The 54,703-nt window shown below is 59.6% G+C and carries 58 protein-coding genes (2 of these 58 only partly in view); 22 read left to right on the top strand and 36 right to left on the bottom strand.

Annotated elements, in window-relative coordinates; all coding sequences use genetic code 11:
- On the top strand, positions 1–859 hold the 3' portion of the coding sequence (locus tag GIR22_RS01310; protein WP_154741529.1) for a homoserine kinase. It extends 92 nt beyond the left edge of the window; the window shows 859 of its 951 coding nt (coding positions 93–951); its start codon lies beyond the left edge, outside the window; the stop codon is at positions 857–859.
- A gap of 43 nt (positions 860–902) precedes the next feature.
- Here the strand turns inward: GIR22_RS01310 and GIR22_RS01305 are convergent, their stop codons facing one another.
- Positions 903–1,832, bottom strand: a complete 930-nt coding sequence (locus GIR22_RS01305; RefSeq protein ID WP_178122025.1) for a metal ABC transporter solute-binding protein, Zn/Mn family — start codon at positions 1,830–1,832, stop codon at positions 903–905.
- Between the two features lie 58 nt (positions 1,833–1,890).
- On the opposite strand from GIR22_RS01305, the gene zur reads away from it, so the two are divergent.
- From zur to GIR22_RS01285, 4 genes are read left to right on the top strand one after another with little or no spacing between them, the layout of a single operon-like run.
- On the top strand, positions 1,891–2,373 hold the full coding sequence (gene zur, locus GIR22_RS01300; RefSeq protein ID WP_154741528.1) for a zinc uptake transcriptional repressor Zur: 483 nt from the start codon (positions 1,891–1,893) through the stop codon (positions 2,371–2,373).
- Positions 2,373–3,158: a zinc ABC transporter ATP-binding protein ZnuC gene (gene znuC, locus GIR22_RS01295; protein WP_154741527.1), complete on the top strand. Its 786-nt coding sequence runs from the start codon at positions 2,373–2,375 to the stop codon at positions 3,156–3,158. The genes zur and znuC overlap by 1 nt, the downstream gene beginning before the upstream one ends.
- On the top strand, positions 3,151–3,939 hold the full coding sequence (gene znuB, locus GIR22_RS01290) for a zinc ABC transporter permease subunit ZnuB (protein WP_154741526.1): 789 nt from the start codon (positions 3,151–3,153) through the stop codon (positions 3,937–3,939). Before znuC ends, znuB begins: the two co-directional genes overlap by 8 nt.
- 37 nt (positions 3,940–3,976) lie before the next feature.
- The gene (locus GIR22_RS01285) at positions 3,977–4,696 is read left to right on the top strand and encodes a PA5502 family lipoprotein (protein ID WP_154741525.1); all 720 of its coding nucleotides are present in this window, start codon (positions 3,977–3,979) and stop codon (positions 4,694–4,696) included.
- A gap of 52 nt (positions 4,697–4,748) precedes the next feature.
- Here GIR22_RS01285 and katE read toward each other — a convergent pair whose 3' ends face one another.
- Positions 4,749–6,890, bottom strand: coding sequence for a catalase HPII (gene katE, locus GIR22_RS01280; RefSeq protein ID WP_154741524.1), 2,142 nt, complete (start codon positions 6,888–6,890; stop codon positions 4,749–4,751).
- Between the two features lie 268 nt (positions 6,891–7,158).
- On the opposite strand from katE, the gene GIR22_RS01275 reads away from it, so the two are divergent.
- Genes GIR22_RS01275 through GIR22_RS01265 form a run of 3 tightly spaced genes read left to right on the top strand, consistent with a single transcriptional unit; the run spans position 7,159 to position 9,665 of the window.
- The gene (locus GIR22_RS01275; RefSeq protein WP_178122024.1) at positions 7,159–8,166 is read left to right on the top strand and encodes an ATP-binding cassette domain-containing protein; all 1,008 of its coding nucleotides are present in this window, start codon (positions 7,159–7,161) and stop codon (positions 8,164–8,166) included.
- Positions 8,166–8,840: a methionine ABC transporter permease gene (locus tag GIR22_RS01270; protein ID WP_154741523.1), complete on the top strand. Its 675-nt coding sequence runs from the start codon at positions 8,166–8,168 to the stop codon at positions 8,838–8,840. Before GIR22_RS01275 ends, GIR22_RS01270 begins: the two co-directional genes overlap by 1 nt.
- Positions 8,841–8,891: 51 nt before the next feature.
- Positions 8,892–9,665 (top strand): MetQ/NlpA family ABC transporter substrate-binding protein, encoded by a 774-nt coding sequence (locus GIR22_RS01265; RefSeq protein WP_154741522.1) that lies wholly within the window; start codon positions 8,892–8,894, stop codon positions 9,663–9,665.
- A gap of 52 nt (positions 9,666–9,717) precedes the next feature.
- Here the strand turns inward: GIR22_RS01265 and GIR22_RS01260 are convergent, their stop codons facing one another.
- The 5 genes from GIR22_RS01260 to GIR22_RS01240 are packed head-to-tail and all read right to left on the bottom strand — an operon-like array spanning position 9,718 to position 13,620.
- Positions 9,718–10,353 (bottom strand): SCO family protein, encoded by a 636-nt coding sequence (locus GIR22_RS01260; protein ID WP_154741521.1) that lies wholly within the window; start codon positions 10,351–10,353, stop codon positions 9,718–9,720.
- A complete protein-coding gene (gene cyoE / locus GIR22_RS01255; protein WP_154741520.1) occupies positions 10,350–11,249 on the bottom strand; it encodes a heme o synthase in 900 nt (299 codons plus the stop codon). Before cyoE ends, GIR22_RS01260 begins: the two co-directional genes overlap by 4 nt.
- Positions 11,237–12,316 (bottom strand): COX15/CtaA family protein, encoded by a 1,080-nt coding sequence (locus GIR22_RS01250; RefSeq protein WP_154741519.1) that lies wholly within the window; start codon positions 12,314–12,316, stop codon positions 11,237–11,239. The genes cyoE and GIR22_RS01250 overlap by 13 nt, the downstream gene beginning before the upstream one ends.
- Before the next feature lie 10 nt (positions 12,317–12,326).
- Complete coding sequence (locus GIR22_RS01245) at positions 12,327–12,914, bottom strand: hypothetical protein (protein ID WP_154741518.1); 588 nt, start codon at positions 12,912–12,914, stop codon at positions 12,327–12,329.
- Positions 12,886–13,620 (bottom strand): SURF1 family protein, encoded by a 735-nt coding sequence (locus GIR22_RS01240; RefSeq protein WP_154741517.1) that lies wholly within the window; start codon positions 13,618–13,620, stop codon positions 12,886–12,888. Before GIR22_RS01240 ends, GIR22_RS01245 begins: the two co-directional genes overlap by 29 nt.
- An 86-nt stretch (positions 13,621–13,706) precedes the next feature.
- On the opposite strand from GIR22_RS01240, the gene GIR22_RS01235 reads away from it, so the two are divergent.
- Positions 13,707–13,910, top strand: coding sequence for a twin transmembrane helix small protein (locus GIR22_RS01235; protein WP_154741516.1), 204 nt, complete (start codon positions 13,707–13,709; stop codon positions 13,908–13,910).
- A gap of 20 nt (positions 13,911–13,930) precedes the next feature.
- Here GIR22_RS01235 and GIR22_RS01230 read toward each other — a convergent pair whose 3' ends face one another.
- The 4 genes from GIR22_RS01230 to coxB all read right to left on the bottom strand — a co-directional run bounded on the left by GIR22_RS01230 (position 13,931) and on the right by coxB (position 18,318).
- Positions 13,931–14,818, bottom strand: a complete 888-nt coding sequence (locus GIR22_RS01230) for a cytochrome c oxidase subunit 3 (protein ID WP_154741515.1) — start codon at positions 14,816–14,818, stop codon at positions 13,931–13,933.
- Positions 14,819–14,852: 34 nt separating this feature from the next.
- Entirely contained in the window at positions 14,853–15,404 is a 552-nt protein-coding gene (locus tag GIR22_RS01225) for a cytochrome c oxidase assembly protein (RefSeq protein ID WP_154741514.1), read from the bottom strand.
- A 126-nt stretch (positions 15,405–15,530) separates the two neighbouring features.
- The gene (gene ctaD, locus GIR22_RS01220; RefSeq protein ID WP_154741513.1) at positions 15,531–17,120 is read right to left on the bottom strand and encodes a cytochrome c oxidase subunit I; all 1,590 of its coding nucleotides are present in this window, start codon (positions 17,118–17,120) and stop codon (positions 15,531–15,533) included.
- Between the two features lie 70 nt (positions 17,121–17,190).
- Positions 17,191–18,318 (bottom strand): cytochrome c oxidase subunit II, encoded by a 1,128-nt coding sequence (gene coxB / locus GIR22_RS01215; protein ID WP_154741512.1) that lies wholly within the window; start codon positions 18,316–18,318, stop codon positions 17,191–17,193.
- A 369-nt stretch (positions 18,319–18,687) separates the two neighbouring features.
- Here coxB and GIR22_RS01210 point away from each other — a divergent pair, with 369 nt between their 5' ends.
- Complete coding sequence (locus tag GIR22_RS01210) at positions 18,688–19,341, top strand: hypothetical protein (RefSeq protein ID WP_154741511.1); 654 nt, start codon at positions 18,688–18,690, stop codon at positions 19,339–19,341.
- A 120-nt stretch (positions 19,342–19,461) separates the two neighbouring features.
- Here the strand turns inward: GIR22_RS01210 and GIR22_RS01205 are convergent, their stop codons facing one another.
- The 8 genes from GIR22_RS01205 to prlC form a co-directional block, all read right to left on the bottom strand.
- On the bottom strand, positions 19,462–21,003 hold the full coding sequence (locus tag GIR22_RS01205; protein WP_154741510.1) for a SulP family inorganic anion transporter: 1,542 nt from the start codon (positions 21,001–21,003) through the stop codon (positions 19,462–19,464).
- 87 nt (positions 21,004–21,090) lie between these two features.
- Positions 21,091–21,822: a carbonic anhydrase gene (locus GIR22_RS01200; RefSeq protein ID WP_154741509.1), complete on the bottom strand. Its 732-nt coding sequence runs from the start codon at positions 21,820–21,822 to the stop codon at positions 21,091–21,093.
- Between the two features lie 227 nt (positions 21,823–22,049).
- Entirely contained in the window at positions 22,050–23,108 is a 1,059-nt protein-coding gene (locus tag GIR22_RS01195) for a PA0069 family radical SAM protein (protein ID WP_154741508.1), read from the bottom strand.
- Positions 23,109–23,189: 81 nt separating this feature from the next.
- Positions 23,190–24,488 (bottom strand): cytochrome c, encoded by a 1,299-nt coding sequence (locus GIR22_RS01190; protein ID WP_154741507.1) that lies wholly within the window; start codon positions 24,486–24,488, stop codon positions 23,190–23,192.
- Positions 24,489–24,500: 12 nt separating this feature from the next.
- Positions 24,501–26,285 (bottom strand): GMC family oxidoreductase, encoded by a 1,785-nt coding sequence (locus GIR22_RS01185; RefSeq protein WP_154741506.1) that lies wholly within the window; start codon positions 26,283–26,285, stop codon positions 24,501–24,503.
- A 3-nt stretch (positions 26,286–26,288) separates the two neighbouring features.
- A complete protein-coding gene (locus GIR22_RS01180) occupies positions 26,289–27,041 on the bottom strand; it encodes a gluconate 2-dehydrogenase subunit 3 family protein (protein ID WP_154741505.1) in 753 nt (250 codons plus the stop codon).
- Between the two features lie 237 nt (positions 27,042–27,278).
- Entirely contained in the window at positions 27,279–27,551 is a 273-nt protein-coding gene (locus GIR22_RS01175; protein ID WP_154741504.1) for a YheV family putative zinc ribbon protein, read from the bottom strand.
- The gene (gene prlC, locus GIR22_RS01170) at positions 27,548–29,599 is read right to left on the bottom strand and encodes an oligopeptidase A (protein ID WP_178122023.1); all 2,052 of its coding nucleotides are present in this window, start codon (positions 29,597–29,599) and stop codon (positions 27,548–27,550) included. The genes GIR22_RS01175 and prlC overlap by 4 nt, the downstream gene beginning before the upstream one ends.
- Positions 29,600–29,701: 102 nt before the next feature.
- Between prlC and GIR22_RS01165 the strand changes: the two genes are divergently transcribed.
- Together GIR22_RS01165 and GIR22_RS01160 are read left to right on the top strand one after the other, a co-directional pair.
- A complete protein-coding gene (locus GIR22_RS01165; RefSeq protein WP_178122022.1) occupies positions 29,702–30,247 on the top strand; it encodes a gamma carbonic anhydrase family protein in 546 nt (181 codons plus the stop codon).
- Between the two features lie 8 nt (positions 30,248–30,255).
- Positions 30,256–30,909, top strand: coding sequence for an HAD family hydrolase (locus GIR22_RS01160; protein WP_154741503.1), 654 nt, complete (start codon positions 30,256–30,258; stop codon positions 30,907–30,909).
- 199 nt (positions 30,910–31,108) lie between these two features.
- Here GIR22_RS01160 and GIR22_RS01155 read toward each other — a convergent pair whose 3' ends face one another.
- Positions 31,109–32,137, bottom strand: coding sequence for an aminopeptidase (locus GIR22_RS01155; protein WP_154741502.1), 1,029 nt, complete (start codon positions 32,135–32,137; stop codon positions 31,109–31,111).
- Positions 32,138–32,265: 128 nt separating this feature from the next.
- On the opposite strand from GIR22_RS01155, the gene GIR22_RS01150 reads away from it, so the two are divergent.
- Together GIR22_RS01150 and GIR22_RS01145 are read left to right on the top strand one after the other, a co-directional pair.
- Positions 32,266–32,679 carry a PA0061/PA0062 family lipoprotein gene (locus GIR22_RS01150; protein ID WP_154741501.1) on the top strand — a complete coding sequence of 138 codons (414 nt, stop codon included), beginning with the start codon at positions 32,266–32,268 and terminating at the stop codon, positions 32,677–32,679.
- A gap of 44 nt (positions 32,680–32,723) precedes the next feature.
- Positions 32,724–33,146 (top strand): PA0061/PA0062 family lipoprotein, encoded by a 423-nt coding sequence (locus tag GIR22_RS01145; RefSeq protein ID WP_154741500.1) that lies wholly within the window; start codon positions 32,724–32,726, stop codon positions 33,144–33,146.
- Here GIR22_RS01145 and GIR22_RS01140 read toward each other — a convergent pair whose 3' ends face one another.
- Both GIR22_RS01140 and GIR22_RS01135 read right to left on the bottom strand, forming a co-directional pair.
- Positions 33,147–33,386: a DUF1161 domain-containing protein gene (locus GIR22_RS01140; RefSeq protein WP_154741499.1), complete on the bottom strand. Its 240-nt coding sequence runs from the start codon at positions 33,384–33,386 to the stop codon at positions 33,147–33,149.
- Between the two features lie 176 nt (positions 33,387–33,562).
- Positions 33,563–33,994, bottom strand: a complete 432-nt coding sequence (locus tag GIR22_RS01135; protein WP_154741498.1) for an OsmC family protein — start codon at positions 33,992–33,994, stop codon at positions 33,563–33,565.
- 220 nt (positions 33,995–34,214) lie between these two features.
- Between GIR22_RS01135 and GIR22_RS01130 the strand changes: the two genes are divergently transcribed.
- Positions 34,215–35,216, top strand: a complete 1,002-nt coding sequence (locus tag GIR22_RS01130; RefSeq protein WP_154741497.1) for an LLM class flavin-dependent oxidoreductase — start codon at positions 34,215–34,217, stop codon at positions 35,214–35,216.
- 57 nt (positions 35,217–35,273) lie between these two features.
- On the opposite strand, the gene GIR22_RS01125 is transcribed toward GIR22_RS01130, so the two are convergent.
- Both GIR22_RS01125 and GIR22_RS01120 read right to left on the bottom strand, forming a co-directional pair.
- On the bottom strand, positions 35,274–35,498 hold the full coding sequence (locus GIR22_RS01125) for a DUF1161 domain-containing protein (protein WP_154741496.1): 225 nt from the start codon (positions 35,496–35,498) through the stop codon (positions 35,274–35,276).
- Positions 35,499–35,611: 113 nt separating this feature from the next.
- A complete protein-coding gene (locus GIR22_RS01120; protein WP_154741495.1) occupies positions 35,612–35,827 on the bottom strand; it encodes a dodecin in 216 nt (71 codons plus the stop codon).
- Positions 35,828–35,981: 154 nt separating this feature from the next.
- Between GIR22_RS01120 and GIR22_RS01115 the strand changes: the two genes are divergently transcribed.
- Positions 35,982–36,308 carry an ElaB/YgaM/YqjD family protein gene (locus tag GIR22_RS01115; RefSeq protein ID WP_154741494.1) on the top strand — a complete coding sequence of 109 codons (327 nt, stop codon included), beginning with the start codon at positions 35,982–35,984 and terminating at the stop codon, positions 36,306–36,308.
- Here GIR22_RS01115 and GIR22_RS01110 read toward each other — a convergent pair.
- Complete coding sequence (locus GIR22_RS01110) at positions 36,305–37,201, bottom strand: LysR family transcriptional regulator (RefSeq protein WP_154741493.1); 897 nt, start codon at positions 37,199–37,201, stop codon at positions 36,305–36,307. The two genes, GIR22_RS01115 and GIR22_RS01110, sit on opposite strands and share 4 nt — an antisense overlap.
- Positions 37,202–37,315: 114 nt before the next feature.
- Here GIR22_RS01110 and trpB point away from each other — a divergent pair, with 114 nt between their 5' ends.
- The gene (gene trpB, locus GIR22_RS01105) at positions 37,316–38,539 is read left to right on the top strand and encodes a tryptophan synthase subunit beta (protein ID WP_154741492.1); all 1,224 of its coding nucleotides are present in this window, start codon (positions 37,316–37,318) and stop codon (positions 38,537–38,539) included.
- Entirely contained in the window at positions 38,539–39,348 is an 810-nt protein-coding gene (gene trpA, locus GIR22_RS01100) for a tryptophan synthase subunit alpha (RefSeq protein ID WP_154741491.1), read from the top strand. Before trpB ends, trpA begins: the two co-directional genes overlap by 1 nt.
- Positions 39,349–39,409: 61 nt before the next feature.
- Here trpA and GIR22_RS01095 read toward each other — a convergent pair whose 3' ends face one another.
- The 6 genes from GIR22_RS01095 to GIR22_RS01070 all read right to left on the bottom strand — a co-directional run bounded on the left by GIR22_RS01095 (position 39,410) and on the right by GIR22_RS01070 (position 45,088).
- A complete protein-coding gene (locus GIR22_RS01095; protein WP_154741490.1) occupies positions 39,410–40,720 on the bottom strand; it encodes an MFS transporter in 1,311 nt (436 codons plus the stop codon).
- 84 nt (positions 40,721–40,804) lie between these two features.
- Complete coding sequence (gene dgoD, locus GIR22_RS01090) at positions 40,805–41,953, bottom strand: galactonate dehydratase (protein WP_154741489.1); 1,149 nt, start codon at positions 41,951–41,953, stop codon at positions 40,805–40,807.
- 46 nt (positions 41,954–41,999) lie between these two features.
- Positions 42,000–42,620: a 2-dehydro-3-deoxy-6-phosphogalactonate aldolase gene (locus GIR22_RS01085; RefSeq protein WP_154741488.1), complete on the bottom strand. Its 621-nt coding sequence runs from the start codon at positions 42,618–42,620 to the stop codon at positions 42,000–42,002.
- Between the two features lie 9 nt (positions 42,621–42,629).
- Positions 42,630–43,601 (bottom strand): 2-dehydro-3-deoxygalactonokinase, encoded by a 972-nt coding sequence (locus tag GIR22_RS01080; protein WP_154741487.1) that lies wholly within the window; start codon positions 43,599–43,601, stop codon positions 42,630–42,632.
- A 178-nt stretch (positions 43,602–43,779) separates the two neighbouring features.
- On the bottom strand, positions 43,780–44,106 hold the full coding sequence (locus tag GIR22_RS01075; RefSeq protein ID WP_154741486.1) for a DOPA 4,5-dioxygenase family protein: 327 nt from the start codon (positions 44,104–44,106) through the stop codon (positions 43,780–43,782).
- 31 nt (positions 44,107–44,137) lie between these two features.
- Positions 44,138–45,088, bottom strand: coding sequence for a choline sulfate utilization transcriptional regulator (locus GIR22_RS01070; protein ID WP_154741485.1), 951 nt, complete (start codon positions 45,086–45,088; stop codon positions 44,138–44,140).
- A gap of 103 nt (positions 45,089–45,191) precedes the next feature.
- Between GIR22_RS01070 and betC the strand changes: the two genes are divergently transcribed.
- From betC to GIR22_RS01055, 3 genes are all read left to right on the top strand, one after another.
- Positions 45,192–46,706, top strand: coding sequence for a choline-sulfatase (betC, locus tag GIR22_RS01065; protein ID WP_154741484.1), 1,515 nt, complete (start codon positions 45,192–45,194; stop codon positions 46,704–46,706).
- A 16-nt stretch (positions 46,707–46,722) separates the two neighbouring features.
- Positions 46,723–47,643, top strand: a complete 921-nt coding sequence (choX, locus tag GIR22_RS01060; RefSeq protein WP_154741483.1) for a choline ABC transporter substrate-binding protein — start codon at positions 46,723–46,725, stop codon at positions 47,641–47,643.
- Positions 47,644–47,742: 99 nt separating this feature from the next.
- Complete coding sequence (locus GIR22_RS01055; RefSeq protein ID WP_154741482.1) at positions 47,743–49,311, top strand: SulP family inorganic anion transporter; 1,569 nt, start codon at positions 47,743–47,745, stop codon at positions 49,309–49,311.
- A 101-nt stretch (positions 49,312–49,412) separates the two neighbouring features.
- Here the strand turns inward: GIR22_RS01055 and aroE are convergent, their stop codons facing one another.
- Together aroE and hemF are read right to left on the bottom strand one after the other, a co-directional pair.
- Positions 49,413–50,243 (bottom strand): shikimate dehydrogenase, encoded by an 831-nt coding sequence (gene aroE, locus GIR22_RS01050; RefSeq protein ID WP_154741481.1) that lies wholly within the window; start codon positions 50,241–50,243, stop codon positions 49,413–49,415.
- Complete coding sequence (gene hemF, locus GIR22_RS01045; RefSeq protein ID WP_154741480.1) at positions 50,243–51,175, bottom strand: oxygen-dependent coproporphyrinogen oxidase; 933 nt, start codon at positions 51,173–51,175, stop codon at positions 50,243–50,245. The genes aroE and hemF overlap by 1 nt, the downstream gene beginning before the upstream one ends.
- Positions 51,176–51,335: 160 nt before the next feature.
- On the opposite strand from hemF, the gene GIR22_RS01040 reads away from it, so the two are divergent.
- Positions 51,336–52,313 carry an NADPH:quinone reductase gene (locus tag GIR22_RS01040; protein WP_154741479.1) on the top strand — a complete coding sequence of 326 codons (978 nt, stop codon included), beginning with the start codon at positions 51,336–51,338 and terminating at the stop codon, positions 52,311–52,313.
- A gap of 78 nt (positions 52,314–52,391) precedes the next feature.
- Here GIR22_RS01040 and tsaC read toward each other — a convergent pair whose 3' ends face one another.
- The 3 genes from tsaC to GIR22_RS01025 all read right to left on the bottom strand — a co-directional run.
- The gene (tsaC, locus tag GIR22_RS01035; RefSeq protein ID WP_154741478.1) at positions 52,392–52,949 is read right to left on the bottom strand and encodes an L-threonylcarbamoyladenylate synthase type 1 TsaC; all 558 of its coding nucleotides are present in this window, start codon (positions 52,947–52,949) and stop codon (positions 52,392–52,394) included.
- Between the two features lie 54 nt (positions 52,950–53,003).
- Entirely contained in the window at positions 53,004–54,098 is a 1,095-nt protein-coding gene (gene dprA, locus GIR22_RS01030) for a DNA-processing protein DprA (protein WP_154741477.1), read from the bottom strand.
- 62 nt (positions 54,099–54,160) lie between these two features.
- A protein-coding gene (locus tag GIR22_RS01025) for a peptidoglycan-binding protein (protein ID WP_154741476.1) crosses the window boundary here: on the bottom strand, positions 54,161–54,703 show its 3' portion. It continues 258 nt past the right edge of the window; 543 of the gene's 801 nt are visible here — the last part of the coding sequence; the start codon falls outside the window, past its right edge; the stop codon is at positions 54,161–54,163.

The following is a 54,703-nucleotide window of genomic DNA, read 5'->3' as shown; positions in this document are numbered from 1 at the left end:
TGCCGGTAGTGAAAACACCAATTTCTTCATCAGCCTGGAACAGGGCGAGTTTGTCCTGACCCTGATTGAACGCGGCCCCGTGCAGGAAATGCCGTTCTTCATCGAACTGCTGGATGTACTCCACGAGGCCGACCTGCCAGTGCCTTACGCCCTGCGCACCACCGACGGCGTAGCCCTGCGCATGCTTGCCGGCAAGCCGGCGCTGCTGCAACCGCGCCTGGCAGGCAAGCACGTCAAGGACGCCAATGCCCAACATTGCGTACAAGTGGGCGAGTTGCTTGGCCATCTGCACCTGGCAACCCAAACCAAAGTGCTGGAGCGCAAGACCGATCGCGGGCTGGACTGGATGCTCAGCGAAGGCACACAACTGATCTCGCACCTTGATCAGGAACAACAGCGTCTACTGCAAGACGCCCTGGATGAAATCGAAACGCACAAGGCGCAGATCCTCGCGCTGCCCCAGGCCAATATCCACGCCGACCTGTTTCGCGACAACGCGATGTTCGAAGGCACCCACCTGACCGGGCTGATCGATTTCTACAACGCCTGCTCCGGGCCGATGCTGTACGACGTGGCCATTGCCTTGAATGACTGGTGCTCGGATGCCGACGGCGTCATTGACGGGCAACGGGCGCGGGCATTGTTGGGGGCTTATGCGGGTTTGCGACCGTTTACCGCGAAGGAAGCGCAGCTGTGGCCGACGATGCTGCGGGTGGCATGTGTACGGTTCTGGCTGTCACGGCTGATCGCGGCCGAATCCTTTGCCGGCCAGGATGTACTGATTCACGACCCGGCCGAGTTTCAGCAGCGCTTGGCCCAGCGTCAGCAGGTCAGCACACCGCTGCCGTTTGCCCTGTAATTCCCTGTAGGCGCGAGCAAGCTCGCGCCTACAGAAAAGGGCGTTACAACGACTCCAGGCACCCTGCCAGGTCATTGCCCAGCTTTTCCAGCACCTGCTCATAACCCTGGGCCGTAGCCGGGGTGTAGCCACCGAGTGCGTCCAGTTCTGCCAGTTTTACTGGCAAACCAGCAACCAGCGTCTCTGCCAGGCGCGGGCGCAACGGCGGCTCACTGAACACGCAAGTCTTGCCCACTTCCTGCAAACGGGTGCGCATCGCCGCCACATGCTGGGCGCCGGGCTGCACTTCGGCAGCAACGCTGAACACCCCAGCGTGCTTGAGACCGTAGGCCTCTTCGAAATAATCAAACGCTTCGTGGAATACGAAGTAAGGTTTGCCGGCGGTACCCGCCAGACGCGTCTTCAAGCGTATATCCAGCGCATCCAGACGGCCTTCAAAGGCCTTTACGTTGCTCTGATAACGCTCGGCATTGGTGGGATCGGCCGCACTGAGGTCCGCCGCCATGCGGGCGGCGATTACCCGGGCATTGACCGTCGACAGCCACAAATGGGCATCCAGGCTGCCAGGGCGATGATCGTGATCATGCTCGTCGGCTTCATCGCCATGTGAGTGGCTATCTTCGCCAAAACGCCGGAGTTTCATCCCAGGCAGGTCCTGAACCGCCACCGTCGGCAAATGGCGACCCTTCAAGACACGCGGCAGAAAGCTTTCCATGTCAGGACCGATCCAATACAACAGTTCCACCGACTGCACACGCCGTACGTCGGAAGGACGCAACGCGTAGTTATGCGGCGACGCCCCCGGCGCCAGCAACACCTCTGGAACGGCCACTCCGTCCTGCACAGCCGCAGCAATCAGTTGCAGAGGCTTGATACTGGTCAGCACTCGAACCTCGGCCTGAGCAGCGCCTGCAATGAACAAACTGGTGACAAATACGACAAAAATGGGAAAAAGTCGGGACACGATAACCACTCAAGGAGGCAGGAACGGGTAACATAATAACGTCTCTCACAAATATCTGTCGCCGCTCATGCCTAAAACACCGCTTGCCAGCCGTCCCCATGATCACTCTCACTGCGTACACACCGCGCTGTCGGAGGCCGATGCCCTGTGCGCACGTCAAGGCCTGCGCCTGACCGCCTTGCGCCGGCGGGTGCTGGAGTTGGTCTGGCAAAGCCATAAACCCTTGGGCGCCTACGACATCCTCGGCGTGCTCAGCGAGCAGGATGGCCGTCGCGCTGCGCCGCCGACGGTTTACCGCGCACTGGACTTCCTGCTGGAAAACGGCTTGGTGCACCGCATCGCCTCGCTCAACGCGTTCGTCGGCTGCAATCATCCAGAACACGCCCATCAAGGCCAGTTCCTGATCTGCCGCGAATGCCACGCCGCCATCGAGCTTGAACAAAAAAGCATCAGCGACAGCATCATCAAGAGCGCGGGTGATGTCGGCTTCACGGTGGAAGGGCAAACCGTCGAAGTCGTTGGCATTTGCTCGGGCTGCCGGGGGGCTTGATGAGCACTGCGCTAATCCGCCTGGAGCAGGTCGGCGTCACATTCGCCGGGCAGAACGTGCTGGACAATATTGCGCTGAGCGTCGAGCCAGGGCAGATCGTCACGCTGATCGGACCCAACGGTGCGGGCAAGACCACCCTGGTGCGCGCCGTACTTGGCTTGCTCAAGCCCGACAGCGGCAGCGTGTGGCGCAAGCCGAAGCTGCGGGTGGGCTATATGCCGCAAAAACTGCATGTCGACCCAACCCTGCCACTGTCGGTATTGCGCTTCCTGCGCCTGGTGCCGGGGACCGACCGCGCCCGCGCCCTGTCCGCTCTCAAGGAGGTCGGCGCCGAGCAAGTGATCGACAGCCCGATACAAAAAATCTCCGGCGGCGAAATGCAGCGCGTATTGCTGGCCCGCGCACTGTTGCGCGAACCGCAGTTGCTGGTGCTCGATGAGCCCGTCCAAGGCGTCGACGTCGCCGGCCAGGCCGAGCTGTATAGCCTGATCACTCGCCTGCGAGACCGCCACGGCTGCGGCGTGCTGATGGTCTCTCATGATTTGCACCTGGTGATGAGCACTACCGACCAGGTGGTATGCCTCAATCGCCACGTCTGTTGCTCCGGCCACCCGGAGCAGGTCAGCGGCGACCCAGCCTTCGTCGAGCTGTTCGGCAAGAACGCCCAAAGCCTGGCGATTTATCACCACCACCATGATCACGCCCATGACCTGCATGGTGCCGTGGTCGACGACACATCTGCGCCCCATACTCACGTTCACGGAGATAGCTGCAAGCATGGCTGATTTTCTGCTCTACGCCCTGCTGGCAGGCTTGGCCCTGGCACTGGTGGCAGGCCCGCTGGGTTCGTTCGTGGTCTGGCGCCGCATGGCCTATTTTGGCGACACCCTGTCCCATGCTGCGCTACTCGGCGTGGCCATGGGTTTTCTGCTGGATGTCAGCCCAACCATCGCCGTCACCGTCGGCTGCCTGCTGCTGGCGGTGCTACTGGTGACCTTGCAACAGCGCCAGCCACTGGCTTCCGACACGCTACTGGGGATTCTGGCGCCGAGCACCCTGTCATTAGGCTTGGTGGTGCTGAGCTTCATGCATGAAGTGCGCATCGACCTGATGGCCTATCTGTTTGGCGACCTGCTGGCAATCAGCCCGAACGATCTGGCCTGGATCCTCGGTGGCAGCGCAGTCGTGCTGGTGCTGTTGGTAGTGCTGTGGCGCCCGTTGCTGGCGATCACCGTCCACGAAGAGTTGGCCACCGTCGAAGGCTTGCCGGTGGCTGCACTGCGCTTGGCCCTGATGCTGTTAATTGCCGTAGTGATCGCTGTCGCAATGAAGATTGTCGGCGTATTGTTGATCACCTCACTGCTGATCATTCCTGCGGCTGCCGCCCAGCGTCACGCCCGCTCTCCGGAGCAAATGGCGGTTGGCGCCAGCTTTTTGGGGACGATTGCGGTGTGTGGTGGCCTGGCGCTGTCCTGGTTCAAAGATACCCCCGCCGGGCCGTCGATTGTGGTCACGGCAGCCGCGCTGTTTCTGCTGAGCTTTGTCCTGCCTCGCCGTGGGGTGTAGACTTGCTCGCTTTTTGCGCAAATAGAGAGTCGCAGGAATGAAGCTGTTCACCTCCCGTTATCTGCTCCTTGCCGCATTTTCCCTGCTGCTGGGCGCCTGTCAAAGCACGCCGCTCGCGCCCCCCGAGGCCTCGCAGACGCGGGCCGCGGTCATCGCGCAGCTGGAACAAAACCTGGCCAGCAGTGAGCTGGCCACCGCTGAAGACCAGCTCTCCACATTACAGGCCCAGTCGCCCAACGATCCAACCCTGGAGCCTTACCAACGCCAATTGGCCGAAGCTTATTTGCAGCGCAGCCAGATCGTCCTGCAAAAAGGCGATGTCAACGCGGCCGCGACGGCGTTGAGCCGCGCTCGAGCGCTGATGCCCACGGCCCCTGCCCTGACTGGCGGCGTCAACAGCGCTATCGCCCATGCCCGCAAAGCCGAGCTCGACAAGGCCGAAGCCGCTTTGAAAGCGGCCGAAACCAAGCCCCCCGCCAAGGTCATCGATCCGGCGGCTGAAAGCACTACCGTGGCGTTGAACCTCACTGATATCCAGGCGTTGCGCCATCAATTGGATGCGATTGCCACCGATGTGGTGAATTACCAGTGCGATGTCAGCATTCAGGCGCCCCGCACCCAGGACTACCCATGGCTGGCTACTTTGCTGACCAAACGGGTGAAACGGATTGACCCTGCGTATGACCTGAAAATTCACCGGCAGATTCTCAAGCACATTCCGGCGCAGGTCGTGCTGATTCCGCACAAGACGGACTGACACCACGTGATGATCATTCCCACGAAGAGCGTGGGAATGATCATGCTGGTGATTAAGCCGGAACCGCCTTGGCCTTCGGCTCGCGATCCCAGACCCGGTGCTGGGCAATCGCCGCAAAAAACGCCTTGAACGCCTTGGCATCCCCGCCAACAATCAACCCCGCATCCGTCGTAAGCTTCAGCACATCCAGCAACTGCTTTGCCTCCCCGGCCAAGGCAATCGCCTTCAAATGCTTGTAGGCCTCCAGCAGGTAATGCAACGCAACGCCGTCGCCGCTCAACGCTTGGACCGACTTGGCACCACCAGGCACAAACACCGCGTCAAACGCTACCGACGGCAAGCCTTCCATGGAGGCGTCTACCGGCAGGCTCTTGCCATCAGAGGTAATCACCGGAGCGGAAGTTGGCCCCAACAGCTTGGCGTGAGCGCCTTCGGCTCGCAGTGCCTTCTTCAGCGCGGCAATCGCTGCACCATCGACGCCATTGGCCGCAAGAATGGCCACTTTTCGCGTCTTGATATCCCCTGCCAGAAGATTCGCCTGGCTCAGTGCCGGCGAACGTTCGGGGGATGTCTTGCGTTCCGCCACCGTACCTTTCTTCGGCACCGGCAGCCCCAGGTTCAGCGCCACACGCTTGGCCAGTTCCAGGTCGATATTGGCCAGGATCTCATTGACCTGGCGCGCCCGGATAAATTCGCGCTCCACCTTACCGAGTTCAAAGCTGTAGGCCGCAATGATGTGCTCCTGTTCAGGCTTGCTCATGCTGCGGAAAAACAGCCGCGCCTGGGAGAAGTGATCGCCGAACGACTCACTACGTTCGCGAATCTTGTGGGCATCAATGCGCTCCGGATAGGTTTCAAACCCACCGTCTTGCGCCGCAGGCGGGGTTTCTTTCGGCCAACCGCCATCAATCGAGTTCGGCTCATAAGAGGCACGCCCCTTGTCGATGGTGGTGCGGTGCATGGCATCACGCTGGCCGCTATGGAACGGCGCCACCGGGCGGTTGATCGGCAACTCGTGAAAGTTCGGCCCACCCAGACGACTGATCTGCGTGTCGGTGTAGGAAAACAGCCGCCCCTGCAGCAGCGGATCATTGCTGAAATCGATACCCGGCACGATATGCCCCGGGCAGAAAGCAACCTGCTCGACTTCGGCAAAAAAGTTGTCCGGGTTACGGTTAAGTACCATCTTGCCCAGTGGCGTAATAGGTACAAGCTCTTCGGGAATGAGCTTGGTCGGGTCAAGAAGATCGAAATCGAAGCTATGTTCGTCCTCTTCGGCAACGACCTGCACCCCCAGCTCCCACTCTGGGTAATCCCCCCCCTCAATGGATTCCCACAGGTCCCGACGATGGAAGTCGGTGTCTTTACCGGCAAGCTTTTGCGCCTCATCCCACACCAGCGAGCAAGTACCTACCGTAGGACGCCAGTGGAATTTGACGAAACAGGATTTACCTTCGGCATTCACCAGACGAAAGGTGTGCACGCCAAACCCTTGCATCATCCGCAGGCTTTTAGGAATCGCCCGGTCAGACATGGCCCAAATCACCATGTGCGCCGACTCCGGCTGCAGCGAAACAAAATCCCAGAAGGTATCGTGGGCCGAGCCGCCAGTAGGCGTTTCGTTATGAGGCTCAGGTTTTACCGCATGGACGAAGTCAGGAAACTTGATCGCATCCTGAATGAAAAATATCGGCATGTTGTTGCCCACCAGATCGAAGTTGCCTTCGTCGGTGAAAAACTTCACGGCAAAACCACGTACATCACGCACGGTATCGCCGGAACCTCGCGGGCCCTGCACGGTTGAGAAGCGGGCAAAGACTGGAGTCTTGTGCGCAGGATTACTCAAGAAACCGGCCTTGGTCAGCGCCGAGTGATTCTCATAACTCTGGAAATACCCATGGGCCCCAGTGCCGCGAGCATGGACGATGCGTTCCGGAATGCGCTCGTGGTCAAAGTGCGTGATCTTTTCACGCATGATGAAATCTTCCAGCAGTGAGGGACCGCGAGCGCCGCCCTTCAAGCTGTTCTGGTTATCGGAGATTTTTACACCTTGATTGGTGCGCAATGCCTGGCCCGTCGCATCAGAACGAAACGCTTCCAGGCTTTGCAGCTTGGCATTGGTGTTGCCACGGTCCACGGTATCAGTCCCCGCAAGCTCGCTTTTAGGCGGGGTCATTGGTTTTTTTGTGCTCATCAGACAAAAGCTCCTTGTTTGCATGGGCCAGAGCTATCCCCCGGCTCGCATAAGAAAAACCCTGGGCACGGCACCCGGGAACTTCGAGTTGCTTAAGTAGTGACTGGCACGGTTTTACGCCGTTCCTTTTTTATGACCTTTGATCGCGTTATTGCCAAATCGCTGGATGAATGCGAAATAAATGCTAAGAAACGCTATACGGACAGGCTAAAATGCGCGTCCGGCTAACCGCTGATCCCTTTTCAATGCGCCCCACAAGGTTCGCTACGTGATCGAGTTTCATAACGTCCATAAAACCTACCGCGTCGCCGGTAAGGATATTCCCGCCCTGCACCCCACCAGCCTGCGCGTCGAGAACGGCCAGGTGTTCGGCCTGATTGGCCACTCCGGTGCGGGAAAAAGTACTCTGCTGCGCCTGATCAATCGTCTGGAAGAACCCAGCGGTGGCCAGATCAACGTGGATGACGAAGTAGTCACCTCCCTGGATGCCAACGACCTGCGGCGTTTCCGCCAGCAGGTCGGGATGATCTTCCAGCACTTCAACCTGCTGGCGTCCAAGACTGTTGCCGACAACGTGGCGCTGCCGCTGACCCTGGCGGGCGAGTTGTCGCGCCGCGAGATCGATCAACGCGTGGCGCAATTGCTGGAGCGGGTCGGCCTGTCGGACCATGCCAAGAAGTACCCGGCGCAGCTGTCCGGTGGCCAGAAACAACGGGTCGGCATCGCCCGCGCCCTGGCCACCAAACCAAAAATCCTGCTGTGCGACGAGGCCACCAGCGCCCTCGACCCGCAGACGACGGCTTCGGTATTGCAGCTGCTGGCAGAGATCAACCGCGAGCTGAAGCTGACCATCGTACTGATCACCCATGAGATGGACGTGATTCGCCGGGTCTGCGACCAGGTGGCCGTGATGGACGCCGGCGTCATCGTCGAGCAGGGCTCGGTGGCCGATGTTTTCTTGCACCCCAAACACCCGACTACCAAGCGTTTCGTACAAGAATCCGAGCAGATCGACGAAGGTGAGCAGCGCGATGACTTCGCCCACGTCCCGGGCCGCATCGTGCGCCTGACGTTCCAGGGCGAAGCGACCTACGCACCGCTGCTGGGTACCGTCGCCCGCGAAACGGGAGTGGACTACAGCATCCTCGCCGGTCGTATCGACCGCATCAAAGACATCCCCTACGGGCAACTGACCCTCGCCGTCACCGGCGGCGACATGGAGGCGGCATTCGCCCGCTTCACCGCGGCAGACGTCCACATGGAGGTGCTGCGCTAATGGAGACCCTGTTGAGTTTTTTCGCCAACATCGACTGGTATGAAATCTGGCTCGCTACTGGCGACACTATGTTCATGCTCTTCGGTTCGCTGCTGTTCACCGTATTGCTTGGCCTGCCTTTGGGCGTGCTGCTGTTTCTGTGCAGCCCACGCCAATTGTTCGAACAAAAAGGCCTGTACGCCCTGCTGTCACTGATCGTGAACATCCTGCGCTCGCTGCCGTTCATCATTTTGCTGATTGTGATGATTCCGTTCACGGTGCTGATCACCGGCACCTCCCTCGGCGTTGCAGGCGCGATTCCGCCACTGGTCGTTGGAGCGACGCCATTTTTTGCGCGACTGGTGGAAACCGCCTTGCGTGAAGTGGATCGCGGGATTATCGAAGCCACCCAGGCCATGGGGGCCAGTACCCGGCAAATCATCACCAATGCGCTGCTGCCCGAAGCCCGTCCCGGTATTTTCGCAGCGATTACGGTGACGGCAATTACGCTGGTTTCCTACACGGCCATGGCCGGTGTAGTGGGCGCTGGCGGCCTGGGTGACTTGGCAATCCGTTTCGGCTACCAGCGTTTCCAGACCGACGTAATGGTTGTGACTGTGGTGCTGCTGTTGATCCTGGTGCAAATTCTGCAAACCGTCGGCGATAAGCTGGTGGTGCACTTTTCTCGAAAATAACGGCAATTCCCGGCACGAAGCCGACAAATGCCCGAATAAGGAGCTTACTGGATGAAAAAAATACTGGTTGCTTTCGCCGCCGTTGCCGCGTTTTCCGCCCACGCCGCCGAGACCCTGACGGTCGCTGCCTCGCCGGTACCGCATGCGGAAATTCTTGAATTCGTGAAGCCTGCACTTGCCAAAGAAGGTGTCGACCTGCAAGTCAAAGTCTTCACCGACTACGTGCAGCCGAACGTACAGGTGGCTGAAAAGCGCCTGGACGCCAACTTTTTCCAGCACCAGCCGTACCTGGATGAATTCAACAAAGCCAAGGGCACTCACCTGGTGAGCGTTGCCGGTGTGCACCTGGAACCCCTGGGCGCTTACTCCAGCAAGTACAAGAAGCTGGACGAGTTGCCAAGCGGCGCCAACGTGGTGATCCCCAACGACGCCACCAACGGAGGTCGTGCCTTGCTGCTGCTGGCCAAGAACAACCTGATCACCCTGAAGGATCCGACCAACATCCTGGCGACCATCAAGGACATCACCAGTAACCCGAAAGACCTGAAATTCCGCGAACTGGAAGCCGCCACCCTGCCGCGCGTGCTGACCCAGGTCGACCTGGCACTGATCAACACCAACTACGCCCTGGAAGCCAAGCTGGATCCGGCCAAGGACGCGCTGGCCATCGAAGGCAGCGACTCACCTTACGTGAACATCCTGGTGGCCCGCGAGGACAACAAAGATTCGGACGCCATGAAGAAGCTGGCTGCAGCCCTGCACAACCCGCAAGTGAAGAAGTTCATCGAAGAGAAGTACAAAGGCGCAGTAAAGCCGGCGTTCTGACCCTCCCCGCCTGATCGTTCCCACGCGCGCGCGGGAACGATCCGCACCAGGCTTATTTACGCTGCAACAACCCCGGCAACTGCGCCAGCAGCTTCTGGTTATTCAACGGCGCACGGATAAACCCACGCTGGGTCCCATCCGGGCCAATCAGCGCCAGGTTGCCGCTGTGGTCGACGGTGTAGTTGGGCTTGCTGGTATCCGCCGGAATGAACGGGATACTCACCGCATTGGACACCTTCTGCACATCGTCCACCGATGCACCGGTCAAGCCTGCAAACTGCGGGTCAAAGTAACCCAGGTACTGCTTGAGCTGCGCCGGGGTGTCGCGATGGGGATCGACACTGACCAGGATCACCTGCAGCTTGTCCACCACGTCCTTGGGCAACTCGCTCTTGATCTGTCGCAGTTGGGCGAGAGTGGTCGGGCAAATGTCCGGACAAAAGGTGTAGCCGAAAAACAGCACGCTCCACTTGTCTTTCAGCTCATTGACCACTACCGGCTGGCCGTCCTGGTTGGTCATGGTCACGGGCGGTAGCTGCCGGCTTTGCGGCAGCAGGATAATACCCGCATCGATCAACGCCGTCGGATCGCCCTGGCCTTTGCCGGACAGCACCTTGTTAACGGTCAGGCCCATGATCAACGCGACCACGGCCACCAGAATAAAGACAGTTTTTTGAGTTCGAGTCATAGGTTCAACAGTAAGTAGTGGTCTACGAGCAGGGCGATAAACAGCAAAAACAGGTACCAGATAGAGTACTTGAAGGTGCTGATCGCCGCGTGCGGCCGACTGCCACGGTACAGCACCCAGGCCCATTGCAGAAAGCGCCCGCCCAGAACCAGTGCACACCCCAGGTACAGCAGGCCACTCATGTGGATGACATAGGGCATCAGGCTGACCGCCAGCAAGACGAAGGTGTACAGCAGGATATGCACCTTGGTGTAGTACTCGCCATGGGTGACCGGCAACATCGGTATATCGGCCTTGGCGTATTCCTCCTTGCGGTGAATGGCCAGGGCCCAGAAATGTGGCGGCGTCCAGGCGAAGATGATCAACACCAACAGCAGCGGTTCGGCACTGACGTGCCCGGTGACAGCGACCCAGCCCAGCAAGGGAGGCGCGGCGCCCGCCAGGCCGCCGATGACGATATTCTGTGGTGTCGCCCGCTTTAGGAAGCCAGTGTAGATCACCGCGTAGCCCAACAATGACGCCAGCGTCAGCCAGGCCGCCAATGGATTGGTAAACGCCAGTAACAAGGCCAACCCGGCCACAGCCAGCGCCAGGGCGAAGGTCAGGGCAGCGACGGGTGAGACGCGACCTTCTGCCAGTGGACGTTTGTGAGTGCGCGCCATCACCGCATCAATACGACGATCCACTACATGATTGACCGCCGCAGCACCACCGGCACACAGGGCGATGCCCAGGTTGCCGAAGATCAGAACCGCCCACGGCACACCCGCGCGAGTGGCGAGGAACATGCCAACCAGGGAGGTGATGAGCATCAGCACCACCACTTTGGGCTTGGTCAGTTCCAGGTAGTCACGCCAGATCGCCTGGCTGTGACGTTCGCCGATCAGGGACGCCATGGCATCTCTCCTTTAATGGTCATGAGGCCCGACACATGCCGACGCGGACTGAAGCGCCACCCCAGCGGCAAGTGATGCCGAACCCGGACCAGGCTGGTTCGAGCGTGGTAATTGATCAGCACCAGGGTCAGCAATAACCCTGCGCCACCCGCGTTATGAGCGACTGCCACCGACAACGGCAGATGGAAATAAACGTTGCTCAGCCCAAGGCTGACTTGCAATGCCAGGGCAATCAGCAGCAGACCAGCCAGACGGGTCATGCCGACCACCTTGAGCTGCCAGGCCAAGCCCAGCAACACGACCGTCACCACTAGCGCCCCGATCCGATGGGTGAGATGTATTGCCGTGCGCGCATCACTGTCGAGTTGCCCACCCAGGTAATTGGGGCCGATGTGCTGGGTCAGGTGAAAACCATTGGCAAAATCAGCCGCCGGCCACCACTGGCCGTGGCAGGTCGGCAAGTCGATACACGCCACCGCCGCATAGTTGGAGCTGACCCAGCCGCCCAAGGCAATCTGACCGATCACCAGCACCAAACCGGCCGTCGCCCAATATTGCAGGCGCTTGGGCACGATCAGCGCGGGCAAGACGCCAGACAGTCGCAGCGTGAGCAAAAACAGCAGGCTCAAGGTCGCAAAGCCACCGAGTAAATGCCCGGTCACCACCTGTGGCCAGAGCTTGAGTGTCACTGTCCACATGCCAAACGCCGCTTGGGCGAACACCACCGCCAGCAGAAACAGCGGCAACTTCAATGGCTGCCCCAGATGGCGCCGATGGGTCCAGGCACGCGCGGCCAGCAAGACGATCAACAAGCCAAGGAACCCGGCAAAGTAACGATGGATCATCTCGCTCCAGCCTTTATCGGCTTCTACGGGAGTATCCGGGAAATGCAGTTCGGCATGGGCCAATTGGGCTTCGCTTTTCGGCACGCTGATAAAGCCATAGCAACCCGGCCAGTCCGGGCAACCGAGGCCTGCGTGGGTCAGCCGGGTATAAGCCCCGAGCAGCACCACAATCAGTGCCAGTAATGTGGCAAACAACGCGAGGCGAAATCCAAGTTTGGCCATGACGATGCCCTTATCCGATATTCGACAGTTTTAACAGGTGGCGCAGATCGTTCAGCAGATCCTTGCCCGTGGCCCGAGCGTCATAGCGCAGCACCAGATTCCCATGGGGGTCGACAATCCACAGCTGGGCGGCGCCCGGTATGGCGGCGCCTTTGTTAAAGGTCGAGAGGTCCAACGGGTAGCGCTGCAACTGTGGGTATTCGGCGTTCAACTTGGCTTCATAGTCGCCACTTACCGGTTGCGCGCTGGCCAAGGCGTGACTGGCCCGGGACGCATCACGCCCCAGGCCGATCTGCAGTTGGCGCGCCAGATACACCAGTTGCTGGCAATCGGCGGCACAGGCAGTGGGGGCGGTGACCAATAATTGCCAGCGGTCTTCGTCCGCCTGCACGCCGATGTCGGCGCGGGTCTGGCCATTGCCGATCAACTCGCCGTGGTAGCTGCGACTTTGCGGCACCCAGAACTGAAACTTGTACATGAAGGTAGCCAGCGTCATCGGGCCGATAACCACCAGCAGGATCAGGATCAGTTGCCAGCGCCCCTTGCGACGATTGGGCGCTGCTGGCGCTTCAGACATGTTGTTCATGACCGCTCCCATGGTGCTTCTCCCTTGCGCTGTGCCATCCGAGGTAGAGGTAAAGGCCGAACAGTGCCACCGCCATGGCGAACCACTGCACGGCATAGCCGAGGTGTTTTTCCGGCCCCATGGCCACCACCGGCCAATGGGTTTCGTAGGTTCCGGGACCCGCCTCGGCTCGTAATTCATAACCAAATCCGGTGCGCCCCAACTCCGCCCACAACGTATCGGGATGCAGTGCTGTCAGCAGCCGCGGCCATGGCGCGCCGGCCGGGTCGACATGCAATTGGAACGTCGCGCCGGGCGCTACGTAGACCCAGGCATCGATATTCAGCGGCTGTTCAGGGGTTGTGAAAACCGGCGGCGTACGCCGATCAGGCCAAGGCAGCCAGCCACGATTGAGCAGCAGCCATAAACCGCTGGCCTGATCATGGAAGGGTTGCAACAACTCGACGCCAACCTTGCCGTCACGCATTCGGTTATCCAGCAGCACGCTGTGCTCGGCATCGAACTGCCCGCGCAAATGCACCCGGCGAAAGGCTGGATCGACCATGGCAGGTAATTGTTTACCGCTCACGGGCTCGGCAGCACGGCGCTCGGCGTAGCTTTCCAGCAGCGCCTGTTTTTCCTCGCCACGGGCCAATTGCCAGAAGCCCAGAAACACCAGCAATGGCAGCAGCACCAGTACCACCAACGTCGGCGCAATCCCGGGGCGAAAGCATTTCATGGCATGGCCGCTGAGATCGACGCGGCGCTGGCTATACTGAATCTCATTGCTCGCCCCTCCCCAAAAAAGAGCCCAGGAGCCGGACCATGCTCAAAGCAGTTATTGCCCTGATGCTGATCGCTACCGTTGTAAGCCTGTTCAGTGGTTTGTTCTTTCTGGTCAAGGACGAGGGCCACTCCAACCGCCTCGTCACTGCCTTGACCGTGCGTGTCACGCTGGCCGTGATCACCCTGGGCTTGATCACCTGGGGTTTCTACAGCGGCCAGCTGGTGTCCCATGCTCCTTGGTAAAAATTGCTGCGCCAAGGCATCTAAAGCACATAAACGAAGAAAAACAGCCCGACCCACACCACATCCACAAAGTGCCAATACCAACTGGCCGCCTCGAAACCAAACTGGTGCTCGGCATTGAAATGCCCCCGCATGATCCGCATAAGCATCACAAACAGGATGATGGTACCGATGGTCACGTGGGCACCGTGAAAGCCGGTGAGCATGAAGAACGTCGCGCCATACACGCCGGAACCCAAGGTCAGCCCCAGCTCTTTATAGGCATGAACGTACTCTTCGACCTGGAACCCGAGAAACGCCATGCCCAGCAACACAGTAATCGCCAGCCAGATTTTCAAAGCGCCACGATGACCTTTGCGCAAGGCATGGTGGGCAATGGTGATAGTCACGCTGGAACTCACCAACAAAATGGTATTGAGCAGAGGCAGGCCCCACGGGCTGATGGTGCCTTCAGGCGCCGGGAACAATTTCGGATCGGGGTTGTTGAGCAACGGCCAGGCGAATTCGAAGTTTGGCCAGAGCATGTGCGCCACGCCCTTGGAACCTTCGCCACCCAGCCATGGCCCTGACAGGTGGCGCACGTAAAACAGCGCACCGAAGAAAGCGATAAAGAACATCACCTCGGAAAAGATGAACCAAGTCATGCCCCAACGAAAAGACCGGTCCATCTGCGGGCTGTACAACCCGGCGCGGCTTTCTTTGATTACCGCGCCAAACCAGCCAAACATCATGTAGGCCAACAACAAACCGCCGACGAAAAAGATCAACGGCCCGTGGGATTCCGGGCGTGCCGCCTTCAGATCATTGAACCAGACACCCAGGCCATACACCGTGACCAGCATGCCAATCGTGGCAATTATGGGCCATTTGCTTTGCGCTGGTACGTAGTACGTATCATGAGTCGACATGTATTCGTTCTCCTAATCGAGCCCGCAGGCACGCCTAGCCGCCGGTATGGACAGCCACGGGCGGTTGGCGCGCGGTGATATCGAACAGCGTGTACGCCAGGGTCAAATGCTTTACATCCTTGGGCATGTCGCGGTCGACAATGAAGCGCACCGGCATCTCGATACGCTCGCCTGGCTGCAGCACTTGCTGGGTGAAACAAAAACACTCGGTCTTGTGGAAGTACATCGCCGCCTCGGCTGGCGAAATGCTCGGGATCGCCTGGGCCGTCATCGGTTTGTCAGTGGGGTTGTAGGCCACGAACAACATCTCGTTGACGGCACCGGGATTGACCACGATCTCATCAGCCGTGGAGTGAAATTCCCAGACCATATCGATCGCATTGGTGGAGAGAAACTGCACCCGCACCTGCCTCGACGGATCGACAACCTGTGACCCCTCGTACTGCCCGGCGGTCTTGCCGTTGATACCGAACGCCTTACACATCACGTCGTAGATCGGCACCAGGGCGAAGCCGAACGCGAACATCGCCAGCACCAGGATCAACAACCGGGTGACTAGGCGCCGCAGAGGCACGGAGTCAGACATGACCGCTTTCCTCTGTAGGAGCGAGCCTGCTCGCGAAAAACCCGAGAGCACCGCGCTCATCCAGGCTGCCGCCCTTCGCGAGCAAGCTCGCTCCTACAGGAGAGCGCCAGCCGCCGGCGGCAATGCTCATTTGACCTCCGGTGGCGTGGAGAAGGTGTGGTACGGCGCCGGCGAAGGAATGCTCCACTCCAACCCTTCAGCCCCATCCCATGGCTTGGCCGGCGCTGGCTTGCCGCCACGGATGCACTTGATGACGATAAACAGGAAGAAGATCTGCGTCGCACCAAAGGCGAAGGCACCGATGGAGGAAACCATGTTGAAATCGGCGAACTGCAGGTTGTAGTCCGGCACCCGTCGCGGCATACCGGCCAGGCCGACGAAGTGCATCGGGAAAAACGCCATGTTCATCCCGATGAACGACAGCCAGAAATGCAGCTTGCCAAGGGTTTCGTCGTACATATGGCCGGTCCATTTCGGCAGCCAGTAGTAGGCCGAAGCGAAAATCCCGAAGATCGCTCCCGGCACCAGTACGTAATGGAAGTGCGCCACCACAAAGTAAGTGTCGTGGTACTGGAAGTCTGCCGGAGCAATGGCCAACATCAGCCCCGAGAAGCCGCCAATGGTGAACAGGATCACAAAGGCCACGGCAAACAGCATCGGCGTCTCAAAGGTCAGCGAGCCTTGCCACATAGTACTGACCCAGTTGAACACCTTGACCCCGGTGGGCACCGCGATCAACAGGGTGGCGTACATGAAGAACAGTTCGCCCACCAGCGGAATGCCTACCACGAACATGTGGTGCGCCCACACGATGAACGACAGGAACGCAATGCTCGCCGTGGCGTACACCATTGAGGTGTAGCCGAACAGCGGCTTGCGCGAGAACGCGGGAATGATCGAGCTGACGGCCCCGAAGGCCGGCAGGATCATGATGTAAACCTCTGGGTGGCCGAAGAACCAGAACACGTGCTGGAACAACACCGGGTCACCGCCCCCGGCGGCACTGAAGAAGCTGGTGCCGAAGTGGATGTCCATCAGCATCATGGTCACGCAACCGGCCAGCACCGGCATCACCGCGATCAGCAGGAAGGCCGTGATCAGCCAGGTCCAGACGAAAAGCGGCATCTTCATCAAGGTCATGCCTGGCGCGCGCAGGTTGAGGATGGTGGCGACCACATTGATCGCGCCCATGATCGAGCTGATGCCCATCAGGTGAATGGCGAAGATAAAAAAGGTCACGCTTTCCGGCGCGTACGTAGTGGACAGCGGGGCGTAGAAGGTCCAGCCAAAGTTAGGCCCGCCACCGGGCATGAACAGGGTCGATACCAACAGCAGAAACGCCGCCGGCAGTAGCCAGAAACTGAAATTGTTCATCCGTGGCAGGGCCATGTCGGGCGCGCCGATCATTAAGGGCACCATCCAGTTGGCCAGGCCCACGAACGCCGGCATCACCGCACCGAAGACCATGATCAGGCCATGCATGGTGGTCATCTGGTTGAAGAACGCCGGCTCGACGATCTGCAAGCCCGGCTGGAACAGTTCGGCACGGATCACCATGGCAAACGAGCCGCCGAGCAGGAACATGGCGAAGCTGAACCACAGGTACATGGTCCCGATGTCTTTATGGTTGGTGGTCAGCACCCAGCGCATCAGGCCCTTGGCGGGGCCGTGAGCGTGGTCACCGGCGTGAGCGTGGTCATCGATCACAGCGCTCATGGCCTTTCTCCTGCAAACGAGTGGGCGGGTCGGTCATCAGACCGGTTCAGGGAATACGCAATGAATGAGGTCATTTGCTTTCCGCCTGTTTGAGTGCCAGCACGTCTTTGGGGGTGACCATGTCGCCTTTATTGTTGCCCCAGGCGTTGCGCTCGTAGGTCACGACAGCGGCGATATCAACTTCCGAGAGTTGCTTGCCGAACGCAGCCATCGCGGTTCCTGGCTTGCCGTGATAGACGATACCCAAGTGTTCTTCCTTGGCCCCTGTGGCGATTTTCGAACCCTTGAGCGCCGGGAACATCGGTGGCAGGCCCTGGCCTTCGGCCTGGTGACAGGCCACACAGGTGGTGTGGTAGACCTTGTCGCCACGGGCCACCAGCTCTTCAAGGGTCCATTCCTTGGAGGTCAGTTCCTTGAGCTTGGCGGCCTCTTCCTTGCGCTCGCCCAGCCAGGTGTCGTAGTCGGCCTTGGACTTGACCTCCACCACGATCGGCATGAAGCCGTGGTCCTTGCCGCACAACTCGGCGCATTGGCCACGGTAGATGCCAGGCTTCTCGACACGGGTCCAGGCCTCGTTGACGAAGCCGGGGATGGCATCGCGCTTGACCGCAAACGCCGGCACCCACCAGGAGTGGATCACGTCGGCGGCAGTCACCAGGAAACGCACTTTGGCGCCCACCGGCAACACCAGAGGCTGATCGACTTCCAGAAGGTAATGCTCGCCTTTGACAGCCTGATTATGGATTTGCTCGGCGGGGGTGGCCAGGTTGCTGAAGAACTCGACGTCCTGGCCCAGATACTTGTAATGCCACTTCCACTGATAGCCGGTGACCTGGATATCGATATCCGACTCACTGCTGTCGTAGATGTTGATCAGGGTCTTGGTAGCTGGAATGGCCATAGCCACCAGGATCAGCAAGGGCACCACTGTCCAGAGAATCTCAACCGTCGTGCTCTCGTGGAACTTGGCCGCCACCTGGCCGGTTGAGCGTCGATGAATGATCATCGACCAGAACATCGCGCCAAACACGATGACTCCGATCACCACACAGATCCAGAAAATGGTCATGTGCAGGTCAAACACGGCGTGACTTACTTCAGTCGCCCCTGGTGCCATATTCGTCGTCCAGGCGGCCTGCGCCTGGCTGAATACTGACCACAAGAGTAGGCCCATCCAAACGTGTGGATGTCGCGTCATTGCGGGTTCCCCTTATCGTTCTTGTTATCCCGCCGGTTTGCACCTGCGGCCAAGGGAGCGGCTTCCAATACTGCAAACACACCGCCAAGCCTTGCCTGCTCATGCAGTCTGGCGTCATCAGCTAATTGCGTACAACCCCGAGTATAGACAGCGACCGCCACCCCGCAATGTGAGGGGCCAAATGAGTAAAAATGGACGAACGGGGCCCTCAAACCGGCAAGTAATGGGGTTTATCCGACGAACGATGGCATTTCGATATAACGCTTGTGCATAACCATGAAATAATTATGTCAAATGCGTCTTAGCCGCTCGTAGTAACGAGCTACCTTATGCTCTCCCTTTTCCTACGCCTGTATTCTCGGAGCTTTCATGAACACCGCCGCATTGCGCGAGCAGATTTCCCGTGCCCGTCAACACGAAGCCAGCACCGGCCAGCTTGCCCGGCAACTGGAAGCCAAATTGCCGCACCTGCACTCGGCCATTTCCTTGGCAGAGGGTGATCGCAATGTTGTCATGACCCGTTTTGTCACGGCCTACATTGACCTCGTCCCGGACCTGCTAGACGCCGCCAACGACGTGGCTCGAGAGGCTGGAATCGAGAGCCAGATCAAACCGGTACTGAAAATCGCCGAGCATTTCTTCCTGCAACCGCCAGCGATCCTTGCCGGCCATGAAGGCCTGGATGGTTTGCTGGATGAGGCTTACCTGGCTCACCGCCTGGTGGAAGAGGTCAACGACCTGTACATCAAGCATTTCGGCCAGCCACTGATTCCGCTGGATACCACCGTGGCAAACTTGATTGCCCACCAGTTGATTGGTGAAACGTTCGCCAATCAACTGGATGAGGCAGTGCACCACGCAGTGGATGAAATGCTCGATGAAGACAGCTTCGCCCTGGAGTCTGTCGAAACCTACCGCGACACGCTCAAGAGCCCAGACACCGAAGCGGCCTGGAAGCGCTGGCCATGCCTGTCGCGGCAACTGGGCGTGGGGCTGGAATTGGATCAGCCGGCATCGTTGTAGGCTGACACAAATCAAATGTGGAACCGGACTTGCCCATGATGAGGGTGTGACAGTCGATATCTTATATGACTGACGCGCCACCATCATGGGCAAGCCCGACTCCCACAGGGCTCAACATGTTCAGACTGCTGCCGATCCTATTCTGGTAGTCGTCCGCACCCTGCCTTCCAATCTGCGCTTCAACCCTCGAGCCTCAATCACCAGCTTCGAACCGTTGGCCGCGTTAGCACGCCCCCATTCCTCCAGTAACTCAAGGCAGGAGTGATCGATATAACTCAGGTTATTGAGCGGCACATGCACGGTAGACCCCGCCGGTACCGTCGACAGTACCCGGGTCAACGCCGGCACCTTGAGAAAGGTCGCCGCCCCGATCAGCCGCAGCTCCATTTCACCATCCTGAGGCAGATCGATCAGACTGACTTTCAGCCGTGAAGCCTTCCACGCCAGCTTGACCAGGGTCAATCCAAAACCCACCAGAACACCAGTCAGCAAGTCAGTAAAGATGATCGCCAGGGCAGTGGCTGCATAGGTGAACATCGGCATCCGACCATAGCGGCCCAGGCCACGAAAGGCCTTGATATCCACCAGCTTGATCCCGGTGTACACCAGCACACCCGCCAGGCTCGCCACAGGAATGCTTTGCAGCACACTGGACAGCAGCAACACAAAGGCGAGCAACCACACGCCATGGAATATCGCAGACAAACGCGTGGTGGCACCCGCCTGGACGTTGGCTGAACTGCGCACGATCACGCCAGTCATGGGCAACGCGCCCATCAAGCCGCAGAGCATGTTGCCTACGCCTTGCGCCGACAGTTCTTTATCAAAATCGGAGCGCTGGCCATTGTGCATTCGATCAACGGCTGCTGCCGAAAGCAGGGTTTCAGCACTGGCGATAAAGGCCACGGCGAAGGCCGCGATCAACAGGTTGGGATCCGCCAGGTTCAACAGATCGCTGGGGCGCAACCAATCGATAGCGTCGGCCAGGTTCTCCGGCACCTCCACGCGCTTGACCTGCAGGGCCAGTACCAGACTCGCCACCGTCGCCATACCCACGCCAAGGAGAGCGCCCGGCACGAAACGCAGCTTTTGCGGACGAAACTTGTCCCACAGCCACATCACCAGAATCGTCGATAGCCCTAATAAACCGGCCTGCCAACCCAACCCGCCACCCAGCGTGGGAATGGCCTGAACCAACGCTGCCGGGAAGCCGGCAAGGTTATCCAGGCCTGACGGTTTCGGCGCACCGTCGAGCATCACATGGACTTGTGACAGGACGATCAGCACCCCGATCCCGGCCAACATCCCGTACACCACCGCAGGGGCTGTCACACGGAACCAGCAACCCAGGCGCAGGCGCCCTGCCACCAGTTGCAGGAAGCCCGCCAGCAGCAGGATAGGGCCGAGCATGAGCATGCCATGCTGGCGTACCAGCTCGAACACCAGCACCGCCAACCCGGCCGCCGGGCCACTGACCTGCAGCGGCGAACCGGCCAACCATCCCACCACCAGGCCACCAATGATCCCGGTGATCAGGCCTTTGGCCGGTGGCATGCCAGAGGCAATGGCAATCCCCATGCACAAGGGCAGGGCGACCAGAAACACAACCACGGACGCCAATAACTCCCGTGGCAATACAGCTTTTAATTGAGCAGCACGCATGATGACTCTCCCGAGGCATTCGCCGGACATGGCAAGGCCTGGCTGCACAAATGGCAGCCAATCGCGTTACCCGACAGGGGGAATGTTTTAAAAGCGCGCTTTAGGCGTCGCCGAAGGGATCGGTTGGGTACCGTTCAACGGAAGGAACGCCGCTTGATCCGCATCGTAGGCTCTGATTTCGCTGGTTTCGATGTTGTACACCCAGCCATGGATGAACAAATGACCGTTGGCCATGCGCGAGGCCACCGACGGATGCGTGCGCAGGTGCTGCAACTGGGCGATGACGTTTTCTTCGGTCAGCACATGCATGCTTTCGCTTTCACTGGCGCAATTACAGTTGTCCTGGACCATGGTCTTGGCGACCTCGGCATGACGCAACCAGGCTTTGACCGTAGGCATCTTTTCCAGGCTCTGGGGGTTGAGCACCGCACGCATGGCGCCACAATCAGAGTGGCCGCAAACAATGATGTGCTGCACACCCAGAGCAAGTACTGCGTACTCGATGGCCGTGGAAACACCGCCGTTCATCTGCCCATAGGGTGGAACCACGTTGCCGACGTTGCGGGTCACGAACAAGTCGCCTGGGGAGCTATGGGTGATCAGCTCTGGAACAATGCGCGAGTCGGCACACGTAATGAACATCGCTCGCGGGCTCTGGGCCGTGGCGAGTTTCTTGAAGAGCTCTTCCTTCTGGGGAAAAATCTCGTGGTGGAAATGCAGAAATCCTTCAACGATGTGCTGCAGCGCTGCATCGGCGGACTCCGCTCCGTGGGGGGCTGAAGCCGACGCAGCCAACGGCTGTTTATCCTTATCACTCATGATTCATTCTCTTGGTTGGAGTAGGGGGTGTTTTCCAGTGTGATTCGGCGTCTTGCCAGTGAAAAAGTTGGAAACCTCCAAAACCACTCCGCCGACTCATTAGTCACTTGATGAACAAGGTATCCGCCTAAACTTAATTCAAACTGAATGAACCGCTCTAGGTCGCGGCTTTCAGTGATATCAAAACGCGACCATTCTTTAATGGTAGTTCACTTTTACCTGGCAGTTTACAGCAATGCCATTTGCCTACCGGGAGGGCAAAACGCCGTGCAATCCAGATTAAACCCTTCTCGGCGATTCAACCCCAACCGTTTGATGGCCTTGGCAAAACGTTGCGCCAGCAGATCGGCAAACGGTCCCTCGCCACGCATACGAACGCCGAAGCGACTGTCATAAACTTCGCCACCGCGTACTTGCCGCACCAGGCTCATCACATGGGCCGCCCGTTGCGGATAATGGGCCGCCAGCCACTCCTCGAACAGCGGTGCCACTTCCAGGGGCAGGCGCAGCATCATATAGGCGGCACTTTGCGCTCCGGCGGCATGCGCTTCAGCCAGCAGGCTTTCCAGTTCACTGTCATTGATCATCGGGATCATCGGTGAACACAGCACGCCCACTGGAACCCCCGCCTCGCGCATCACCCTGATGGCCCGCAATCTGGCTTTGGGCGCTGCCGTGCGTGGTTCGAGAATGCGTTTGAGTTCGTCGTCCAGGCTGGTCAGGCTGATCATCACGGCTACCAACCGCTGGCGCGCCAACTCGGTCAGCAGGTCGAGGTCCCGCAGGATCAGCGAGCCCTTGGTGATGATCGTCACCGGATGGCGATAACGCAGCAGCACCTCAAGAATTTGCCGGGTGATCCTGTGCTCGCGCTCGATGGGCTGGTACGGGTCGGTGTTGGACCCCAGGTTGATCGGTGCGCAGGTATAGCCCGGTTTCGACAGTTGCTGCTCCAGCACGTCGGCGGCGTTGGTCTTGGCGATCAGCTTGGTTTCGAAATCCAGCCCGGGCGACAGGTCCCAGTAAGCATGACTGGGCCGGGCATAACAGTAGATACAACCATGCTCGCAACCGCGATACGGATTGATCGACCGATCAAACGGCAGGTCTGGCGAGTTGTTACGGGTAATGATGGTTTTCGCCGTCTCGATGCGAACCTCGGTGCCCTGCGTCTGCGGCACTTCCTGATACCAGCCATCGTCCTCGGACACACTGACAGTGGGCGCAAAACGATTGTGCAGGTTGGTGGCGGTGCCGCGCCCGCGGGGTGGCAACGGAGTGGACATGAAAACGCCTCTATACTGTTTTTATATACAGTATAGAGGCGTAATGTTTCTGACCAGTGCCGTTGGGCGGCAAGGGACGAATCAGTGCTTGCGTGTTATTTGACCAAGATCGTCATTGGACGTGGTCTGCCTATCGCTTTTGCGCAGGTCCGCCACTTCACCGGCTTTTACCGGCGTCCCCTTGTTCCCCCAACTGCCGCGAATAAAACTGACCACATCCGCCACTTCCTGATCCGACAACCGCCAGGCAAAGGCCGGCATGGTGAAGGTCGAAGGCGCCGTGTGAGTCGCCGGCAATGTACCGCCGCTCAACACAATGTTAATCAGCGAGGTGGCGTCCGCCGTCTGCACCACCGGGTTGCCTGCCAGCGCCGGGAATACCCGGGTGTAACCCTGGCCATCGGTGCGGTGACACGCCGCGCAGTTGTCGATATAAACCGACGCCCCGGGCTTGCTGTCATCGCCCTTCCACAACGCGTCCGCCACTTGCCTGTCGTACAGGTGAGGTTGGTCCTTGGGGTCGACCGCCGGCAGGCTCTTGAGGTAGCGAGCAATAGCACTCAGGTCGCCTGGCGACATGTACTGCATGCTATGGACCACAACGTCACTCATGCCACCAAACACCGCACTGCGGTCACTGCGACCGGTCTTGAGAAATTGTACCAACTGCTCTTCGCTCCAACTGCCCAGGCCATCTTTATGGTCACCCCGCAGGCTTTTGGCGATCCAGCCTTCCAACGGTGCGCTACCCGAGAGAAACGCACGGCCTTCAGAGGCACTCAAGGCTTTTTCCTGCATGGTCAGGGCCCGTGGTGTATGGCACGCGCCGCAATGGCCAAGGCCTTCCACCAGGTAGGCGCCACGGCTGATCACCGGATCGGCGCCGGCCTGGGGCTGATAATCCGAGACGCCAGGCGCAAACATCCAGCGCCAGGCGGTCAGGGGCCAGCGCATGCTCAGCGGCCAGGGAATATCACTATCCCTGTTCTCTTGAGCCACCGGTTCGACACCTTTCATGAAGTACGCATACAACGCCTGCATGTCGCTTTCGCTGACCCGCGCATAGGACGGGTAGGGCATCGCCGGGTAAAGGGTACTACCGTTTTTGACGACACCATGGCGCACGGCCTTGTCGAAGTCTTCGAAGCTGTAGTCTCCCAGGCCGGTTTTGTCCGGGGTGATGTTAGTGGAGTAGATCACGCCAATGGGAGTTTCCATCGGCAGGCCGCCGGCAAAGGGTTTGCCGCCCTTGGCAGTGTGGCAGGCCACGCAGTCGCCGGCACGGGCGAGATATTCACCCTGTTTGATCAGGTCGGTTTCAGCCGCGCTCACCGAGCAGCTACTGAACAAAGCCAAGGAGGCGATAACGAGTGCTTTCATGGTTATCACTCCTTATGCCTGAACCAGCGGGCCGGGGTTTTTCAGGTACTGCTCGCGAATGGCCCGGGCCGACCAGTAGGTCAACGCCGCCACCAGGCCGGTAGGGTTGTAGCCCAAGCCTTGGGGGAACGCAGATGCACCAGGGACGAATACGTTATGTACATCCCAGCACTGCAAGTAGCGGTTCAAGGCACTGGTTTTCGGGTCAGTACCCATAATCGCGCCGCCGTTGAGGTGAGTGGTCTGGTAAGCCGCAGTATTAAAATGCTCACCCACTTTTTTACCCAGCAGGGCAATTGCCTTCGGATTCATCGCTTCGGCGATCTTGCTCATTTTCTCGACCATGAAGCGGTTCATCTTGATGTCGTTTTCCTGCCAATCGAAGGTCATGCGCAGCAGCGGCAGGCCGTGGGCATCCCGGTAAACCGGATCCAGATCGAGGTAGTTGCCCCGGTAGGATTGATGAGCACCGTGGGCGTCCATCGACACCTGGTGGGTGTAGTAATCGGCAGTGGCACGCTTCCAGGCGCTACCCCAGGCCGGCGTGCCCGGAGGGTTTGAGGTGCCGGCAATCGGCCGGCTTCCCGCCTGGTTGACCCACATCGGCGAGCCGCCGACAAAACCGTGAGGCCCGTGATCGAAGTTGTCGGCGTTGAAGTCATCCACCGCCACACCGTTGCCACCGGCACCGATAAAGTTGTTGGTGTGCACGTCCTTGTCGAAGAAGGCCTTGATGGTGGCCATGTTCTGGTAAGCAAAGTTTTTGCCCACCACGCCTTCGCCGCTGATTGGGTCGTAAGGCTTGCCGATGCCCGACAGCAACATCAGTCGCACGTTATGGAACTGAAAAGCGCCGAGAATCACCAGGTCCGCCGGCTGCTCGATTTCACGCCCCTGTGCGTCGATATAGGTCACGCCGGTGGCCTTGCTCTTGGTGCTGTCGAGATTGACCTTCAGTACGTGAGAATTAGGCCGCAGCTCGAAGTTCGGCACCTGCTTCAAAGCCGGCAAGATGTTCACGTTCGGCGAGGCTTTGGAATACATGTAGCACACATAACCACTGCAGAATCCGCAGAAGTTGCACGGCCCCATCTGCGCACCGTAAGGGTTGGTGTAAGGCCCCGAGGTATTGGCGGACGGCAGGTTGTAAGGCTTGTAGCCGACGGCATTCGCGGCGTGCTGAAACAGCTGTGCCGAGACGGTGTTTTTCTGCGACTCCAGTGGGAAAGGGTTCGAGCGATCAGGCGCATACGGGTTCCCGCCGCGGCCTTCGCCCACCAACTGCCCCTTCACCGTCCAGGCCTGGCCGGAGGTGCCGAAAACCTTTTCGGCGTAGTCAAAAAACGGTTCCAGCTCCTCGTAGCTGACGCCGAAGTCCTGGATGGTCATGTCCTTGGGAATGAAGTTTTTCCCGTAGCGCTCTTCGTAATGGCTGCGCATGCGCAACTCGATAGGGTCTACACGAAAGTGCACGCCCGACCAGTGCAAACCGGCGCCGCCGACGCCATTGCCTGGCAGGAAGGCGCCCAACTGACGGTTGGGCAAGGCCACGTCATTCACGCTATGGCGAATAGTCACGGTTTCCTTGGAAATGTCCTGGAAGAGCTTTTTGCGAACGCTGTAGGTCAGTTCGTCGATGACTTGGGGATAGTTGCCGTCCGGGTAAGTGTCCTGCATCGGCCCGCGCTCAAGCGCCACGACGTGCAAACCCGCCTCGGTCAATTCCTTGGCCATGATCGCGCCTGTCCAGCCGAAGCCAACAATGACCGCATCCACTTTTTTCATGATGGTTGCCATGCTTTACGCCCTCTCGCCACGGATAGAAACAGCCGGGAAGGGGTATGGCTCGTTGCGTTCAACCCAATCCATGAAGTCGGCACGGGCGCCGGGGAAGCCGATCATGGTCCAACCGACCATGCCTTGGTTACCGCCATGGATCGGGTCACAGAAGAACCCTTCCTTGGTGTTTTGCAGCAACAAATTGAAGAACATCTTTGGCGGTACTGTGTTGAAGTGCGCGGCGGTTTCGCCTCCGCCAGCCTCCAGACGCTTAAGCATATCGTTCTGGGTAGCGCTGTCTTGGTCGGCAAAAGACTTGCCGTTGAACGCCTTCGACCACGCATCCGTCGCGGCAATACCCAGGCGATAGATCTCCTTGGGCACCAATTTGCTCTGCCAGCCCATCTCAGGCGCGGCGTCGGCATTGAACGGACCTTGCATAAACCACAAGGCACCGCTGGCATAGGGGGTGTTCATCTGACGGTCGATGTATTCCGGCGCGCCGGCTTCCAGCGCGCCAGGGCCTTGGGCATCAGCCGGAATCAGGTGGGCGACGGCAGCGTTGATAAACGCCCATTCTTGGGCGGTGAAATAGCTCGGCTCATAGGCCTTGCTGACAACCGGTGCCTTCGCAGGGCGGGCCTGAACAGGCTCGGAGGCGGCCAACAGCACTGACCCACCCAGGCCCGTGCTGGCGACAGTGACCACAGGAATCAAGGTCAAGGATTTGCGTAAAAAGTCACGCCGGGGGTTGTCTTGATCTTGATCAGACATGGGGGCACCTCATCATGGGGTCACGGAGTGATCAGTCGCTTCAAGGAGCGGCTTGTCGTTTTGGCAAAAAACCGGATCCAAAAGATCCAGGGGGTAGAACGCAGTGGCAATCAATAGTTACAAGTGATAGCAGGCTAAGTACTAGAGAATCGATTCAGCAGGGGGAATGGAAGAAATGCGGGCAAAAAAATGTAGGAGTGAACTTGTCACTCCTACAGTTGAACAGCGTGTAGCCGTCTAGTCTTTTTTCAGCTTCGGGTTAGGGAAAAACTGCACAGCCTGCACCTGCGGGTCCGGCGCTTTCAACGCCGAGGTATTAACCCGGGTGCCCAATTCCTTGGGCACTGACAGGCCTTGCTCATTAAGCGTGTCGGTATAACCGCAGGCCACGCATTCGCGGTGCGGCACCTCGTTCTCGCTCCACATCATCAACTTGTCCGGCTCGCTGCACGCCGGGCAGACCGCGCCGGCGATAAAGCGTTTTTTGGTCTTCACAGGCTCCTCGCTCATGCTGCCGCGTCCTCACTCAGGCCGCTGTGACGCAAGAGTGCGTCAATCGATGGCGCACGTCCGCGAAAATCGACGAATAGCACCATCGGCGCCTGGGAGCCACCGCGGGCCAGGATCGCCTCACGGAAGGCGCGACCGGTTTGTGCGTTGAGCACACCGTCCTCTTCAAACTTGGAGAATGCATCCGCCGATAACACTTCAGCCCATTTGTAGCTGTAGTAACCCGCGGCATAACCGCCGGCAAAGATATGAGCGAAGCTGTTGGGGAAACGGTTGTACGCCGGCGGACGCATCACTGAAACGTCGTCACGCACGCCTTCCAGTACCTGCGCCACGCTGCGGCCATCGCCGTGGGTGGCATGTAGTTCGAAGTCGAACAGCGAGAACTCCAACTGACGGACCATCATCAGGCCAGACTGGAAGTTCTTCGCCGCGAGCATTTTCTCCAGCAAGTCCTGAGGCAGCGGCTCGCCGGTTTCATAGTGCCCGGAAATCAGTGCCAGGCCTTCCGGCTCCCAGCACCAGTTCTCCATGAACTGGCTCGGTAACTCCACCGCATCCCAGGCCACGCCGTTGATGCCGGACACACCCGCGTGTTCGACACGGGTCAACAGGTGATGCAGGCCGTGACCGAATTCGTGGAACAACGTAGTGACTTCATCATGGGTCAGCAGGGCAGGCTTGCCGCTGTCGGCCGGGGTGAAGTTGCACACCAGGTTGGCGACGGGGCTCTGCAAGACGCCATCAGCGGTGCGACGACGATCGCGAGCGCCGTCCATCCAGGCACCGCCACGCTTGTTGGCGCGGGCATACAGGTCGAAGAAGAAGCGGCCGACGTGCTGGCCATTTTCCTTGATTTCAAACAGACGAACATCCGGGTGCCAAGTGTCGAAGCCTTTGTGCTCGGCAATTTCGATGCCGTACAAACGCTGGACGATGGCGAACAGGCCGCCCAGCACCTTGTCGATAGGGAAATAGGCCCGCAAGGTTTCCTGGGCAACGCTGTAGCGCTGTTCGCGCAGTTTTTCACCGTAGAAACCGCTGTCCCAGCTTTGCAGGTCCGGGCAACCTTGTTCGGCGGCGTAGGCCTTGAGCTGTTGCAGGTCCTGGGTGGCAAACGGTTTGCTACGCTTGGCCAGGTCGCGCAGGAAGCTCAGCACCTGGTCGCTGGACTCAGCCATCTTCGTGGCCAGGCTCAGTTCGGAGAAGGACGCAAAGCCCAAGAGACGAGCAAGCTCCTGACGCAGGTCGAGGATCTGCTCCATCACCGGGCCGTTATCGTTCTGACCGGCATTCGGGCCTTGATCCGACGCACGAGTGCAGTAGGCAGCGTAGATTTCCTCGCGCAGGGCACGGTCGTGGGCGTAGGTCATCACCGCGTAGTAGCTGGGAAACTCCAGGGTAATCAACCAGCCATCAAGGCCTTTGGCCTGGGCGGCGGCGGCCATCTGGGCCTTGGCCGAATCGGTCAGGCCGGCGAGGGTGGCCACCTCAGTGACATGCTTGGTCCAGGCCTGGGTGGCATCCAGCAATTGGTTGGAGAAACGGCTGCCCAGCTCTGACAGCTTGCTCTGCACTTCGGCGTAGCGCTTTTGCTCAGCCTCGGGCAGGTCGATACCCGACAGGCGGAAATCCCGCAGCGAGTGTTCCAGGATAGTTTTTTGCGCCACATCGAAACCGGCGGCTTCCGGGCTGTTGGCCAGGGCTTCGAAAGCCTGGAACAGTTCGCGGTTCTGGCCCATCTCGGTGGAGTAGGCACTCAACGCCGGCAGGCACGCCTCATAGGCTTCCCGCAGTTCGGCGCTGTTGCACACGGCGTTGAGGTGGCTGACCGGGCTCCAGGCGGCGCCCAGGCGGTCATTGAGTTCGTCCATGGCCAGGACCAGGCCGGCCCAAGTCGGATTTTTCCCCTGGCTTTGCAGGATGCCTTCGATGGCGACGCGGTTGTCGGCCAGGATCTGTTCAATGGCCGGCTGGACGTGCTCGGCACGGATCGCCGAGAACGGCGGCAGGTCGTAGGACTGCAAAAGAGGGTTGTTCGCGCTCACGGTTGGTACCTTGGCTGAAGAAACAGGTTAGAACAAAGATGGGGCCATCTTAATTACAATCAATGCCCACCGCAGCTATCAGCAAAAGAGAGAGAGGCTATCGTGACCCTTCGCACCTATCAGAATCACACGCCAGCCTTGGCCGCCGGGGCTTTTGTCGATGCATCGGCCGTGGTGATCGGCGATGTTGAAATCGGCACCGACAGCTCGGTCTGGCCGCTGACCGTGATTCGCGGCGACATGCACCGCATCCGTATTGGTGCGCGCACCAGCGTGCAAGACGGCTGCGTGCTGCACATTACCCATGCAGGCCCCTTCAACCCCGAAGGATTCCCGCTGTTGATTGGCGATGACGTGACCATTGCCCACAAGGTCATGCTCCATGGCTGCACGGTAGGCAGCCGGATTCTGATCGGCATGGGCAGTATTGTGATGGATGGCGCGGTGGTGGAGGATGATGTGATCATCGGCGCCGGCAGCCTGGTACCGCCGGGCAAGAAACTCGAGAGCGGCTTTCTGTACGTGGGCAGCCCGGTAAAGCAGGTCCGCCCGCTGACTGACAAGGAACGCGCCTTTTTCACCTACAGCGCCGCGAACTACGTGAAGCTCAAAGACCTGCACCTGGCCGAAGGTTTTGACCAATGTTAAGGACGTCCATGCACTATCAAAACGTTTTATTCGACCTCGACGGCACACTTACCGACCCTCGGGAAGGCATCACCCGCTCGATCCAGTATGCCCTGGCCAAATTGGGGATCGATGAACCCGACCTGGGCAAACTCGAACACTTTATCGGCCCGCCATTGCTGCAAGCCTTCATGCAGTTTTATGACTTCGACGAGGCCCGTGCCTGGGAAGCGGTGAACTTCTATCGCGAGCGTTTCAAAGTCACCGGGCTGTATGAAAACCGTGTGTTTGACGGGGTCATACCGATGCTGGAAAACTTGAACGGGCAGGGCCGGCAGCTGTATGTCGCCACCTCCAAGCCGTGGGAGTTTGCCCGGGAAATCGCCCGGCACTTTGACTTCGCCAAGCATTTCAAGGTGATCTACGGCAGTGAGCTGGACGGAACGCGGACCAACAAGGTCGAGCTGATCGCACACTTGATGAGCGAAGAAGGCCTGGACCCGGCCAGCACCTTGATGATTGGCGACCGCAAGCACGACCTGATCGGCGCGCGTAGCAATGGACTGGACGCGGCGGCGGTGGGGTATGGGTTTGGCAGTTTCGAGGAGTTGAATGCCGAGGCGCCGACCTGGCATTTCGAGACCTTGGCCGAGTTGCACCAGGCGTTTTTGCAGCGGCCATAAGGTCGTTATCGCGGGCAAGGCGAATCGTCGCACCGCACTGGTAGCCGCTGGCGCAGCCTGCAACCGGCTGCGCAACAGTCGCATGGGTTTTGAAATTGCTGAAGGTCCTTCGGCCCTTACAGCAGCCTCGTACCTGGGCAGCAGCTACACAAAACCAGGCCTTCAGGTGCTGTGTAGAGACCTATGCGGCGATGAGGCCCTATCTGCCCACCACAGGATCAGCCTCCTCCAATCGGACCAGCGCCAGCTTGCGTTCCCCCACCGGCAGCCCACCCAGTTGCTCCACCGCCCCATAAAACTTCAGCCAATCCCCGCCTTCTTGCCGAAACAACGCCGCAAACGCCGGCACCCACCGGTCATACAGCCCGAATGGCAATAACCGCGCGTTGTTCATCGGCGCATCGATCCATTTGTCATAGCGCTTATCCCCGGCCCACTGACTATCCCGCACTTGCCGGTATTCGCTGCGCAAGCGTTCAAACTCGGCGGTCTTGGCCTGGCGCATGGCGTCTACAGACAGCGGTTGGGCATACAACACTTCAAGGCGCTGGCGAGTGTCAAGAATCAGTTGGATAAACTGATCCCGCTGTATCAAGGATGACGCGCTGACCGCTGGCAAACCCCGGACTGCCCGCCACTGGCGAGTGCCTTCCTGTTCGACAAAGGTGGCAAACGACTCATTGAACTCGGTGTCGTCCTTCACATAGAAACGCTGGTGCGCCAGTTCATGGAAGATCAGCGTGGCCAGGCGTTCATCGCCCCAACCGATCATTGAGCTCATGATCGGATCATTGAACCAGCCCAGCGTGGAATAGGCCTCAACCCCGCCAATCGACACGTCCATGCCCCGCAGGCGCAATAACGCGGCTTCGCCACGGGCGGCGCCTTGGCCGTAATAGCCGCGATAGGCCACGCACCCTGCAATCGGAAAACAGTGAGTTTTTGGCAATATGGAAAATTCGGACGTGGCGAAGAGATTCCAGACCACAAAGGGACGTCCAATGTCAGCGTACAAGCGGTAACTTCGGTTGTCCGGCAAATGCAACTGCTGGCTGGCGAAGGTGCGGGCTTTCTGCGATTGCCTCAGGTGATCGCGCAAAGCCTGAGGACGGGATGGATCGGCGATGACTTCGGATACCGGTTCCCGAGCACGCAACAGATGCCATTGGCCACTCGCCAACTGGCCGTAATAGCCGACGCTCGTACAACCGTTGAGCAGTAAAAGCATGAGCCCCGGAAACAAAAACCGGAAATGACGATCAAGTACCCCATGACGTGAACACCAACGCCCAACCATTACTTACATCCTTCACAGAGTCTGCCCGCCAGACTATCCCGCTTGCACGGAGTTTTGCCATGCGCATGTTCATGCTTACAGCAAGCTTGCTGACCCTGGCAGGTTGCGCCGGATTACCGGACCCCGATCCGGCTCAGGCCTGGATTGACCTCGATAGCGATCAAAACACGGTGCTGCACGCACTGGAAACCGATGACAAGGCCGCCACCGATAAACGTTATTTCGAAGTGCCTCCAGGTCGTCATGAGTTGACCGTCCGCTATCAATTTCCCGTCGAGGCCACCAACATCGGCCCCGATGCACAACGCCTGTGGCGCGATTGCACGCTCAGCCTCGCATTCAAGGACTTCAGCGCCGGGGAGCGCTACCAAGTGCGTGCCGGCAGCACGGGTTTCAGGCCTTGGGCAAAACTGTACAGCCAGGATCACAAGGTCATCAGCCAGGCAAAGCCTGCGGGCTGTCAACACAGTTGATCGGCGGTATGCTGGAGCTCTCTTCCCACAGGTGAGTGCTTAACATGCGACAGCTTTTGCTTCCTATTGCCGCAATCTTTCTAAGCGCTTGCACTTCGACGCCCCTCCCACCTGTCGACCCACAACAAGCCTGGATCGACTTTGCCACGCCGACACCTGGGGCCAAGCTAGTGATGGCTCAACGCCTGGACGGGAAAAACCTGAGCGACGGGCGCTTCTTCCAGGTCCCCCCCGGCAGTCACGAACTGATGGTGCGCTTTGATTTCGAAGTGCCTACCGGCGGCAGCTTCGGCGGCCTGGGCCAAATGAATGAACGGACCTGCTTCATCACCTTGCAATACGACCATTTCCAAGCTGGCCAGCGATATCGCCTGGAAGGGCGTTCATTGGCCTACACCCCGAACATCCGGCTGTACAACGCGGCGCGGCAATTGTTGGCGCAGGAGCGCAGCGTCAACTGCCTTTGATCAGTCGCTGTTCCTCTGGTAGATGATCGTTTTAGTGCCGTTTTCACAGGTCCCGACACGCATGGCTTCGTCATGCTTCTCGCCTTCTTCTTTGCTGACGATTTCCAGGGTGTAAGAGGGCACGGCATTGGCCTGGATCTTGACCTCGATCTCTTTCCTGAGCTCTTCACAGTCTTTGGGGGCCGCGAGGGCCGAAGTGGCCAGGACTGCGCAAATAATCGCCAAGGCAAAACGTTTCATGAGTGAGGCTCCCTAAATGCATGCGCACAAGTGTGCGCTCACGCTGCAACGGGCTATTCGATCACATTTGCTCATGTAGGAGCGAGCTTGCTCGCGAAGAACGTCAACGATAACGCGTGTTATCTGGTTTAACGTGCTGCTCTCAGGTTCTTCGCGAGTAAGCTCTCTCCTACAGATCAACCAGCCAAGGTGCCATCCAACGTGATCTTGGCATTCAACACCTTGGACACTGGGCACCCTTCCTTGGCTTTCTTGCTCAGTTCATCAAACTGCGCCTGGCTCGCGCCCGGGATTTTCGCCTTGAGGATCAGGTGTACCGCCGTGATCGCAAAACCACCGTCCACTTGTTCCAGGGTTACTTCAGCCTGGGTGTCGATACTGTCGGCCTTGAGCCCGGCATCCCCGAGAATCATGGAAAACGCCATGGAGAAACACCCCGCATGGGCAGCACCGATCAGTTCTTCGGGATTGGTGCCCTTGCCGCCTTCGAAACGGGCTTTAAAGCCGTAGGGCGCTTCCCGCAGGACCCCGGTCTCCGTGGAAATCGAACCGAGGCCGGTTTTCAGATCGCCCTCCCAGTGCGCCGATGCTTTCTTCTTGATACTCATATCAGTCTCCTCGTGCCTGTGGTTTTAGGTTGCTTAGGGTTCTGAGGATAGAAGCTCTGGCAAAGTTCACATCATCGGAAAAACCTAGTAACTCAGTAGGAAATTTCCCGATTGCTATTGAATCTCGGGTATATGCCCTCATTGCATAGAACATGCATATGAAGCGGCAGGTTTTGGCTCGTCAAAAAAGCCTGCGCCCCCCCATTGGAGAAGCAGGCTTATGAAACCACTGTCCGACGTGAAATTTTCGACCCTCGACCTGGTGCCTGTGCGGGCCAATGGCAGCCCCGCGCAATCGCTGCGCAACTCCCTGGACCTGGCCCAGCATGTGGAAAAGCTCGGCTACCACCGCTTCTGGGTGGCTGAACACCACAACATGGACGGCATCGCCAGCTCAGCGACCTCGGTGTTGCTCGGCTATCTGGCGGGCGGCACCTCGACCATCCGCGTCGGTTCCGGCGGCGTGATGCTGCCCAATCACGCGCCGCTGATCATCGCCGAACAATTTGGCACCCTGGAAAGCCTCTACCCGGGCCGGATCGACCTGGGTCTGGGCCGCGCGCCGGGTTCCGACCAGATGACCGCCCGCGCCCTGCGTCGCGAACGCTCTGGCAGCGCCGATGACTTTCCGGATGATGTGAGCGAGTTAATCGCCTACCTGGGCCCGCGCACCCCGGATCAACGAGTGATCGCCGTACCCGGCACCGGTACCAACGTGCCCGTGTGGCTATTGGGTTCGAGCCTATTCAGTGCGCAATTGGCGGGCGAGCGCGGTTTGCCTTACGCCTTCGCCTCACATTTCGCACCGCGCATGATGCACGAAGCGATTCGCGTCTATCGCAACCACTTCAAGCCTTCGGCCGTGTTGGACAAGCCTTACGTGATGCTCGGCATCCCGCTGGTAGCCGCCGACACCGATGAGCAAGCCGATTACCTGGCCACTTCGGTCTACCAGCGCATCCTCGCCTTGATGCGTGGACAAAGCCTGGTGCAACGCCCACCGGTAAAAACCATGGATGGCCTGTGGCTGCCCCATGAGAAAGAAGCCGTAGGCAGTTTCCTGGGCCTGGCGATGGTCGGCAGCCCGGCGAAGATTCGCGCCAAACTGGAAGTGCTGGTGGAGCAGACCGGCGCTGACGAGCTGATCTTTACCTGCGACCTGTACGAACATGCCGATCGGATTCATTCCTATGAGCTGTTGGCGGATGTAATGAAAGGCTAAACGCCAGACGAAAAAAACCGACGCACTGGCGTCGGTTTTCATGTCTGCAACACAGGGTCACCCGCGCTTGTAGACGATTTCCTTGGTGCCGCCTTCACAGCTACCCACTACCTCGCCGTCAGCAGTGGCGCCTTTATCTACAATTTCCAGCGAATAACTCGAAACGCCTTTGGCATCGATTTTTGCGGCAATTTCGCTTTTCAGCTCTTCACAAGGCTTGCCCGCCGCCAGGACCGTGCCCGCCATACTCAACAAGCCTATCGCCAATAGAAGCTTCTTCATCCGTCACTTTCCTTGCGCTGATCGAAAAGAGCGCGCCAACGCTCGTCGCGTCGGCACCTGAGGTGTAACGAAGCTTATGGCAATCGGCCAGCTCGCAAGTTCAACCCGCGCAATCAACTATTGGCAATACGGAAGCCCACCTTGAGCGTGACCTGAAAATGCGCCGCCTTGCCATCCTTGATATGACCCCGGGTTTCAGTCACTTCAAACCACTCCAAGTGCTTGATGCTCTTGCTGGCCTCGGCCAAGGCATTGTTGATGGCATCTTCGATGCTGGTAGGGGACGAGCCCACCAATTCGACTTTCTTGTAAGTGTGATGATTGGTCATGACAGTTCTCCTTAATTGTAAATGAAGCCTAGCAGCGATTCCTCGTACCGCTTCTGGCGACGACTCCTATTCAAAAGTTCAGATTTACTGCACTTTCTGAAACCGCCGGAGTCGGAATCAACACACACCACTCAATCACTTCAGGAGAGCCCACATGGCCAACACTTCTTTACGCAAAGCGTCATTGGAAAGCATGGAAGCCGAGATTTCGAGCCTGCTCAAATCCCTTGAAAGCCTCAAGGATGATGCATCGGACGAGTCGCGAAAAACCTTGAAGGCCCTGAAAAGCAATGCCGAAAATGCCCTCAAGCATTCTCGTCACCTGATCAGCGATGCCTATGAAGAAAGCAAAGTCAAACTCCGTGAAACCAGTGTCGCAACCCGAGACTACGCGCAGGAACACCCATGGACTACAGCTGGCGTTGCCGTCGGCGCGCTGGGGCTGCTGGCCGCCTACCTGCTGTGCAAGCGCGGCAACTAAACATCCTGGCGCGCCAGCTCAGCCTTGAGCCATTGCGCCAGTTGCCAAGCCCGTCCGTCCGCGGCGCGCTTGGGTAGCCACAGCGCCAGTTGCGCCGGGGTTTGACTGAAACCCCACGGCGCAACCAGGCGCCCTGCTCGCAGGTCTTCGGCCACCAGCGGCTCAGGAGCAATCGCCACCCCCAGGCCAGCCACGGCCGCCTCCAGCAAATAATACAAATGCTCGAAACCCTGCCCGTACGTCAACGCATCAGCGTCAATCCCATGGTGCTGTGCCCAACTGGGCCAGGCTTGCGGGCGCGAGGTAGTGTGCAATAGGGGTTCACCGAGCAACGCCGCGGCAGGCGCCTGGCGCAGACGCTCGTAATGGGCAAAACGCGGGCTTATCACCGGCCCGATGCGTTCGCTGGCTAATTCATAGACCTGCATGTCGGTCGGCCACGGCGGCTCGGCAAATACCAATAGGGCGTCAAGCCCTGGGCGCCTTGGATCAAGATCGCCTTCACCGGCCGACAAATGCAGCCGCAAGTCCGGCAACTCGGCGTTCAAGCGCCCCAAGCGTGGGATAAACCAGCGCGCCAGCAAGCTTCCTGAACAACCGAGAACGAACGGTGCATCGGCGCTGCTTTGGGTCAGCTCAGCGCAGACATCCCGCAAACGCTCAAATGCTTCAAAACTGGCCTCGCGCAGCCTTGCACCCGCATCTGTGAGTTTAATGCCGCGCCCATCCTTGGCAAAAAGACTCACGCCCAGGTGCTCTTCCAGCACCTTCAATTGCCGGCTGACGGCACCATGGGTTACGTGTAATTGCTCGGCAGCCTGGCTTACGCTATTAAACCGGGCAGTGGCTTCGAACGCACGCAGCGCGTTCAGCGGGGGAAGGTCTCGGCTCATGGTATATGTGAGTTTTCCTGACATGTCATGGCAATCTTATCGGTTTTCACCGCCCAACGTCAGAGGTAGAGTGGCCTTCATTGCCACTCAAACACATTCTTCCTGGAGCGTCCCATGACTCAGACCGATTTACGCAACGGCCCTGACGCCAACGGCCTGTTTGGCGCGTTCGGCGGCCGCTACGTGGCGGAAACCCTGATGCCGCTGATCCTCGACCTGGCCCGCGAATACGAAGCGGCGAAGATCGACCCGGCCTTCAACAAAGAGCTGGCCTATTTCCAGCGCGACTACGTTGGACGCCCAAGCCCGCTGTATTTTGCCGAACGCCTGACCGAGTTCTGTGGCGGCGCCAAGATCTACCTCAAGCGCGAAGAGCTGAACCACACCGGCGCGCACAAGATCAATAACTGCATCGGCCAGATCCTGCTGGCGCGACGCATGGGCAAAAAGCGCATCATCGCCGAGACCGGCGCCGGCATGCACGGCGTGGCCACCGCGACTGTCGCCGCGCGCTTTGGCCTGCAATGCGTGATCTACATGGGCACCACCGACATCGAGCGCCAGCAGGCCAACGTGTTCCGCATGAAGCTTTTGGGCGCCGAGGTAATCCCGGTGGTCGCCGGCACCGGCACCCTCAAAGATGCGATGAATGAAGCCCTGCGTGATTGGGTAACCAACGTTGACAGCACCTTCTACCTGATCGGCACCGTGGCCGGCCCACACCCTTACCCTGCGATGGTGCGCGACTTCCAGGCCGTGATCGGCAAGGAAACCCGCGATCAGTTGCAAGCCCAGGAAGGCCGCCTGCCCGACAGCCTGGTGGCCTGCATCGGCGGCGGCTCCAACGCCATGGGCCTGTTCCACCCGTTCCTGGATGACACCAGCGTAGAGATCATCGGCGTTGAAGCGGCCGGTCATGGGATCGAAACCGGCAAGCACGCCGCCAGCCTCAACGGCGGCGTACCGGGCGTGCTTCACGGCAACCGCACCTTCCTGCTGCAGGACGAAGACGGCCAGATCATCGACGCCCACTCGATTTCCGCTGGCCTGGACTACCCCGGCATCGGCCCTGAACACGCCTGGTTGCATGACATCGGCCGCGTCCAGTACACCTCGGTGACTGACAACGAAGCCCTCGACGCCTTTCACCAATGCTGCCGCCTGGAAGGGATTATTCCTGCCCTGGAAAGCGCCCACGCCCTGGCCGAAGTGTTCAAACGCGCACCGACCCTGCCCAAGGATCACCTGATGGTGGTCAACCTGTCGGGCCGTGGCGACAAAGACATGCAAACCGTGATGCACCACATGGAACTCTCTCAACAGCAGGAGAAACACTGATGAGCCGCCTGCAAACGCGTTTTGCGCAACTCAAGGAACAAAACCGTGCAGCCCTGGTGACCTTCATCACCGCCGGCGACCCCGGTTATGACACTTCCTTGAAGATCCTCAAGGGCTTGCCTGCGGCCGGTGCGGACGTGATCGAACTGGGCATGCCGTTCACCGACCCGATGGCCGACGGCCCGGCCATCCAACTGGCCAATATCCGTGCGCTGACCGCCAAGCAAAACCTGGCGAAAACCCTCGAAATGGTCCGCGAGTTCCGCAAGGACAACAACGATACGCCGCTGGTGCTGATGGGCTATTTCAACCCGATTCACATGTATGGCGTGCCGCGTTTCATCAGCGATGCCAAGGAGGCGGGGGTTGATGGCCTGATCGTGGTCGACATGCCGCCAGAGCATAACAGCGAGCTCTGCGACCCGGCCCAGGCCGCCGGTATCGACTTCATCCGCCTGACCACTCCGACGACTGACGACGTGCGCTTGCCCACTGTGCTCAACGGCAGCTCCGGGTTTGTGTACTACGTGTCGGTCGCCGGCGTGACCGGTGCCGGTGCCGCCACCCTGGAGCACGTCGAAGAAGCCGTAACCCGCCTGCGCCGCCATACCGACCTGCCCATCAGCATCGGCTTCGGCATTCGCACCCCGGAGCAAGCCGCTGCCATCGCTCGCCTGGCGGACGGCGTGGTGGTGGGTTCGGCGCTGATTGATCACATCGCCAATGCCAGCAACGATGAGCAGGCTATCGATGGGGTCTTGAGTCTCTGTGCGGCGTTATCGGATGGTGTGCGTAACGCCCGCCGGTAAGTGGTTCATCAGCCATAGAGGGTGAACGATAACGGGCGACGCAACGTCGCCCGTTAAATCGCTACAGCTCGATACGTTCGACTTTTCCCACCAGCAGTATGTAGGACAATGCGCCCAACAGCGCCAGCACAGCGATGTAGGTAATCGCCGGCGCAAACGAATCGCCGCTGGCCAGGAAGCCGATCACGATGGGCGTGGTAATTGCCGACAGGTTGCCAATGAAGTTGAACACACCGCCGGTCAAACCCAGCAGGCGTGCCGGAGCCAGGGTCGATACCAGCGACCAGGTAATCGATGCCAGGCCATTGCCGAAGAATGCCACCGCCAGGCATGCAATCACCAACGGCGTCGAGTCAACAAAGTTGGCACCGATGATCGCCGTAGAGATCAGCAGGCCACTGATAATCGGCAGCTTGCGGGCAAAGCCTACGGACGCGCCCCGGCGAATCAGCCAGTCGGAAAACAGCCCCGAACACAACACGCCAACGAACGCCGCGAGAAAGGGCAGGGACGCCAGCAAGCCAGACTTGATGAAGTCCATACCGCGATATTTCACCAGGTAGGTAGGAAACCACGTCAGGAAAAACCACAGGGTCGAGTTAAGGCAGAACTGTCCCAGGTAAATGCCCCACAGCTTGCGCTTGCTCAGGACAATACCCAGGTCGACCCAACTGAAGGGTGTCTTGCGTTTGGCGGTTTGCTCTTGAATATCCACCAACCCGCCACCTTCGCGGATCAGTTCGATTTCAGCCGCATTGGCGCCTTTGAAATCCTTGGGCTCGCGATACACCGCGTACCAGATCAGCGCCCACACAATACCCACCGCCCCGGTACTGACAAACACCATGTGCCAGCCGTAGTGATGCTGCAACCAGGCCAGCACCGGCGTAAGGAAAGCCAGCCCGACGAACTGCCCGGAGGTGTAGAAGCCAATAGCCGTGGCCCGTTCACGTTCGGGGAACCAGGTGGTGACCACGCGGTTGTTAATGGGGTAGGCGGGCGCTTCCAGGGCGCCCACCGCCATGCGCAACACAAACAGCGCGATAAAGCTGGCAGCAAAGCCAAGCATTACCGTAGCAATGGACCACAACAGCAGGGCGACGGTGTACAGGATGCGCGGCGGCACCCTATCCACCAACCAGCCACCGGGGATCTGCATGGCGGCATAGGTCCAGCCGAATGCCGAGAAAATCAGCCCGACATGCACCGGGTCGATGCCCAGGTCGCTGGTCAGGGCCGGAGCGGCAATCGACAAGTTGCTGCGGTCCAGGTAGTTGATCACCACCGTGATGAACAGCAGCACCATGATGAAATAGCGCTTGCGACTGGGCGCCACCAACGGCGCGGCCGTGGTGCTTTGAGGAGGAATCATGGAAGCCTCTTTTTATGATTGTTGAGGACAGGAGGTACATTGATCGTTCCCACGCGTTGCGTGGGAGCGATCAATTCGCGGCGATCACCACTCGGCAAAACTGCCGTCGGCATGGCGCCAGATCGGGTTGCGCCAGCGGTGGCCGATAGCGGCACGCTCGATCACATATTCCTCGTTGATCTCAATGCCCAGGCCCGGCCCGTTGGGGATTTTCACAAAACCCTGGTCGTAGTCGAAAACACCGGGATCGCGCACGTAATCCAGCAGGTCGTTACTCTCGTTGTAATGAATGCCCAGGCTCTGTTCCTGGATAAAAGCGTTGTAGCAAACCGCGTCCAGTTGCAGGCATGCCGCCAGGGCAATCGGGCCCAACGGACAGTGCAGGGCCAGGGCCACATCGTAGGCTTCGGCCATGTTGGCGATCTTGCGGGTTTCGGTGATACCGCCCGCGTGGGATGCATCAGGCTGAATGATGTCGACGTAGCCTTCGCTGAGCACGCGCTTGAAGTCCCAGCGCGAGAACAGCCGCTCGCCGAGGGCAATCGGGGTACTGGTCAGGGGTGCCAGTTCCTTGAGCGCTTCGTAGTTTTCACTGAGTACCGGCTCTTCGATGAACATCAACTTGTACGGGTCCAGCTCCTTCATCAGCACCTTGGCCATGGGCTTGTGCACCCGGCCATGAAAGTCGACGCCGATGCCGACGTTCGGCCCTACCGCATCACGCACCGCGGCGACATTGGCCAGGGCCTGGTCGACTTTGTCGAAGGTGTCGAGAAACTGCAGCTCTTCGGTGCCGTTCATCTTCACCGCGGTAAAACCGCGGGACACTGCTTCTTTTGCAGCACGGGCCGTGTCCGCTGGGCGGTCGCCACCAATCCACGAGTACACACGGATCTTGTCCCGCACCTGGCCACCCAGCAGGTCGCTGACGGAGACGCCGAGGGCCTTGCCTTTGATGTCCCACAGCGCCTGGTCGATACCGGCCAGGGCACTCATATGGATCGCGCCGCCCCGGTAGAAGCCGCCGCGATAGAGCACGGTCCAGATATCTTCGATATTGCGTGGGTCTTTGCCGATCAGGTAGTCAGACAACTCCTCAACAGCAGCGGCCACGGTGTGGGCACGGCCCTCGACCACGGGCTCGCCCCAACCGGTCACGCCCTCGTCGGTTTCCACCTTGAGGAAGCACCAGCGCGGCGGCACGATGAAGGTCGTCAGTTTGGTAATTTTCATCTCTTGTCTCTCTTATAGATGCAGCGCCAAGGGCGCGGAACTTGAATCAGCTCAAGGCGTTCCAGGCTGCGACATAAGCCTTGGCGCGGCTCGCTACCTGTTCGACAGTCATGCCTGGCTTGAACAACCCGGAGCCCAAGCCAAAGCCCTTGACGCCAGCGTCGATAAACACCTGCATGTTGTCCGGGGTGATCCCGCCCACCGGCAGCAATACCGTGCCCGCCGGCAATACGGCGAGCCAGGCCTTGACCACCGCCGGGCCCATTTGCTCGGCCGGGAACAGCTTCAACACGTCGGCACCTTCGGCCAGCGCCGCGAACGCTTCGGTAGGCGTGGCAACGCCCGGCGACAGATACAGGCCCGCCGCCCTGGCTGCACGCAATACCTTGGGATCGCTGTGGGGCATGACGATCACCTGGCCACCAGCGGCTTTCACCTGCTCCACCTGTTCCGGTGTAAGCACCGTGCCGGCACCGATCAGGCAATCAGCCGGCAGGCTGTCCCGTAGGATGCGGATGCTGGTGTAAGGGTCCGGCGAGTTGAGCGGTACTTCGATCACACGAAACCCTGCCTCGTACAACACCTGGCCGATCGCCAAGGCCTCATCCGGGCGTAGGCCCCGCAGGATTGCGACCAAACCGTTGTGTGTCAGCGCTTGCTTGAGCATGTCAGGCCTCTAGTCAGATTGAACGGATGCAGGCAGCAACCCGGCCGCGACCGCCAACTGCCACAAGCCACGCTCGGTAGCCTCTTGTGCGAGGGTCACATGGGAGAAACCGCAAAGTGCGAGCGCCCGCTGGTAGCGGGTGCACAGTTGAGTGTTACCCACCAGCACGATATCGAGGGGCTGGCCGCTGTTGAGTGCCGACAGCTCATGGCCAATCAACAGGCCGGATAAATAGTCCGCTTGCTCATGGCCCGCCAGCTCACCAGTCAGCCCCAGGGTGCGGGCGCTAAACAAGGTCGATAGCGGCCCACGCTGGCCATCTGCCGACAACGCTACCTGTACACCCCGATCAAAAGCCTCGGTTTGAAACTGCACAGACGGTTGTTGGGTGCGCCCCAGGATGCTGTGCTGGCTGAGCACGGCGAACAGTTCACCCGTCATGAAGGTGTCGAAATGTGTGATGCAGCCTTCCACCACCTCGACCCATTTTGAATGGCTGCCAGGCAGGCCGATCAAGCGTCGGCTGGCCGGGCCGACAGGCAGGTTCTGCAGCACCCCCAGCACTTGGGTTTCTTCGCCGCGCATCACGTTAGGCAGGGCCGACCGTTGGATCACACCGGGCACGATATGCACGTCGACGCCTCGCAGGCTACGCACCACGTGCAATGCCTGGCCGAGGGTAGCGACATCGGCGGGCGTATCGCGATAAGCCGCTTCACTCCAGCCCTGGGCACTGCCGACCATACCGCAGGCAATGACGGGGAGCGTGGGCTGTGCATCCAGCCAATCGCCGCAGGCGGCATCAAACGCCAACTCGAAACCATCAGCACACCAAATGCCTGCGATGTCCCGGGGCTCGGTGGGCAGGTGCATGATCCCCGACGCCAGCGAGCGGTGTTCAAGGACGTGGCCGCCTGGGCCGAGTTTATAAGCACGAAGGGAACTGGTTCCCCAATCGAGCGCGATCAATTGCGCCGGCATCGCTTCACCTGAATTCTGTGAGTGCTGAAAAAGCAGATGAGCGAATATAAACCTACGGCCGGACAAATCTCAATATATAAATATCAATCCCATATATAGGGAGGCAATAACTAAAAACCTACACTTTTCGCGACTTTAACAGCGGGCAAAGGTGAGGAATGCCGTGGTAAGGCGATGTTTAAAAAATCGACAGATCCAACGGCCGCATCGCCCCCATCCAGATGGCGTGCTCGGTGTGGTCCTTCAAGTCATCGCCGGTGTCGGGATGCAGGAACACCACCAGCCCGTTGCGATTAAGCGCCAGCCATGGCAACACCACGCCGATGTATTCCGGCTCGAACGCCAACTGACAGCTCCAATCTGGATGCGGCCCCACCGGGCGCTCGTGCACCCGCCCCATGCGCAGCGCAAACAATTGCGCGGCATCGCAGCAGAGCTTGCGCGCCTGGTCGATCGTACTGGCGTCAAAATAGATATGGGCGTGATAGCCCTTGATACGCTGCATGACGGACTCCGGACTCAATGAGTGGCAAATCCTAGACCGCTATGGACGGCAGGGCCAGACCCGTCAGGGATCGTGCGCTACTGGCCTGCTCCGTCACCAGCCAGTCGACAAAACGCTGGATCAACTGCCCCCGTCGTTTGCGCTGGGGCAGCACTACGTAATAACCAAAGCGCGAGATCACCGTGTCGCCAATCGGCCGACACAGCCACTTTTGTTCCAGCAAGTTATCCACCAGGTGCCGCCAGCCAATCGCCACGCCCTGGCCGGCGATCGCCGCCTGGATCAATAGCGTGTAGTTGTCAAAGCGCAGTTGGCCAGGCGCCGGCGCGGTGGTGAGGCCCAACTCGCGGAATACGCCGCTCCAGTCGAACCATTGGTAGTGGTTTTCCTGGCGCAGGTGCAGCAAGGGGTACTCCTGCAAGCTATGCACAGACAGCGGCGTCGTACGGTCCTTGAGCAATTGTGGGCTGCACACCGGGAACACTTCCTCATTGAACAGCCACAGGCTTTCACCCTGTTTGAAACGGCCGTCGCCAAACAGCAGAGCCACATCAATGTCGCTGCGCAACGTGGCGTGGTTGCGTTCGCTGGTGACCAGGCTGACATCCACCTGGGGATTGGCTGCATGGAAGCGATGCAAACGCGGCATCAACCAGTACGCGGCGAAGGCAAAGTCCGTCGCCACTTGTAGTACTTCGTGCTGGTCTTGCTGGGTGATGGTGCTCAAGCCCTGGTTGATGTTTTGCAAGCCGACCTGCACATGCTCAAACAACAGGAGGCCGGCATCGGTCAGTTCGATGCCACGGTAGATGCGATCAAACAGGCGCACCGCCAACTGCTCTTCCAGGCGCTTGATCTGTTGGCTGATGGCCGGCTGGGTGGTGCCCAGTTCCATCGCCGCCGCAGTAAAGCTGCGCTGACGCGCTGCCACCTCAAAGGCGCGCAGCAGGTCCAGTGACAAACCGCCGAGGGCTTCATACATAAGCTGTGCTTATCCTAGACATTGCTTTTCATGGGCTTTACCAGGATTTTTATGGCCTGCATGCTCAATCGCATAAATATTGACTATGGAATGCCGAGAAACCATGAAGCGCAAGAACATTCTTTTCATCATGGCCGATCAAATGGCCGCGCCGCTGCTTCCGTTCTACGCTCCTTCGCCTATCAAACTGCCCAACCTGAGCCGTCTCGCCGCCCAAGGCGTGGTGTTTGACGCCGCCTATTGCAACAGCCCCCTGTGTGCGCCATCACGCTTTACCCTGGTCAGTGGCCAGTTGCCGAGCAAGATTGGCGCCTACGACAACGCAGCGGACTTTCCTGCCGATGTGCCGACCTATGCTCACTACCTGCGCCGCCTCGGCTACCGCACGGCGCTGTCGGGCAAGATGCATTTCTGCGGCCCCGATCAACTCCACGGCTATGAAGAACGCCTGACCAGCGATATCTACCCGGCCGATTATGGCTGGGCAGTGAACTGGGATGAGCCGGACGTGCGGCCGACCTGGTACCACAACATGGCCTCGGTGCTGCAAGCCGGCCCGTGTGTGCGCACCAACCAGCTGGATTTCGATGAAGAGGTGGTGTTCAAGGCCCAGCAATACCTGTTCGACCATATTCGCGAGGATGGCGACCAACCGTTCTGCCTGACCGTGTCCATGACCCATCCACATGACCCCTACACCATTCCCAAGCCATTCTGGGACCTGTACGACGACAACGACATCCCGCTGCCTACAACCCCGCCACAGGCCGATCTCGATCCGCACTCCCAGCGTCTGCTCAAGGTTTACGACCTGTGGGACAAGCCGCTGCCCGTGGACAAGATCCGCGACGCTCGCCGTGCCTACTTTGGCGCCTGCAGCTACATCGACAGCAACGTCGGCAAGCTGCTGCAAACCCTGGAAGACGCAGGCCTGGCAGACGACACCATCATCATTTTCTCCGGCGACCATGGCGACATGCTCGGCGAGCGCGGCCTCTGGTACAAAATGCACTGGTTTGAAATGGCCGCACGGGTACCGCTGCTGATCAGTGCGCCGGGGCAATTTGCGGCAAGCCGGGTGACGGCGGCCGTGTCGACCGCCGACCTGCTGCCCACCCTGGTGGAACTGGCCGGCGGAGAGCTGGAAGCCAACCTGCCCCTGGACGGCCGCTCGCTGGTCCCGCACTTGCAAGGGCAGGGCGGGCATGACGAGGTGTTCGGCGAATACATGGCCGAAGGCACCATCGGACCGCTGATGATGATCCGCCGTGGCGCCTACAAATTCATCTACAGCGAAGACGATCCGTGTCTATTGTTCGATGTGCATAATGATCCCCGCGAGCAGGAAGAGCTCAGCCAGTCGCCCGAGCATCGGCCACTGTTCGACGCCTTCCTGAGTGAGGCGCGGGCCAAATGGGATATGCCGGCGATCCACCAACAGGTGCTCGCCAGCCAACGTCGTCGGCGGCTGGTCAGCCAGGCATTGACCCAAGGCAAGCTGAAGAGTTGGGACCACCAGCCACTGGTAGACGCCAGTCAGCAATACATGCGTAACCATATCGACCTCGACGATCTGGAGCGCAAGGCACGTTACCCACAACCCTGCCAAAACCAATAAAACCAAGGGGAAGGCCATGATGAAGTTATCCACAGCATTGAGCGTCGGGCTGCTGGCGTTGAGCAGTGCCAACGCGTATGCAGAGCAAAGTTGCGAGACAGTAAAGATGGCCGATCCGGGCTGGAGCGACATTGCCGCGACCAATGCCATCACCGGTTTCCTCTTGAGCGGCATGGGTTACAAGGCCAAGGTCGACACGCTGGCAGTACCCATCACCTTCGGCGGGCTCAAGGACGGCCAGGTGGATGTATTCCTGGGTAACTGGATGCCGGCGCAGCAAGGCTTCTACGACAAGTTCGTGGCCAATGGCGATGTGGTGCAACTGGCGAAAAACCTCGACGGCACCGAGTTCACTCTCGCGGTGCCGGATTATGTGTGGGACGCCGGCGTGCATGACTTTTCCGACCTGGACAAGTTTGCCGACAAATTCGGCAAGAAGATCTACGGCATCGGTTCGGGTGCGCCGGCCAATATCTCGCTAACAGAGATCATCAAGAAAAATGACTTCGAGCTGGGCCAGTGGAAGCTGATCGAATCCAGTGAACAAGCGATGCTGGCCGAAGTATCCCGGGCGGTGAAGAGACAGCGTTTCGTGGCATTCCTCGGCTGGACGCCGCACCCGATGAACGTACAGTTGAAGATGCGTTACCTCAAGGGTGGGGAGAAGTACTTTGGTGACACTGGCAGCGTGTATACCTTGACCCGCAAAGGGTATGCGCAAGCCTGCCCCAACGTCGGGAAGCTGCTGAGCAACCTGAGTTTCACCCAGGAGATGGAGAACAGCATCATGGCCGAGGTGGTGAACAAGAAAATCAACAATGGTGAAGCGGCAAAGGCGTGGATCAAGGCCAATCCGGCTGTTCTGGATAAATGGCTGGAGGGCGTTAAAACCATAGATGGCCAGGATGCGCTGGCGGCGGTGAAAGCCAAGCTCTGACACGCTGATCGATGCTCATGTGATCGTTCCCACGCTCTGCGTGGGAACGATCATTGCCAGCCTGTTAACCTGACTCAAACCTTCTTACCCGAGCGCCCAATGCCCCGGCTCAACCGCCATACACTCTTGCCCTTCCTCAGTTGGCTCCCGCGCCAGACCCGCGCCAGCGTCGGTCGGGACGCCATCGTCGGCCTCAGTGGCGCAGTCCTGGCGTTGCCGCAATCCATCGCCTACGCATTGATCGCCGGCCTGCCACCGGAATACGGCCTGTACGCCGCGATCATCCCGGTGCTGATCGCCTGTCTCTGGGGCTCGTCCTGGCATTTGATCTGCGGCCCGACGGCGGCGATTTCCATCGTGCTCTACGCCAGCATCAGCCCGCTGGCGGTGCCCGGTTCCCAGGACTACATCACCCTGATCTTGCTGCTGACCTTTCTGGCCGGGGTGTTCCAGTGGTTGCTGGGCATGTTGCGTTTCGGTGCATTGGTGAATTTCGTCTCACATTCGGTGGTGCTTGGTTTCACTCTGGGCGCGGCGGTGGTGATTGTCTTGGGCCAACTGCCCAACCTGCTGGGGCTGGACCTGCCGAGCGAGGCGACAGCCATTAATAGCCTGTTGGCGCTCATCAACCACGCAGGGGAGTGGGACCGCCCCTCACTGCTGCTCGGGCTCGGCACTTTGGCCGTGGGGATACTGCTCAAACTCGTGGTTCCGCGCTGGCCGACCTTGCTGATTGCCTTGGCCCTCGGCAGCCTCGTGGCCTGGTTGTGGCCGGCGATGTTCGGGCATGTGGCGCTGGTCAGCGCCTTTGTCGGCAAACTGCCGCCGTTCAGCCCGCTGCCGATGGACCTGGATCTACTCCTGCGCCTACTACCCAGCGCCGTGGCGGTGGGCATGCTGGGGCTGGTGACCAGCCTGTCGATTGCCCGCTCGCTGTCGGCGCGCTCGCAGCAACTGCTCGATGCCAATCAAGAAGTTCGCGCCCAGGGCCTGTCGAACATGGTTGGCGGATTTTTCTCCGGGTATTTATCGGCGGGGTCGTTCACACGGTCGGGCCTGAGTTTTGAAGCCGGTGCCCGCTCACCATTGGCGGGCGTGTTCTCGGCATTGTGGGTCGCACTGTTTGCGCTGTCCGGCGCCGCGTTGATCGCCCATATCCCCATTCCAAGCATGGCCGCCAGCATCTTGCTGATTTGCTGGGGCCTGGTGGATCATCGGGGTATTCGGGCGTTATTCCGGGTCAGCCGCGCCGAGTTCCTGGTGATGAGCCTGACCTGTGTTGCCACGCTGCTGCTGGAGTTGCAGACGGCGATCTACGCCGGGGTGCTGGCGTCATTGTTTTTCTACCTCAAGCGCACCTCGCAGCCACGGGTCCAGCAATGGCGTGAGGGCGAAGAAGATGTGTTGCGGGTCGGCGGGTCGATCTTTTTCGGAGCCAGCCATTATCTGCAAGTGCGCCTGCAAAGCCTTCAAGGCGAGCGGGTGGTGATCGAGGCGCAGCAGATCAACTTTATCGACTATTCCGGGGTGGAGATGTTGCACCAGGAAGCGCGGCGGCTGAAGGGTTTAGGGCGCAGCCTGGTGTTGCGTCGGGCCAGGCCACAGGTGGTGGATGAGTTGAGAAAGCTGGAAGGGGTCGACCACTGCCCCATCTATTTCGAGGACTGAGCACCGCTTCCTGTAGCCGCTGACGAGGCACGAGGCTGCGATGCGCGTCCGCAGGACCGCCTCGGGGGCTGCTACGCAGCCCATCGCAGCCTCGTGCCTCGTCAGCGGCTACAAAGAGCCAGTTGCCGGCGCAATTCAGCCAACACCGGCGCCGTATCCGGGCGCACACCGCGCCACAGGAAAAACGCTTGCGCCGCCTGTTCCACCAGCATGCCCAGGCCATCCATCGCTACCGCAGCGCCCTGTTGATTGGCCCAGCGGCAGAACGCCGTCGGCTCCTTGGCATACATCATGTCGTAGCAAACCGTCTTGCCCGGCTCGACCAAACTGCCGGCGATCGGCGGAACATCACCTGACAGGCTGGCGGAAGTGGCGTTGATGATCAGGTCCACCGGCTCGCGCAGCCAGTCGAAACCGCTGGCGGAGACCGGGCCAAGGTCGTCGAACAGCTCAGCCAGTAATTCGGCCTTTTCCACCGTGCGGTTGGCGATGATCAGCGACGCTGGCTTTTCCGCCAGCAACGGTTCCAGCGCACCGCGTACGGCGCCGCCGGCACCGAGCAACAAAATACGTTTGCCCTCAAGGCTCAACCCGGCATTTACCGTCAGGTCCCGCACCAGGCCGGCGCCGTCGGTGTTGTCACCCAACAGGCTGCCATCCGCCAGTTTGCTCAGGGTGTTGACCGCACCCGCACGCCGGGCACGTTCGGTCAGGGTGTTAGCCAGGTGATAGGCCTCCTCCTTGAACGGCACTGTGACATTGGCGCCACGCCCTTGCTGGAAAAACTCACGGGCACAACCCGTGAAGTCCTCCAACGGCGCCAGCAAGGTGTGGTACTCCAACTGCTCGCCCGTCTGCTCGGCAAACAGGCGATGGATCAACGGCGACTTGCTGTGGCCGATGGGATTGCCGAAGACGACATAACGATCCATCAGACTGCCGCCTTGGGCGCAGCAACGCCAAGCCAGTCGCGATCTTGCAGAAAGTAGTCGGTCAGGCGCGCCTCTTCGCTGCCCACAGCAGCTTTCCAGTCATAGCTCCAACGCACCTGCGGCGGCAGCGACATCAAGATCGATTCGGTGCGGCCACCCGATTGCAGGCCGAACAGCGTGCCACGGTCGTAGACCAGGTTGAACTCCACGTAGCGGCCACGACGAAATTCCTGGAATTCACGCTGCTGCCCGGTATACGCCATGGCCTGGCGACGCTTGACGATAGGCAGGTAGGCCTCGATGTAGGCATCGCCGATAGCGCGCATGAAAGCGAAGCAGGTGTCAAAGCCCCACTCGTTCAAATCATCGAAGAACAAGCCGCCGACGCCTCGAGGTTCGTTGCGATGCTTGATGTGGAAGTAGCTGTCGCACCAGGCCTTGTAGCGCGAATACACCTGCGGACCGAACGGTGCGCAAGCCTGCTCAGCCACGCGATGCCAATGAATGCAGTCTTCTTCATTGCCGTAGTAGGGCGTCAGGTCGAAACCGCCACCGAACCACCACACGGGCTCTTCGCCCTCTTTTTCGGCAATGAAAAAGCGCACGTTGGCGTGGGACGTCGGCACATGAGGGTTGTGGGGGTGAATCACCAGCGACACACCCAGGGCTTCGAAACCGCGACCGGCGAGCTCCGGGCGATGAGCGCTGGCGGACGGCGGCAAGCCGCTGCCGAAGACGTGGGAAAAGTTGACGCCGCCTTTTTCGATCACCGAGCCGTTTTCGATTACGCGGGTGCGACCGCCCCCTCCGGCAGGCCGGGTCCAGGCGTCTTCGATAAAGCGAGTATCTGTCTCGAAGGTTTCCAGGGCACTGCAAATACGGTCTTGCAGGTCGAGCAGGTAGGCTTTAACAGCCTCGGTGCGAGTAGTCATGGCATCACCTTGAATCGGGCAAAGCTACGCGAGGCCATTGGGCGTCGGCGGCAAATGGGCACACAGGATACCATCGCGCCGGGTGCATCCGCAGTTGACGAAGATCAAGCTTAGGAGTTCGATAGGAGCCCTTCGCGACATTGACTTGAGGAGAGTGCAGATGGCCAAGCGTATCCAGTTCCGTGCCCATGGCGGCCCCGAAGTACTTGAGTATGTCGACTACGCGCCGGCAGAACCGGGCCCGCAACAGGTTCGCGTGAGCAACAAGGCTATTGGCTTGAACTTCATCGATACCTATTTCCGCAGCGGCCTGTACGCACCACCGGCCTTGCCGTCGGGCCTGGGCGCGGAAGGCGCCGGAGTGGTCGATGCCGTGGGTAGTGAAGTCACCCAGTTCAAGGTCGGCGACCGTGTGGCCTATGGCAGCGGTCCATTGGGCGCCTACAGCGGGTTGCATGTGTTGCCAGCCGCCAACCTGGTGCATTTGCCGCAAGAGATCAGCTTTGAACAAGCCGCAGGCGCCATGCTCAAGGGGCTGACCGTGCAATACCTGCTGCGCCAGACTTATGAGTTGAAAGGCGGCGAAACCATCCTGTTCCACGCCGCTGCCGGTGGCGTCGGTTCCCTGGCCTGCCAGTGGGCCAAGGCCCTGGGCGTGAAGTTGATCGGTACCGTCAGTTCGCCGGAAAAAGCCGCGCTGGCCAAATCCCTTGGGGCCTGGGAAACCATCGACTACAGCAAGGAAAACGTCGCACAACGTGTGCTGGAACTAACCGACGGCAAGAAATGCCCGGTGGTGTACGACGGCGTGGGTAAGGACACCTGGCTGACCTCGCTGGACTGCGTGGCGCCGCGCGGGCTGATGGTGAGTTTCGGTAATGCCTCCGGTGCGGTGGACGGCGTCAACCTGGGAATTCTCTCGGCCAAGGGCTCGCTGTATGTGACACGGCCGACACTGGCGACCTATGCCAGCAATCCGACGGATTTGCAGGTGATGGCAGACGATCTGTTTTCGATGATCACAAGTGGCAAGGTGAGGATTGATATCAATCAGCGCTATTCGTTGGCGGATGCGGCGAAGGCGCAGACGGAGCTGTCGGCGCGGCGCACGACTGGGTCAACGATTCTGTTGCCGTAAGAAAACTGCTTGCGGCTGGGCATTCCCGCGCTCTGGCGTGGGAATACCGCCCTGAACACTCTGCGTGCGTTTTTAAACCTACGAAGGCCTTACCACCTCACCACTGGCCAAATCCCGAATCAGGCTAGGGTTCTTGCGCCCACCCAGGTTGCCACCCAACACCAAGTCCACCTGCCCACGGAAATACTGCTCCACGCGAATGCGCGTGCGCGCGGCCGGGCGACCTTGAGGGTTGGCCGAGGTAGAAATCAGTGGCCCCACCAACGAACACAAATCCCGCACCAACGGATGGTCGCTGACTCGTAGCGCTACGGTGTCATGCACACCCGTGACCCATTCGGGCAGCAAATTCTGATGAGGCACCAGCCAGGTGTTAGGACCCGGCCAGGTACTGGCCATGCGGTCTATCCACAGGTCAGGAAAGTCTTCGAAGAGAAAATCGAACTGACGAATATTGTCGGCAACCAGGATCAGGCCCTTATCCACGGAACGGTTTTTGATCGCCAGCAAGCGATCCACCGCCTCCTCATTCCAGGGATCACAGCCCAGGCCCCAGACTGCCTCGGTTGGATAGGCAATCACCGCGCCTGCGCGAATTTCTCGTGCGGCTTCTTGAACGCGCCACCTGTTGACCATTACTCACTCTCCGGACTAAAGCTCTGCGCAGTTTACCGATCTTCGTTACAAAACCTAGCTGCGCGCAAGCCAGCGTCCACTTTCGCAGATCACCCGGCCTTCCAGTTCCAGTTCCGTGAGGATGGCGAGCACCTGGGACAACGCCTGGCCACTGGCAGCCGCCAAGGCTTCACTGGTGTGGGGAGCGGCGTGCAGCAGTGCCACCAGCGGGTGAGTTACCGGAGTCGGCACCGGGCGGGACAACGCTTGCCAGCCCCGCAGGCCTTCGAGAATGTGCTCGATAGTTTCTACCAGCACCGCGCCATCGCGAATCAGTTGGTGGCAGCCCTTGGCGCCGGGGTGATGGATGGATCCAGGAATCGCATACACCTCGCGTCCTTGCTCCGCCGCCAGCCGGGCAGTGATCAACGAGCCACTGGCAATGCTGGCCTCCACGACCAACACGCCAAGGGACAAGCCACTGATGATGCGATTGCGCCGTGGGAAGTTACCCGCCTGGGGTGCGGCATCCAGCGCAAACTCGGAAACCACTGCGCTGCCCTGGGCAATCATCGCCGCGGCCAGGCGTTGGTGGCGTTGTGGATAAAAATTTTCCAAGCCGGTGCCCAGCACGCCGATTGTCTGCCCACCGACATCCAAAGCCGCCTGGTGCGCCGCGCCGTCTATTCCCAATGCCAAGCCGCTGGTGATGACAAAACCGGCACCTGCCAGGCTTCGGGAAAACGCCGCTGCGGTGTCCATTCCTGGCCGGGAGGCGCGACGACTGCCCACCATGGCCAGTTGTGGTTTTTCCAGTATGCTCGGGTCGCCAGCGACAAATAACAACGGCGGCGCATCGGTGATTTCTGCCAACAATGCGGGATAGTCCGGCTGGTCCCACATCAGCAAATGCTGGGCCGGGCGCTCAAGCCAGGCCAATGCGGCACTGGCGCCGTCGCGCACTTGCTGACTACGCCGGGCCTCGCTGCAAGCCGACGGCAACCCCAGGGAACGCCAGGCGCTGGCTGGCGCGCTGATAGCTTTGGAAGCCGAGCCAAAGGCCTCGATCAATGTTTTGAAACGCCTGGGCCCAAGCTCCGGGAGCCGATGCAAACGTAGCCGGGCTTCCAGTTCTGCCGGGGAAAAGGTACGGGTATCTGTCGACGACATCTGATCATCCTTGATCGGAACAAGCTGTGGATAACTCTGTTAGTAACTTATTAGCAGGCTAATTATTGTATTTGATCAGGACTCTCGAAACGGTCCATCACCGCCAGGGAGCGTGAGGCGTTGAGGACCAATCCGTAACTGAGCTTTTCATAGGTACGAAACACCAACAGGGTACCGGCACGCTCGTCAGGCATCTTCACCGCAATGCCTGTGATGGGGTCGCGCACAATTGCCCCGGCTTTCATGACTGCCAGCAAATGGCCTTCCATCAGGCCGTCGCGACGCCCCTTGTTCAGGGTCACTGCATCGAGCACACCAATTTGGGTCACGCCCCGGGGCACATCAATGATTCGTCCCTTAACGCCATCGGCGGGCGACTGGGCCAGTAGCTCCGGCAGGGGTGCAAAGGGGAGCGCAGCGAGTAAACGATCCCCAGGGCGCACCTCCTGGGTCACGCGCTGTACCGCCAGGGTCGTCACGTCTCCCGCCACCACAAAGCGAGCGGTGCCGATGTCATCGGCATTGATTCCCAGGAGTTCATGGCTGTCAGGGTCGGTGTAGACCTTGCCCCGACGGAAGATCCCATAGGTGGGCTGCGCAGGGTT

The sequence above is a fragment of the Pseudomonas karstica genome (assembly GCF_009707515.1).
Lineage (GTDB): Bacteria > Pseudomonadota > Gammaproteobacteria > Pseudomonadales > Pseudomonadaceae > Aquipseudomonas > Aquipseudomonas karstica.
This window is presented reverse-complemented; position numbering and strand designations above follow the sequence as displayed.

What these genes read in the sequence shown, in the direction of transcription:
- GIR22_RS01095 (WP_154741490.1), bottom strand. Translation starts at nt 40,720, where the DNA reads ATGATTCCTCCTCAAAGCACCACGGCCGCGCCGTTGGTGGCGCCCAGT.
- znuB (WP_154741526.1), top strand. Translation starts at nt 3,151, where the DNA reads ATGGCTGATTTTCTGCTCTACGCCCTGCTGGCAGGCTTGGCCCTGGCA.
- GIR22_RS01160 (WP_154741503.1), top strand. Translation starts at nt 30,256, where the DNA reads ATGCACTATCAAAACGTTTTATTCGACCTCGACGGCACACTTACCGAC.
- cyoE (WP_154741520.1), bottom strand. Translation starts at nt 11,249, where the DNA reads ATGGCGTCCCTGATCGGCGAACGTCACAGCCAGGCGATCTGGCGTGAC.
- GIR22_RS01235 (WP_154741516.1), top strand. Translation starts at nt 13,707, where the DNA reads ATGCTCAAAGCAGTTATTGCCCTGATGCTGATCGCTACCGTTGTAAGC.
- GIR22_RS01175 (WP_154741504.1), bottom strand. Translation starts at nt 27,551, where the DNA reads ATGAGCGAGGAGCCTGTGAAGACCAAAAAACGCTTTATCGCCGGCGCG.
- coxB (WP_154741512.1), bottom strand. Translation starts at nt 18,318, where the DNA reads ATGACGCGACATCCACACGTTTGGATGGGCCTACTCTTGTGGTCAGTA.
- ctaD (WP_154741513.1), bottom strand. Translation starts at nt 17,120, where the DNA reads ATGAGCGCTGTGATCGATGACCACGCTCACGCCGGTGACCACGCTCAC.
- GIR22_RS01040 (WP_154741479.1), top strand. Translation starts at nt 51,336, where the DNA reads ATGGCCAAGCGTATCCAGTTCCGTGCCCATGGCGGCCCCGAAGTACTT.
- GIR22_RS01210 (WP_154741511.1), top strand. Translation starts at nt 18,688, where the DNA reads ATGAACACCGCCGCATTGCGCGAGCAGATTTCCCGTGCCCGTCAACAC.
- GIR22_RS01285 (WP_154741525.1), top strand. Translation starts at nt 3,977, where the DNA reads ATGAAGCTGTTCACCTCCCGTTATCTGCTCCTTGCCGCATTTTCCCTG.
- GIR22_RS01240 (WP_154741517.1), bottom strand. Translation starts at nt 13,620, where the DNA reads ATGAAATGCTTTCGCCCCGGGATTGCGCCGACGTTGGTGGTACTGGTG.
- betC (WP_154741484.1), top strand. Translation starts at nt 45,192, where the DNA reads ATGAAGCGCAAGAACATTCTTTTCATCATGGCCGATCAAATGGCCGCG.
- GIR22_RS01150 (WP_154741501.1), top strand. Translation starts at nt 32,266, where the DNA reads ATGCGCATGTTCATGCTTACAGCAAGCTTGCTGACCCTGGCAGGTTGC.
- GIR22_RS01270 (WP_154741523.1), top strand. Translation starts at nt 8,166, where the DNA reads ATGGAGACCCTGTTGAGTTTTTTCGCCAACATCGACTGGTATGAAATC.
- zur (WP_154741528.1), top strand. Translation starts at nt 1,891, where the DNA reads ATGCCTAAAACACCGCTTGCCAGCCGTCCCCATGATCACTCTCACTGC.
- trpB (WP_154741492.1), top strand. Translation starts at nt 37,316, where the DNA reads ATGACTCAGACCGATTTACGCAACGGCCCTGACGCCAACGGCCTGTTT.
- GIR22_RS01055 (WP_154741482.1), top strand. Translation starts at nt 47,743, where the DNA reads ATGCCCCGGCTCAACCGCCATACACTCTTGCCCTTCCTCAGTTGGCTC.
- GIR22_RS01155 (WP_154741502.1), bottom strand. Translation starts at nt 32,137, where the DNA reads ATGCTTTTACTGCTCAACGGTTGTACGAGCGTCGGCTATTACGGCCAG.
- GIR22_RS01140 (WP_154741499.1), bottom strand. Translation starts at nt 33,386, where the DNA reads ATGAAACGTTTTGCCTTGGCGATTATTTGCGCAGTCCTGGCCACTTCG.
- dprA (WP_154741477.1), bottom strand. Translation starts at nt 54,098, where the DNA reads ATGTCGTCGACAGATACCCGTACCTTTTCCCCGGCAGAACTGGAAGCC.
- GIR22_RS01225 (WP_154741514.1), bottom strand. Translation starts at nt 15,404, where the DNA reads ATGTCTGACTCCGTGCCTCTGCGGCGCCTAGTCACCCGGTTGTTGATC.
- GIR22_RS01230 (WP_154741515.1), bottom strand. Translation starts at nt 14,818, where the DNA reads ATGTCGACTCATGATACGTACTACGTACCAGCGCAAAGCAAATGGCCC.
- katE (WP_154741524.1), bottom strand. Translation starts at nt 6,890, where the DNA reads ATGAGCACAAAAAAACCAATGACCCCGCCTAAAAGCGAGCTTGCGGGG.
- GIR22_RS01130 (WP_154741497.1), top strand. Translation starts at nt 34,215, where the DNA reads ATGAAACCACTGTCCGACGTGAAATTTTCGACCCTCGACCTGGTGCCT.
- GIR22_RS01205 (WP_154741510.1), bottom strand. Translation starts at nt 21,003, where the DNA reads ATGCGTGCTGCTCAATTAAAAGCTGTATTGCCACGGGAGTTATTGGCG.
- GIR22_RS01200 (WP_154741509.1), bottom strand. Translation starts at nt 21,822, where the DNA reads ATGAGTGATAAGGATAAACAGCCGTTGGCTGCGTCGGCTTCAGCCCCC.
- trpA (WP_154741491.1), top strand. Translation starts at nt 38,539, where the DNA reads ATGAGCCGCCTGCAAACGCGTTTTGCGCAACTCAAGGAACAAAACCGT.
- GIR22_RS01080 (WP_154741487.1), bottom strand. Translation starts at nt 43,601, where the DNA reads ATGCCGGCGCAATTGATCGCGCTCGATTGGGGAACCAGTTCCCTTCGT.
- GIR22_RS01110 (WP_154741493.1), bottom strand. Translation starts at nt 37,201, where the DNA reads ATGAGCCGAGACCTTCCCCCGCTGAACGCGCTGCGTGCGTTCGAAGCC.
- GIR22_RS01085 (WP_154741488.1), bottom strand. Translation starts at nt 42,620, where the DNA reads ATGCTCAAGCAAGCGCTGACACACAACGGTTTGGTCGCAATCCTGCGG.
- GIR22_RS01135 (WP_154741498.1), bottom strand. Translation starts at nt 33,994, where the DNA reads ATGAGTATCAAGAAGAAAGCATCGGCGCACTGGGAGGGCGATCTGAAA.
- GIR22_RS01125 (WP_154741496.1), bottom strand. Translation starts at nt 35,498, where the DNA reads ATGAAGAAGCTTCTATTGGCGATAGGCTTGTTGAGTATGGCGGGCACG.
- GIR22_RS01265 (WP_154741522.1), top strand. Translation starts at nt 8,892, where the DNA reads ATGAAAAAAATACTGGTTGCTTTCGCCGCCGTTGCCGCGTTTTCCGCC.
- GIR22_RS01250 (WP_154741519.1), bottom strand. Translation starts at nt 12,316, where the DNA reads ATGGCCAAACTTGGATTTCGCCTCGCGTTGTTTGCCACATTACTGGCA.
- GIR22_RS01180 (WP_154741505.1), bottom strand. Translation starts at nt 27,041, where the DNA reads ATGTCTGATCAAGATCAAGACAACCCCCGGCGTGACTTTTTACGCAAA.
- GIR22_RS01190 (WP_154741507.1), bottom strand. Translation starts at nt 24,488, where the DNA reads ATGAAAGCACTCGTTATCGCCTCCTTGGCTTTGTTCAGTAGCTGCTCG.
- znuC (WP_154741527.1), top strand. Translation starts at nt 2,373, where the DNA reads ATGAGCACTGCGCTAATCCGCCTGGAGCAGGTCGGCGTCACATTCGCC.
- GIR22_RS01115 (WP_154741494.1), top strand. Translation starts at nt 35,982, where the DNA reads ATGGCCAACACTTCTTTACGCAAAGCGTCATTGGAAAGCATGGAAGCC.
- GIR22_RS01075 (WP_154741486.1), bottom strand. Translation starts at nt 44,106, where the DNA reads ATGCAGCGTATCAAGGGCTATCACGCCCATATCTATTTTGACGCCAGT.
- GIR22_RS01260 (WP_154741521.1), bottom strand. Translation starts at nt 10,353, where the DNA reads ATGACTCGAACTCAAAAAACTGTCTTTATTCTGGTGGCCGTGGTCGCG.
- hemF (WP_154741480.1), bottom strand. Translation starts at nt 51,175, where the DNA reads ATGACTACTCGCACCGAGGCTGTTAAAGCCTACCTGCTCGACCTGCAA.
- GIR22_RS01120 (WP_154741495.1), bottom strand. Translation starts at nt 35,827, where the DNA reads ATGACCAATCATCACACTTACAAGAAAGTCGAATTGGTGGGCTCGTCC.
- tsaC (WP_154741478.1), bottom strand. Translation starts at nt 52,949, where the DNA reads ATGGTCAACAGGTGGCGCGTTCAAGAAGCCGCACGAGAAATTCGCGCA.
- dgoD (WP_154741489.1), bottom strand. Translation starts at nt 41,953, where the DNA reads ATGAAAATTACCAAACTGACGACCTTCATCGTGCCGCCGCGCTGGTGC.
- GIR22_RS01185 (WP_154741506.1), bottom strand. Translation starts at nt 26,285, where the DNA reads ATGGCAACCATCATGAAAAAAGTGGATGCGGTCATTGTTGGCTTCGGC.
- GIR22_RS01070 (WP_154741485.1), bottom strand. Translation starts at nt 45,088, where the DNA reads ATGTATGAAGCCCTCGGCGGTTTGTCACTGGACCTGCTGCGCGCCTTT.
- choX (WP_154741483.1), top strand. Translation starts at nt 46,723, where the DNA reads ATGATGAAGTTATCCACAGCATTGAGCGTCGGGCTGCTGGCGTTGAGC.
- aroE (WP_154741481.1), bottom strand. Translation starts at nt 50,243, where the DNA reads ATGGATCGTTATGTCGTCTTCGGCAATCCCATCGGCCACAGCAAGTCG.
- GIR22_RS01195 (WP_154741508.1), bottom strand. Translation starts at nt 23,108, where the DNA reads ATGTCCACTCCGTTGCCACCCCGCGGGCGCGGCACCGCCACCAACCTG.
- GIR22_RS01245 (WP_154741518.1), bottom strand. Translation starts at nt 12,914, where the DNA reads ATGGGAGCGGTCATGAACAACATGTCTGAAGCGCCAGCAGCGCCCAAT.
- GIR22_RS01145 (WP_154741500.1), top strand. Translation starts at nt 32,724, where the DNA reads ATGCGACAGCTTTTGCTTCCTATTGCCGCAATCTTTCTAAGCGCTTGC.